The sequence below is a fragment of the uncultured Chloroflexus sp. genome (assembly GCF_937129525.1).
In the GTDB taxonomy this organism is placed as follows: Bacteria; Chloroflexota; Chloroflexia; order Chloroflexales; family Chloroflexaceae; genus Chloroflexus.
Genome location: NZ_CAKZNK010000020.1, coordinates 1 through 56,649, shown reverse-complemented (window position 1 = coordinate 56,649; position 56,649 = coordinate 1). Strand labels below are relative to the sequence as shown.

Sequence of the window (56,649 nt, the reverse complement as noted above, 5' to 3'; positions counted from 1 at the left end):
CGCACGCCTAAGCCAATGCTGCCGCTGGTCAATCAACCGTTCATCGAGTGGATGTTGCTCCGGCTGCGCGATTACGGTATTAACGAGGTCATTCTGGCTGTGCAATACCTGGCCGACCGCTTCCGCAGCGCGCTCGGCGACGGCTCGCGGCTGGGAATGCGCCTGCACATCGTCGAAGAACCGGAACCACGCGGCACCGCCGGCGCTGTGAAGCACGTTGAGCATCTGCTTGATGGCACCACCTTTGTCTTCAACGGCGATGTGATGACCGATCTTGACCTTCAGGCGATGCTGGATTTTCACCGCGAACGAGGCAGTAAGGTAACCATCTCGCTCACGCCGGTCGATGATCCCACTCAGTTTGGCCTGGTGGAAACCGACCGCGATGGTCGCGTCCGCCGCTTCCTGGAAAAACCACGCCTTGAAGACATTACCACCAATCTCGTCAATGCCGGCACGTACCTGATCGAGCCGGAGATTTTCCGCTACGTGCCACCTGACCAGTTCTACATGTTTGAGCGTGGTCTCTTCCCGGTGGTGTTGCAGACCGGCGACCCGATGTACGGGTTTCCTTCCCGCGCCTACTGGACCGATATTGGCAAACCACAAACCTATTTAGATGTTCACCACGATATTCTGATCGGCAAAGTACAGTACCATTTCCGGGGCCAGCAGGTCGGTGAACGGATCTGGATCGAAGGCGAAGCTGAGATTCATTCCAGCGCCCAGATCGTTGGGCCGGTCGTGCTCGGTCACGGCACTCGAATCGGTCGTGGTTCCCGTATTGTTGGCCCCACCGTGATCGGAGCGCAGTGCGAGATTGGCCCAGAATGTCAGGTCGAAGGCGTAGTGATGTGGGATCACAACGTGATCGAGGAGGGCGTGACACTCCGCAATTGTGTTTTGGGTACCGGTAACCGCATCGGCGAGCGCTCACACATTGTTGATGGCGCTATCATTAGCGACGAGTGTCGGATCGGGCAGGAAAACCGCCTCGAACATGGCATCAGGATTTGGCCGGGCACAGCGTTAGGCGATCGGGCAATTTCGTTCTAGAACGCGCAGTGTGATCAGATCGGTTAGATGAGGGCGCATTGCAATGCGCCCTCTGAGATGTATTGCTGATAAAACATCACCGGCCTTATTCAGACGACCATCGCCGGGCCAGTAGATCGCGAATCTCGGTCAGTAACTGCTCGCTCGGCGTTGGCGCAGGCGGCGTTGCCGGCTCAACCGGCCTGGTCAGCATACGATTGGCGGCGCGCATTATCAGGAAGAGTAGAAAAGAAACCAGCAAGAAATTGATCACGGCTGTCAGGAATGAACCATACGCCAGTACCGGCCCGGCTGCCTGCGCCTCGGCCAGCGTGGTTGCAGTCTGACCGGCCAGCGGAAGAAAATAGTTACTGAAATCGGCCCGCCCGCCAAACAGCAAGCCGATGATCGGGTTGATAATATCGTTGACCAATGCATTGATGATGGCTGTAAATGCCGCTCCGATAATGACGCCAACGGCCAGATCCAGGACATTCCCTCGGCTGATAAATTCACGAAATTCCTTGTACATACATCCCCCTTATCTGCGCCAAACCCATGGATTTTGCTATAATCAGATTTACTACCCTCTACTGCAATTACGCCTTAGAGAGAAAGACCGGTATCTCAACAATTGAACATTAGTCCAAAAATCTTCACACACGGTTGTGAGCTATTGGCCTCTCACAGACAGAATTTGTGATACTGTGTACATAGTATCACTGCTGGAAGCAAGATTCTAGCTGGGAAGGCCAGGCTATGGCACGACCAAAACGACCGCCACATCCGATGATTGCCCGCGCGCGCGCGCATCTACGCGCGATTGCGCCGGATTTGCAATATGCGCCGCTAATCCTGCGCACGCTCGACGGGCCACCGGGTAGTCCGCGCTATGCCGTCTCGGTGGCCCGTTGCCAGAATGTCGGTGAATGCCCGTATGATATGGCCGATCCTTCGGTCTGCACTGTGCCAAGTTGTGACCTGCGTCGTTCGCTTCGCCTCCTGCTCAACGCCGATGGCAGTCTGGCGCAGGTGATTGAAGGTCACCGACGCTGGAATCCGCGTCCGCTCGATGATACGGGACCGTAAACACGCCGTAGTGAAGCAACAAGGAGGTTGCGATGTACCGCCATATTCTCGTTCCGCTTGACGGCTCGGCGCTGGCTGAGCAAGTTCTACCCCATGTTCACGCGCTGGCCGCCAATGAAGGCACGGTCAAGATCACGTTGCTGCGCGCTGTGCCACCGATTTTTACAACCAGTGTCGATTATAGCGGTATGCTGGCGACGACCGCCGATACCATCTCAACCATGGAACAAGAGGCGCTCGAGTATCTCCAGCAGGTTGCCAAACAGTTCCAGAGTGAGGGTTATCAGGTGCATACCGAGATTAGCGCATTACCGCCCGCCGAAGCGATTATCGAGTACGCCGAAAACCATGACGTTGACCTGATCGTCATTGCCACTCATGGGCGTAGCGGTATCAGTCGCTGGGTCTTTGGTAGCGTTACCCAAAAGGTGGTGCAGGTCGCGCCTACGCCGGTACTGGTCATCCGCCCCAAAGAAAAGGGCTGATTAAGGCGTAGCACAGGTTGCCAAAATGAGTGGGCGAGGGATCTTTTCCTCGCCCTGTTTGGCTGTGTCTCTCGATAGCAGGTCAACAAGACCGCCGGTCTTTCCCTGTCACCCTTTGACAGGTCAACAAGACTACCTGTTTTTCCCCGGTCACCCTTTGAATTGCCTGTGCAAAAGTTGTGTTGCGGGTTCAACTATTGACGCAACCCCTGCATCCTGATAATCTGTTCTTAACAATATTTCTTTTTATTTCCTTTCCAGCACACGCCCATCGGGCGCGGGCTTGCGTCAAGGAGGACAGCCATGCGAGCGTTCGAACCGGAAAGGATTCACAACATCGGCATATTCGGTCACCTCGGCAGCGGGAAGACAACGCTGGCCGAGGCAATGCTGATGACCGCCCACGCCATCCCGCGGATGGGGCGCGTCGAGGACGGGTCAACCACGAGTGACTACGACCCCGACGAGCACCGACGCGGGATGTCTATTTCGCTGAGCGTTTTGCCCCTGGAATGGAATGGCGACAAGATCAATCTAATCGACGTGCCCGGCGCAGCCGATTTTGCCGGCGAGGCTGCGGCAGCAATGCGCGTGATCGATGGCGCGGTACTTGTGCTCGACGCCAGCGCCGGCGTTGAGGTCGGCACAGAACTCTTCTGGGAGATGGCGGTACAACACCGCGTGCCCCGCATACTGTTCGTCAATAAACTTGACCGCGAAAATGCTAACTTCTACCGCGTGATCGAACAGGCCCGCGAAGTGCTCGACGCTGCGGTCATCCCACTTCAGATTCCAATTGGGTCAGGAAAAGATTTCAAGGGTATCATCTCGCTGCGTCAGCAACGGGCATGGTTGACCAGCCCGAAACACGATGGTGGCTATATCGAGGCTGATGTGCCGGCAGAGCTCGATGCACTGATGCACGAGTGGCGCACAGCCCTGATTGATAAAATCGCTGCAACCAACGATCACCTGATTGAACGCTACCTGGAAGGCGGTGAAGATGCGCTGACCCGCGAAGAATTGTTGCTCGGCCTGCGCACCGGGATTGCCGACGGCTCGATCGTGCCGGTCTTCTGCGGCTCAGCAACTGAAGTGGTGGGGATTGCCCAGCTTCTCAACGGAATTATCGACTCGATTCCCTCCGCCGGACGCAAGACGACGACGGCTATCGATCTTAATACCGAAACAGACATCGAATTGCGCCCCGATCGCAATGAGCCGCTCGCGGCGCTGGTGTTTAAGACCGTATCTGACACTTACGGCAAGCTGAGCTACTTCCGGGTCTTTGCAGGTGAAGTGCGCGCCGGCATGACGCTGATGAATGCCCGTACCCGCAAAGAGGATCGGATCGCTCACGTCTATATTGTGCGCGGCAAAGAGCAGATTGAAGTCGAGGCGGTTGGGCCGGGCGATATTGGTTTGCTCACAAAGCTCGGTGAGACGCAAACGAACGATACACTCTGTCTGTCGTCGCGCCCGTTGAAACTTAGCCCGATTGAGTTTCCGGCTCCAGCCTTCATCGCGACCGTCAAACCGCGCAGCCGCGCCGACCTCGACAAGCTTAGCTCGGCTTTGAGCCGTATGATCGAAGAAGATCCATCGCTCCAGGTCTCGCGCGATGCCCGCACGGGTGAAGCATTGCTCAGCGGCCTCAGCGAGACTCATCTGCAAATTATCGCCGAGCGGATGAAGCGTAAGTTCGATGTGAACATTGACCTCGAATTGCCGCGCATCCCCTATCGCGAGACGATTCGCAGCATTGCGACGGCGCAGTACCGCCACAAGAAGCAAACCGGTGGCGCCGGTCAGTTTGCCGATGTTGCCCTGCGCGTCGAGCCTTTGCCCCCCGATCCAAACCGCGCCGACCCGCTCGAGTTCGTTAATGAGATCGTCGGCGGCGTTATCTCGCGCGGGTTTATGCCGGCAATCGAGAAGGGTATTCGCGAGGCAATGGAAGAGGGTATCATCTCTGGCAACCCGGTCGTTGATGTGCGCGCTGCTGTCTTCGATGGTAAAGAGCATCCGGTTGACTCGAAAGAGATCGCCTTTAAGACAGCGGCAAAAGAGGCGTTCCGTCTCGCAGCCCAAAAGGCCGGTGTGATTATTCTCGAACCGATCTACAACATGGAGATTATCGTGCCCGACCAGTATGCCGGCGATATTATGAGCGATATGAGCACTCGCCGCGGTCGAGTTCAGGGAATGATGCCCTACGGCAACGGCAAGACGGTGATTCATGCCCAGGCGCCATTGGCCGAAATTCAGCGTTACGCCACCGATCTGCGCGGAATGACGCAGGGTCGCGGTCGGTTCTCGATCAGCTTCGCCGGTTACGAGGAGGTGCCACCGCATCTCGTGAACCAGATCGTCGAGGCGCACAAGAAAGAGCTGGAAGCGGCACATAGCCATTAGCTCACTGCCCCCTATCCCCTTTCAGCGAAGCGGCCCATTCGGGTCGCTTCGCTGTTTTCGGCAAATCCGAGTAAGTATCAACGCTGCCTGGATGAACGATCACCACACTGAATTCCGTCCCGCCTCACCCCTACCTTGACGCAACCATATTCCCGGCGTATACTGTCATCTAACGGCGATGACGGGGACGAGTAACTGCCGCTTGCCCGCCAGCGAGCCCGGGGCGGTGGAAGCCGGGTGGAACCGGTGGCAGTGAAAATCACCCCTGAGCCGGCAGGTGAACCGCCTGGCTGTATGCCTTGCGTAGTAGCTGCGCCCGGATCGCCCACCGTTATCAGGGCAGAGCGTTGGTAGACGCTTGCAGAGTGCGATGAGCGCTTGCATCGTAGCGCCGTCGAATCGGGGTGGTACCGCGGGGTTTATCGGCCTCGTCCCCTTTTGGGGACGGGGTTTTTTGATCGAGTGCGCACGGAGGTTGCATGTTTAAATCGGTTGACCCAAATGTCAAGTTTCCTCAACTGGAAGAAGAAGTGCTGGCGTGGTGGGACGCCAACAATATCGTCGCCAAGGCGCTGGCTTCCGGCGAGAAGCCGTTTGTCTTTTACGAAGGCCCGCCAACTGCCAACGGTCGCCCTGGTCTCCACCATACCATCTCGCGGAGCTTCAAAGATGTGATCCTGCGCTATCGCTCGATGCAGGGGTATCGCATCATTGGTCGTCGCGAAGGTTGGGATACCCATGGCTTGCCGGTTGAGATCGAGATCGAGAAGAAGCTCGGTTTCAGCGGTAAACCTGACATCGAGCGCTTCGGGATCGCCGAGTTTAACCGTCTCTGCCGTGAAAGTGTTTGGGAGTACATTCAAGAGTGGAAGGCTTTTACCAAGCGCATCGCCTTCTGGTTGAGCGAAGATGCTTACATCACCTACGAGAATGATTACATCGAGTCAACCTGGTGGATCTTCCGCCAACTGTGGGATCGCGGCTTGCTCTTCCGTGATTATAAGGTGACGATGCATTGTCCGCGCTGCGGCACCAGCCTCAGCGACCACGAAGTGAGCCTCGGCGCTCGCGATGATGTTGATGATCCGAGTGTCTATGTCAAGTTCCGTGTGACCGGTTTCACCACGCCACCACCGGCAGTCGATGGCACGCTCAATGGCGCGTTTCTGGTCGCCTGGACAACGACCCCCTGGACATTGCCGGCCAACGTTGCCCTGGCGGTCAAGCACGACGCCGAATACGTTGAAGTTGAGCATCAGGGCGAGCGGCTGGTGATGGCAGCGGCACTGGCGCAGAGTGTCTTGCCCGCCGATAGCTTTACTGTGTTGCGACACTTCCGCGGCAACGATCTGGTCGGCCTGCGCTACGAGCCGCTCTTCCGGGGAGTGCCCGGCGACGGCGATACAGTTGATTGGGAGACGACCTACCGCGTGATCGCCGATGAGATCGTTAGCCTCGATGATGGTACCGGTATTGTTCATATCGCGCCGGCGTATGGCGACCTCGAAGTTGGGCGCAAGCACGGCCTGCCGACCCTCTTTTCAGTCGGTCTCGATGGCAAGGTGCTGCCTCAGTTTAGTGAACTCGGCTTTGCCGGTAAGTTCTTCAAAGAGGCCGATCCTGACATCACCCGCAATCTCAAAGCGCGGGGCCTGCTCTTGCGCAGTGGACGAGTGCGCCACTACTACCCCTTCTGCTGGCGGTGTGGCACTCCGTTGCTCTATTACGCCAAACGCTCGTGGTATATTCGCACTACTGCCTTCAAAGCCGATCTGGTCGCCAACAATCAGCAAATTCACTGGGTGCCCGAACATATCCGCGACGGACGGTTCGGTAACTGGCTCGAAAACAATATCGACTGGGCGATCAGTCGCGAACGCTACTGGGGCACGCCGATCCCAATCTGGACGAACGCCGACGGATCGCACATGGTCTGCATCGGCTCGCTGGCCGAGCTGGAAGCGAAGGTTGGCCGCTCGCTGCGCGATCTCGATCTGCATCGGCCCTATATCGATGAAGTTGTCTGGGAAGATCCACAACATGGCCTGATGCGCCGCATTCCCGATGTGGCCGATTGCTGGTTTGATAGCGGCTCGATGCCGGTCGCGCAGTGGCACTACCCGTTTGAACATCGCGAGATTTTCGAGATGGCCCATCCCGCCGATTACATCTGTGAGGCGGTAGATCAGACGCGCGGCTGGTTTTACACCCTGCACGCTGTGAGCACACTGCTCTTTGACCGGCCAGCGTTCAAGAATGTGATCTGTTTGGGACACATTCTCGATGAACACGGCATCAAGATGAGCAAGAGTAAGGGCAACGTGATCGAGCCGGAAGAGGTCATTAGCGCCTACGGTGTCGATGCGTTGCGCTGGTACCTGTTCACTGCGGCGCCGCCCGGCAATGCCCGTCGCTTCAGTATGGCGCTGGTCAGCGAGAGCATGCGCAAATTCTTGCTCACGCTCTGGAATACGTATGCCTTCTTCGTGACTTACGCCAATCTCGATCAGTGGCAGCCCAATAATGGGCGCACCGCCGAATTGCAACCAATCGACCGCTGGGCACTGGCTGCCCTCAACCAGCTTGTGCAGCAGGTAACCGCAGCCTTTGAGGACTACGATGTCTACACGGCGGCTAACGCTATCGAGCACTTCGTTGATGAACTGTCGAACTGGTACGTGCGGCGCAATCGCCGACGCTTCTGGAAGAGCGAAGGTGACGCCGATAAAGAGGCCGCTTATCAAACGCTTTACACCTGTCTGGTGACGGTCGCTAAACTGGCAGCGCCGTTTACTCCGTTCGTCAGCGAGGTGATGTACCGCAACCTGGTCGCCGAGCGCGATCCCTCCGCGCCGGAGAGCGTCCATCTCGCGCGCTGGCCGCAGGTTGATCAAACATTGCTCGACCCGCAACTGGTTGCCGACACCGAAGCGCTGCTGACCGCCGTGTCGTTGGGTCGCGCTGCGCGGAAGCAGGCCAATCTCAAGGTGCGACAGCCTCTGAGCGAACTGTGGTTGCGAGCCAGCACTACGTCTGTACTCAACGGTGTGCGTCGCTTCGAGGCCGAGCTACGTGATGAGCTGAATGTCAAAGCAGTCCGCTATCTCGATGCCAGCAGCACTGTCGTCGAGTATCGCCTGAAACCGAATTTGCGCCTGGTTGGCAAAAAATTTGGCAAGCTGGTACCGGCATTGACCGCAGCGCTGCGCGATCTGAGCGGCGCTGCCGCGCGAGCGGCAGCGCAGGCCGTGGAAGCCGGTCAACCGCTACGCCTGCCGGTTGATGGGCAAGATGTGGAGTTGCTGCCTGATGAGGTTCTGGTTGAAAGCAGCGCTCCTGAAGGGTATGCAGTGGCTGAAGCCGACGGCATGCTGGTTGCGCTCAACACAACCGTCACCGAGGAACTACGACTGGAGGGGGCAGCGCGCGATCTGGTGCGCTACGTGCAAGATGCGCGCAAGAGCGCCGGTCTTGCCATCAGCGACCGCATCCACCTCTTCCTCAACAGCGCAGATGAGACCGGGCTGCTGACAGCAACCTTAGCCAGGTACCGCGATTACATTAGCTCGGAAACCTTGTCGGTTGAGTTAACAGTAGGTAACCCGCCTGCTGATGCCTACACCGAAACTGATGAGTTCGGCGATGGAATGGTGACCGTGGGGATCGTGAAGGCAACGGTATAAAAGCATCGGCTGACGAGAATTTCACCGCTGACGGTAGCCTGTGTCATCAGACACAGGCTACCGTTGTTAGCGGCAAGAGCGATTACGCCTGGCCGATGCAATCAGTAGCGCGTTATCGGCAGTCAATACGACGACCAGCACTCGCCATTGACACCAGCATGCTGCATCACATACAATGTCATCCACACAGTAGTATTCGAATTCACCAGAGCCATTTCGATGCCAGTATGACTGTGGCGCCAGGATAACCAACCGTATGCCCGGACAGAGTCTACAACTGGCCAGCATGAAAGAATTATGTCTACAACCACGATGCAGTGGCGGCGCGGGGATCATTCGCGCGGCGACTGGCCTGCGTCTCATCCGTCCACCCGGACCGGCCAATCGCTACCGTAACGCTCAGCTCGACGACTTCGGGCGGCGACCCGGCAGAGCGCGAGCGCTGGTTCCCCCAATGACGTTGCGCTTCCAAGCCCGCTTCTCGCATCCTGCCGACCGCTTGATCGGCACAGCCGGGTTCGGTCTGTGGAGCTATCCCTGGGCCAGGCCACCGCAGATGCCGCGAGCAGTCTGGTTCTTTTTCGGCGCCCCTCCACACGATATGCGACTGGCGATGGATGTGCCGGGATACGGCTGGAAGGCAGCTATGGTCGATACCGGCAAGCCGGCGGCGCTGCGCTGGTTGAGCGTAGCGCCGCTGATCGTGCCATTACTCAACATTCCTGCCTTCTACCGGTGGCTATGGCCGTATATTCAACGCGCCACCGGTGTCGCCGAGGCAATCATTGATGTTGACCTTACCCAATGGCACGACTACGAGATCCGCTGGGAGCCGAACGAAAGTGAGCTGCTGGTCGATGGCGCCGTTGCGTTACGCGGTCCCTCGCCGCGCGGCCCGCTCAGTCTCGTGATCTGGATTGACAATCAGTACGCAATTGTGCGACCTACCGGACGACTGGGGTGGGGTGTACGTGCCTGCGCGGAAGCCCAATGGCTGGAGATCGCAGTGTGACCGGTGAAGCAGTGACGAGTTTTCGAAGAGGTGTCTGCCATGACTCAGACAGGAATCCTTATCAGCTTTCGTCCGGCAGAGACGGATGGCGCCAGCCCGGCGCTGGTTAATCAGGTCGCCCGTCAGGTCATTGACGGTTTACGCAGTCAGCAGCAGGAGATAAAACCGGCGTACATCGCGTTACGCAGCGGCGAAGTCTATCAATGGCTCGTCACAGCGTCTACCGTAGCTCAATCTTTGCTGCCACTGGCAAGCTTCTCACTTGTCGTTGTGCAACTACTGAATGAACTGAAGAAGCTGACCGCGCAATCAGACAGCGCCAGACCACAGGTGATTGTCATTTACGATACGAGCAAGACACCCGTGCCAATCGAGAGTGATCAGGCGCTGCTGGAACGATTGCTGCGAGAACATCTGCCCGAACAGATCGACCCGGCTCAGGCCAGCATCGAGGTGCAGGTAGCCGAGCCAGCCAAAGATGACTGGTAAGGACTGATAACGACAGATCGCCGGGCCACCTTCGTGGCCCGGCTGTCTGAGATGCGCTTCTACGCACAAGACGGGTCGCAGCAGCGCTGCGACCCACTCAAAGTTTCTGTCGTTCGTCAACCGCGTTTGCGGTTTTCCTGCTGCTCCGACGCATCGAGTGGGAGCAGCAGCGACATGGCCGCTCTATTCGGCAAATCGATCGGTCACTGCCCCCAGACTGGCCGACGAAACCAGTTTCGCGTACTTGGCCAGCACGCCGCGATTGTAGCGCGGCGGACGTGGTTGCCAGGCAGCGCGGCGGCGGGCCAGCTCTTCATCAGAGACGTTGAGCTGCAAAAGCCGGGCATCGGCATCAATCGTGATGCTATCACCCTCTTCCACCAGCGCAATGGTACCGCCAACTGCCGCTTCTGGCGCCACATGGCCGACAACCAGGCCATACGTACCGCCCGAGAAGCGACCATCCGTGATCAGACCGACGCTATCACCGAGACCGGCGCCGATAATCGCCGAGGTTGGCGCCAGCATCTCGCGCATTCCAGGACCACCCTTCGGGCCTTCGTAGCGGATGACTACCACATCGCCAGCCTTGATCTTACCGCTCAAGATTGCCTCCAGACACTCCTCTTCAGCATCGAAGACGCGAGCCGGGCCGGTGATCCGGCGTTGCTTGATTCCGGTGATCTTGGCTACGCAACCCTCTTCAGCCAGATTGCCGCGCAGAATTGCCAGATGCCCTTGCGGGTAAAGCGGCTGCTCGAAGGGGCGAATTACGTCTTGATTGGCCGGTGGCTGGTCAGGCACATCGGCCAGCACCTCGGCAATCGTCTGACCGGTGATCGTCATACAATCGCCGTGGATCAAGCCGGCATTCAGCAGCATCTTCATCACCTGCGGAACGCCACCAACGCGATGCAAATCTGTGGCCACATAGCGGCCCGACGGTTTCAGGTCACAGAGCACCGGCACGCGCTGGCGGATGGTCTCAAAATCATCGATGGTCAGCGGCACTTCGGCAGCATGGGCAATAGCCAGCAAATGCAGGACGGCGTTCGTTGAACCGCCCAGCGCCATAACTACCGCAATCGCATTCTCGAACGACTTGCGTGTCAGCATCTGACGCGCAGTGCGATTGGCGCGAATGGCCTCGACCAACACCTCGCCCGAACGCGCAGCGCTGATCGCTTTCTCTTCATCTTCAGCGGCCATCGTTGACGAGCCGGGCAGGCTCAGCCCTAACGCTTCAATAGCCGATGACATCGTGTTGGCAGTATACATGCCGCCACACGAACCGGCGCCAGGACACGCATGTCGCTCGATCTCAAGCAATTCGTGCTCATCGATCCGGCCCGCGCTATACTCGCCAACCGCCTCGAAGGCGCTGACGATGGTTAAATCGCGCCCTTTGTAATGACCAGGCTTGATCGTACCGCCGTAGACGAAGATCGCCGGAATATCGAGACGCGCCATCGCGATCAGCGCGCCGGGCATATTCTTGTCGCAGCCTCCCACCGCAAGGATACCGTCCATACGCTGGGCATTGACAACCGTTTCGATGGAATCGGCAATTACTTCCCGGCTGACCAGGGAATACTTCATGCCTTCCGTGCCCATCGAGATCCCGTCACTGACGGTAATCGTGCCAAAGACTTGCGGCATGCCACCAACTGCGCGGATAGCAGCTTCGGCGCGCGCAGCAAGCGCGCCTAACCCGGAATTGCACGGCGTCAGTGTGCTGTGAGCGTTGGCAACTCCTACGATCGGCTTGGTAAAATCGTCGTCGCCGAAACCAACAGCGCGCAACATTGCCCGGTTGGGTGAGCGCTGCGGCCCTTCGGTAATCAAGCGACTGCGGCGGTTTTCGCTCATTATGAGCCTCCTCACATCGTATCTGAACCGGAACCCATAGCCTATTGTAACGCTATTTGTCAGCTTCGCCGCAAAGCATTGGGAATTTCGCAGCAAAGCAAACAGCGACGCGCGATGTGCGTCGCTGTTCCTCAAAATCACGCCATGCAGTTACGACGAGCGTAAACGTAACGGTAAGCGTCGATGTCGCAGCGGGTTAACGTTTTCCTGTCTGCGCAATACGACGATCCCAATCGACAGCAGTCTAATCGCCAATATTCGCAGCCTCTTCCGCGATTGGCACCGGCGCTTCGCCGCGCCCGACACCCCAGTAAATAAAGCCGAGGCTACGCATCTCGCGCGGATCGTACAGATTACGGCCATCGATCACAACCGGCTGACGCATATAGCGCTTGATCCGTTGCCAGTCCAACTGCTTAAACTCATTCCATTCAGTCACCAGCAAGAGCGCATCGGCATCTTTGGCGACATCATAAGCGGTTGCAGTGAAGGTTACTGTCGGCAGTAACTCTTCAGCTCGTGGCATTGCCACCGGGTCATACGCTTTGACGCGCGCTCCCTTCTTCAACAAAGCATTGATAATATCAACGCTCGGTGCTTCGCGCATATCATCAGTGTTTGGCTTAAACGACAGACCGAGCACACCGATCAAGCGACCGGTGAGATCGCCTAGCACAGTCTCGACCTTCTTCACAAACCGCTTGCGCGCATCGCTGTTAATATCCATCACGGCCTGAAGCAGTTGAGGATGACAGCCGGCTGACGCAGCCATATGGTAGAGGGCCAGCACATCCTTCGGGAAACAGGAGCCACCGTAACCAACGCCGGCCTCCAGAAAGTGAGGACCAATGCGCTTATCGGCACCCATGCCCCGCGCGACCTCGCGCACATCGGCGCCGAGTCGCTCACAAATCTGGGCAATCTCATTGATGAACGAAATGCGGGTAGCCAGGAAGGCGTTGGAAGCGTACTTGATCATCTCAGCAGTGCGCAGATCGGTGATGATGATCGGCGCACCGAGGGTTTCGTGCAGCGCGGCCACGCGCTGGGCCGCTTCGCGATTCTTGGCCCCCAACACAATTCGGTCAGGCTTGAAGAAATCGCTCAACGCGCTGCCTTCGCGCAGAAATTCGGGATTCGAGACCACATCAAACTTCACGTCAGGGCCGACGTGTTCGGCAATAATGTTTTCAACCATATCGCCGGTGCCAACCGGCACAGTGCTCTTGTCGATAATAATCGATCCTGAGCGCAGATATTTACCAATACTGCGCGCCGCAGCCTTGACATAGGTCAGATCGGCAGCGCCGTCTTCGCCCATCGGCGTGCCAACTGTAATGAAGATAAATTCGGCCTCAGGAATGCCGACCGCATAATCATCGGTAAAGCGCAACCGTCCGGCGCGCATATTTCGTTCTTGCACCTCTTCGAGACCCGGTTCAAAGATCGGGGATTTGCCACTGCGGAGCAATTCAAGCTTGTGCAGATCGATTTCGATGCAGGTAACTGAGTGGCCGAGATCGGCGAAGCACACGCCGGTTGTCAAACCAACGTAGCCGGTACCGACGACACAAATGTTTTTCACGATAGCTTCTCCTTGACGTGACCGTGGATAGAGGCACTATCCATCGCGGTTTGATCATCGTTGTACGCGACAGGCGTGACATTTTGATGAATAATGCCGTTTCGACTGATGACAAAACTCAGAGTGTAACTTCCGCGCCGAGACCTGCTTCAGTTGCCCGCTGTAAGACCAGCGCAGCGACAGCCAGATCTTGCGCGGCATTGCCAACCGACTTGAAAAGGGTAATCTCATCATTGGTGGCGCGACCAGGCACAGCGCCATTGACCAGCTCACCCAGCTCACCGGCAATGTGCTGTTCATCGATGAGACCGGCAGCGCGAGCCTGGATCAGATCGCCAGCTTCGGCCCAGGCAGCGTGGCGTTGATCGACGAAGACCCGGCTCTGCGCCACCAGGGCCGGCGGAATCTCTGCCATATCAGGCCGATAAGCGCCAATGGCATTGATATGCGTTCCTGGCCGCACCAGTTCGGCGGCGAAGAGAGGGGTAGGGCTGCTCGTGGCCGTGCATACCACATCGGCTTCGGCCAGCGGCACAGTCGGATCGGTAGCAATGCGAATATCGCCGCGAAACCCTTCACTGCGCACCTGCGCGGCCAGCAGAGCGGCCCGGTCGCGAGTGCGATTTACGATCCAGAGATTATTAATCGTTGGTCGCGCTACCAGCACAGCCTGAATCTGTGGCAACGCCTGCGCGCCGGCGCCGAACACAACCAGCACGCGCGCATCGGCGCGGGCCAGCAACCGGGTAGCCACACCAGAAGCGGCGCCGGTGCGTAATGCAGTGAGATACGTCCCATCAAGCACAGCCAGCGGTCGCCCGCTGGTCGGATCAAACAATGTCACCAGGGCGTAGATGGTTGGTTCGGCGCGATAGATATTTTGGGGGAAGACTGAGACGGTTTTCAGACCGAGAGCCGGTGTCTCACCGCCGAGACGACCAGGCATAAAGAAGGTTGTCGCCTGATAGATTGGGGTTGCAATCGCGGTGCGAAGGGGAATATCAGCTTCACCACGCGATAGCATGCCAAACGCCTGCGCAACCGCATCAATTGCTGCGGCCATCGGCGCGGCCTGCCTGACATCAGCCGCTGAAAGAAACCGCATGCCCACCTCCTCGTTAGCCTGCAACTGCCATGCCATTCCTATCATACGACAAAACCGGCACGGAAAGCGATCCATGCCGGTTCAGAAGATGCAGAAGAAGGCCGAACATTCGCAGGCAATTACGCTTGTGCAGGCTGATCGACCTCGGTTTCAGCGACAGGAGCAGACGGCTCGTTATCGTTCATCCGGCGCAACGACAAGCCCATGCGCTGGCGTTGCCGATCGAGGCTAATGACACGCGCTGTCACAATCTGACCAGGCTGCAAAACATCGCGCGGCTGCGCCTGTGGGTCAGCATCAAGTTCACTGGCGTGGATCAAGCCCTCAACCGCCTCTTCCACCTGCACGAAGGCGCCGAATGGAGTGACATTCGTTACCGGGCCGGTCACCAGTTGGCCAAGTGTGTAGCGCTGATCGATCGTTTCCCAGGGATTGTTCTGCAACTGGCGGATGGAAAGGCCGATCCGCTCGCGCTCGCGGTCAATCTCAACCACCACCACCTTGACTTCCTGGCCGGGTTGGAGCACTTCACGCGGATGATTAACCCGCTGCCAGCTCAGTTCGGAAATGTGAGCCAGCCCATCGGCGCCACCCAAATCGATGAATGCGCCGAAGTTGGTAAGCTGATTCACGCGACCAACCAGAACATCGCCCGGCTGCAACTCAGTAAGCAAGCGCTGCTTCTGCGCCTTGCGCCACTCTTGGGTGGCTGCCCGCTCTGAGAGCACCAGTCGATTGCGCTCGCGATCAACCTCAATCACTTTGAGCGGAATCTCCTGATTTACCATCTTTTGCAAGGCCTGCTGCCGCTCATCAGCAGCGGTGCGCCCGTGCAATTGCGCCACCTGCGACGCCGGCACAAAGCCGCGAATGCGGTTGAACTGCACCAGCAAACCGCCTTTGTTGAAGCCGATCACCTTGCAGCGGGTGATGCCGCCATCGTGGAAGAGCTGTTCGGCAACTTCCCAGTCCTTCGCCACCTGCACCATCGTAAGCGAGAGGATCAGGTCACCATCGCGGTTCTCCGGCTCTTGCACGTAAACCTGAACCGTATCGCCAACCTTCAGCGAATTGATAAAATTCTCGCCCATTTGGCGCAAATCGTTAGCCGGAATGATACCTTCCCGCTTAGTGCCAATCGAGACCAGAACCCCGCTCTCTTCGATGTGCATGATTAGACCTTCACGCAATTCACCACGCTGGGGGCGGGCATAATCATACTCATCGAGCAATTGGGTCCAATCCAGATCTTCCTCATTCTGCCGGGTCACAGGGTCGGGCTGGACAGACATGCTACAAAGCCTCCTCAAAAGAGATTTCGTTTCGTTTCAGCTTCCGCTGCGGCGCCGGAAAGAACTTTTGCAAGCGCCCAATAACACCTCTTAAATGCGCATAACCCACGCTGCAAACAGGATGCCGCGTCAGCGCGAGCCACCAGCTCCGCCTGATAGCAAGTGCTCCTGGGCCGTCGTAACCGTTTCAGTCTGTGGAGTGCGACCGTCGCGGAAAGCGAAACGTGTTTTACAATGCTGGCAATTATAGGCGATGATGATGAACCTGTCAACATTTTCACAAGCTAGATAACAGGTATTTGCCCGATAACGAAGAGCAGTTGCTGTATGACGTTGATATTTGTCTTTCTCGATGGTATTGGCTTAGCGCCGGCTACCCGTACCAATCCGCTGGCCCATACGCCGATGCCAGCGGTACAGTCGCTATTAGGCGGGCCGCTGACTAGCGAGCAGATCGGCTATCGCGACGAGTTGCTTCTGGCGTCGCTTGATACATGCCTCGGCGTAGAGGGGTTGCCGCAAAGTGGCACCAACCACGTGGCGCTGCTGGCTGGCGTTAATGCGCCGGCTTTGCACGGACGCCACCAGCCTCACTTCCCACCGGTGGCGTTGCGTCCACTGCTGGCCGAACAGTCGATCTTTCGGCGAGCGCAGTTGCAAGGAAAACGGGTTGCCTTCGCGAATGTCTTCACCGAAGGCTATTGGCAGGCGCTGGCAACGCGACGGTTACGGCGCTCGGCGAGCGTGATTGCGGCTGAAGGCGCCGGTCTCCGCTTGCGCGATCTGCACGATCTGCGCGTCGGGCAAGCGCTGAGCTGGGATATTACCGGCGAGGGTCTGTCCGCGCGCGATCCGGCTGCGGCAACTATTCCGCCGATCACGCCCCAACTGGCGGGCGAACGACTGGCACGTATGGCGGCTGACTACGATCTGGTCTTCTTTGAAAGTTTTTTGCCCGATCTTGCCGGCCATGGCCGCCTCGGACCAACCGGCGCAGGCATAGCGCTTTCCCGCATCGATGGTTTGCTTGCCGGCTGGTTGAGCGCGCGCCGTCCCGGTGACAGCTTGCTGATTACGTCAGATCATGGCAATATCGAACAGGCGGACACAACCGGTCATACGACGGCGCCGGCGCCGCTGCTGGTGATCGGGCCGCTGGCCGCTCAGTTTCGTCACTTGCGCCGGATCGATCAGGTAGCTGATGCCGTTATCGCTGCATTGGCCAGAGAGCAGGGCTGAAGATCAAATCCGCTGCAACGGTTCACACAAATCATCGTGGCATCGATAGCAAGGCTTACACACGAACTAGAGGAAGGTATGCAACGTAACATTCGCGTGCTCTTTGTCTGTATGGGAAATATCTGTCGTTCGCCAATGGCGGAAGCAGTCTTTCGCCATCTGGTCAACCAGGCTGGTCTCAGCGAGCGGTTCGAGATCGACTCAGCCGGCACTGGCGGCTGGCACGTCGGCGAACCGCCACATTGGGGAACGCAGCGCGTGCTGGCAAGCCGCAATATCTCGACTGCCGGCATGCAGGCGCGGCAGGTACGCGCTACCGACATTGACCGGTTCGATTACATTCTGGTAATGGATCGCGAAAACCTGGCCGATCTGAGCCGATTCCACCCTAAAGCCCGCGAACGGGCAAAGTTGTTGCTCAGCTTTGCGCCAGAATTGGGTGTCGATGAAGTGCCCGATCCCTACTACAATGGACGCTTCGATGAGGTGTACCATCTCATCGAGACGGCCTGCCGCAATTTACTGGCTTACATTCGTCAGCGCGAGGGGATATAGTGGCGGAATGATGGAGCATGGCGCCGACATTTGCGCAACCGTTACGGCGCACCTGAACCATCAAACGTTGCGATCAATCACAAACACCAGCTCATTCGGCAATTCAATGACTTGCGGCGACCAGCCTTCAGCGGCGGCGAGCGCAGTCATATAGCCGCGATAAGTTGTCGCCATACCGACATTTCGCCCACCCAGACTGCGGGTTGGAAATGAAACGATCAGGCGCGGCGCCTGAATTGCGCGAAGCAGATCGGCGCCAGCGCCACGGCGTTGTTGTTCGAGCAAGGGCACAACCTTGAGCGCCAGCGCAACATCGGCGACCACCGGCGGCAGACTGGCGGTCAGATCGCAAATACCGGCCTCACCATGAACGCCTAACAAGGGGATTGCCGCATTGAGAAACGCGCAGAGCGCTGTGTCAATGTCGCAAGCGATGTAGCAGGCGTGGGGCGGCAAATTCATCCATGGGATCGCCAGTGGGTTGAGGCCACAGCCAAGATCGAGCACGCGCTGCGGCGGCTGCGCGCCAAAACAGGCCGGATAAAGGTCAGTCAGCGCAGGCAACCGTTCGCGAGTCGAGGCATGTTCGGCCATCAGGCGACGACAGACCGCTGCGCGCGCTGCCATATCTGGCGCTTGCCGCAATTGTTCAAGCCACTGCGAGTAGGGTAGCGCGCGCCCGTCATACGCCCCGATCATCTGGTGCAACGCCGTCTTGGTAGCCTTTACGGCTGCTTTCAACGACGGATACCGTTGCAACGCCTCACGCCCTACTCGCTCGATCAGGCGCGGATCAATCGAACGATAGCGGGCGCTCGCCTGCACGATTGCCATCAGTTCGGCCAGCTTTGTCTCGCGTGGAGTGGTCATGCAGCGTCTCCCGTTCACGGCGGATGAGATCCATCACCCGCGCCATGAAGTGCAGATTGTGGATAGTTGCCAGCCGCAACGCTAATGTCTCACCAAGCTTGTGCAGGTGATGCAGATAACCCAGGCTATAGTGACGACAGGTGAAGCAGGTACAACCGGGTGAAATTGTGGTGTCGGCTTTGATGTGTTTGCGATCAGGCAGATAGACATAGGTAAACCAGTCACCGGCTAACTGAAACCCGGGCCGTTGCGGATCGGCAGTAAAGGCCAGCAATCTGCCCTGCCGGGCATCACGGGTTGGCAGGGCGCTATCGAAAATGTCATAGCCCATCCGGGCGCAGGTCACTACGCTAACCGGATGACCGACGCCAAGCGCATGCATGGGGAAGCGGGCCGGGATCTGCGCGCGAGTAAAGGCCAGAATCTCGCTCAACAACTGGCCCTGATCGTCAAGCGGCCATCCCCCGAAACCGAAGCCATCGAAGCCGATCTCAAGCAGGGCTGCGGCGCACTCGGCGCGCAGCGTCAGATCGCCCCCACCTTGCACAACCGCAAAGAGGAGCGGCGGTTGCGTGAAACGTTTCTGGCGTTCCAATTGCCGATCAAACTCATCGCGGCACCGTCGCGCCCATCGGATCGTTCGCTCAACCGAGCGACGTTGCTCTGTCGGCGAGTCGGTCACATGGGTGCAATCATCGAGACAGATGACAATATCAGCGCCATAACTCAACTGCAATTGAATGCTCTTTTCAGGGGTCAATTGAAAGCGACGTTCCGCCCCTTCCGGCTGAAAAGTCAGACCCTGGTCGGAAATACGCCCCTGTTTTGGATTATTGCGAATCAGAGAGTAAGCCTGAAATCCACCGCTATCGGTGACAATTGGCCCATTCCAGGCTGCCATGCGATGCAACCCGCCGAGGACTGCAATCGTCGAACTACCAGGACGCTGCATCAGGTGAAAGACGTTCATCACCAGTGCAGTAATCCCGGCTTCGGCCAGATCGCGGCTATCGACCGAGCGCACAGCGCCAAATGTTGCATCAGGCAAAAAAACCGGCAAGATCAGTTGGCCATGATTGAGCGTTAATGAATTGACCATATTCCCCAACAAATATGCTAAGCTTGAGAGTTGAAACTTGTTATATAATGCGCTATACTATCACAGAGGCATATTACATCTGATACCTGTTTAATTCGGTTTGCTCTGCCCTGCATGCAGTGTTTGTAGATATATATTATTTTTCGGCATTGGCATGACCGAACGTAAACAGGGCATCAAAGGCAAAAAGATTTCTCAGTGACAGAATGGAGTGTTCAATGTCCGACATCACCAAAAACTTGCTTAATGTCGATCTTCGCCAGGGCGTTGTGCCCATCTCGAAGGCGGCATCATCGCTTGCGGCGCTAATCAAGCGCTCACAAGCCACTCATCAACCGATTGTAGTGACACAAAAGGGTTACCCGGCGGGAGTGCTGCTCGATGTCGAGCTGTTTACGGCTCTGCGCGAGCTGGCGGAACGCTATGAAGCCGAGCATAACGGCAAGAGCGATAGCGTAAAGTAAGTTATTACCGGTATCTTACCATACGAGTGTGCAGTCGCAAGCAGACGCGACTGCACATTTGTTATGCGCGACGATATAGATGTTGCTCCAGGCTGTTGCGACGCTGTTTGTCAGAAGATTGCCCACCTGTACACCGTTACCGGCGGCAAGCCCCGACTGCCAGATCATTTCCAGCAAGCGATTCGTATGTGATTCAGAGACACCTTCAACCCCTTCTAGCACTTTTCTAACAAGCCTGTCAATCCGGCTTTTATGGCTTCAGATCAACGCAAAACCATCTTTCAACCTTCCTTTAACACCCCACTTGCACGTTTTGGCAACCTGTGCTATACTCTCAGCCGAAATCAATCCCCAATAGCTCAACGGTAGAGCAGCTGACTGTTAATCAGCGGGTTCCTGGTTCGAATCCAGGTTGGGGAGCCAACAGGGGCTGAGCATTGCTCAGCCCCTCATCGTTTTTTGTCTGCTATCATGCAAAAAATTCTGCTAGCGTGATGGAGCAACTCTATGCATCCCGATGAGTTTCGTCGTCTCGGCTACCGAGTCGTTGATCTGATTGCTGAGTATCGAGCTTCGATTGCCGACCGACCGGTCTGGTCACAGGCACAACCTGGCGAGGTGCGCAGTCAGTTCCCGGCCACGCCGCCAGAACAACCTGAACCTCCAGACGCAATTCTGGCCGATGTCGAACGGATCATCATGCCTGCGCTGTCGAACTGGCAGCATCCGCGCTTCTTTGGCTATTTCCCGGCGAACGCCAGTCTGGCCTCGCTGTTGGGTGATATGCTGAGCGGTGGTCTCGGTCAACTCGGCCTGAACTGGCAGGCCAGTCCACCGCTCACCGAACTCGAAGAACTGACAACCGATTGGATGCGCCAACTACTGGGTCTGAGCGCGGTATGGCGCGGTGTCATTCAAGATACAGCCAGCACCAGCACGCTGGTGGCCTTGCTTTGCGCCCGCGAACGGGCCAGTGACCATAGCCAGACCCGCGGTGGAATGCAGGCGCTCCCGCGACCACTGATTGTCTACACTTCAGCGCAAAGCCATAGCTCGGTTGAAAAAGCCGCGTTGCTGGCCGGCTTTGGCCGCGATAACCTGCGCCTGCTCCCGGTTGATGAAACTTTTGCATTGCGCGTCGATGCGCTTGAAGCGGCGATTGCCGCCGACCGGGCCGCCGGAAATGTGCCGTGCGCGGTGGTTGCCAGCATTGGCGCCACCGCTACAACCGCATGCGACCCGCTTGAGCCGATTGGCGCGATCTGCCAGCGCGAGGGAGTCTGGCTGCATGTTGATGCAGCAATGGCCGGTTCAGCCATGATCTTGCCGGAGTGTCGATACCTCTGGCAGGGAATCGAACAGGCCGATAGTCTGGTGCTCAATCCGCATAAATGGCTGGGCGCAGCCTTCGACTGCTCGCTCTACTACGCGCGCGATCCGCAACACCTTATCAGGGTTATGTCAACCAATCCCAGCTATCTGCAAACCAGCGCCGATGGCGCCGTGACCAATTACCGCGACTGGGGCATTCCTCTCGGACGACGCTTCCGCGCGCTCAAGCTCTATTTTCTCTTGCGCTGTGAAGGCGCTGAAGGGTTGCGCGCCCGCTTGCGACGCGATCTGGCCAATGCGCGCTGGCTGGCGGCGCAGATCGATGCCGCGCCAGACTGGCGCCGTCTGGCCCCGACCCCGCTGCAAACGGTGTGCGTCCGCCATGAGCCTGCCGGACTGACCGGTGAAGAGCTGGATCGTCATACACTGCGCTGGGTGGGAGCGATTAACGCCAGCGGCGCTGCCTACCTGACTCCGGCAATCCTTGAGGGACGCTGGATGGCGCGGATCAGCATTGGCGCCGAACCAACTGAGCATGCCGATGTAGCGGCATTGTGGGAGTTGATGCAGCACACAGCCCGCCAGATGATCGGTTGAGGTCGAACCACTTCAATCCCACGACCGGCGATGAATGCCGGTCGTGGCCGCGTTACAACCCAACGCGATCCTTCCACCCACTCAGATCGTAGACGGCCAGCGCATTGACAAAGATCTGGACAGTTCTGTTGTCGGCAGTGGTGACCGAAACGAAGTAGGGAACACCCTGCTCGACCCAGGCCATGGTGATCAAGTCGGGATCGGTTATCATCACTCCCTGCGCGCCGCGCAGGAGCGTAGCTTTCACTCGATCGCTGCCGGCGACCGGTTGATGCTGTTCCCATACCGGACGAGCCGGGTTGCCACCCGCGATAGTGATGGTGGTTGTGGCGCCACGGGGACGGAGCGTGACCTGAAAACCCTGATCGTCGGCAAAGGGGGCCGGATCGGGGAGCACTTCGTAGCTCTCAGTCAGCGAAGGCGGGAGCAGATATTGCACGTTGATGCGTTCACCGGCAGGGGCGAGGGTTGGTTCAGGGATGAACGAGCGACCGGCGCAGCCGGTAAGCACGAGCAAGGTGATAAGCAGAAAGATCTGACGCATAGGATTGTGGAACTCTCGTAAAGATGGTCGGGTGAGCGGTGAGGTCTTTCCGGTTCTTTAGCACAATGCAACGAGCTGGAATGAACGTCTGTTCATCCCATCATACGACCCATGACCAGGGCTTCACGCACTCTTACAGTGGGCGGGGGCGCGATCGTTTGCGCCCCCGCTTCGCGCCATCAGAGATGGATCGGCGCGCCATGCACGAGCGCGTGCGCCGCTTCACCGATCGCTTCATAGAGTGTCGGGTGAGCATGGATCGTCTGCATCATACTCTCGCCAGTTGCTTCGTGGCTCAACGCAATCCCACCCTCGGCGATCATCTCGGTCACCCGTGGGCCGATCATGTGAACACCCAGAATCTCGTCGTACTGAGCATCAGCCACCAGCTTGACGAACCCGAAGCGGGTTTGCCCCAGCACACGGGCCTTGCCATTAGCCGAGAAGGGGAACTTACCGACCTTCACCTGGTAGCCGCGTTCGCGCGCCTTAGCTTCGGTAAGGCCAACGCTGGCGATTTCAGGGTTGCAGTAGGTGCAGGCAGCAATCTTGCCGTAGTCGATCGGCGTGACGTGATGGCCGGCAATGTGTTCGACCGCCAGGATTCCCTCAGCGCTGGCTTTGTGTGCCAGCCACGGCGTGTTGGCAGTGCAGTCGCCAATTGCGTAGACACCCTCGGCGCTGGTGCGCAGGAAACCATCGGTCTCGATAAAACCGCGGTTGTTAACCTTGACTCCAGCTTCTTCCAGACCGATATTGTCGGTATTGGGCGCGATGCCGATTGAAACCAGCAACTTCTCAACGGCGATCTGATGCGGTTTACCGGCACTATCAACAACGGTAACCACTACCTTCTCGCCACCAATATCGACACCTTCTACCTTCGCCCCGGCCAGAGTCTTAATGCCACGACGCTGAAACGCTTTCGCAAGTTCTGCGCTTACTTCCTCGTCTTCGTTGGGCACAATCCGCGGCAATGCTTCCACAATCGTCACTTCGCTGCCAAACGAGCGGAACATCGAGGCAAACTCGACCCCAATCGCGCCAGCGCCAATCGCCAGCAGACTGGTCGGCACCTGTTTCAGGTAGAGCATATCGGTAGAGGAGAGCACGCGCTCGCCATCGAACGGCACGCCGGGGAAGGGGCGCGGACGGCCACCGGTAGCGACAATGATCTGTTTGGCGGTCAGCACACGCTCGCCGCCTTCGTTCAACTGAACATGCACCTGCCCGCGTCCAGCCAGACGACCACGCCCGGCCACCACTTCGATCTTATTCTTCTTCATCAAGAAGGCGACACCGTCAGTGCTCTGCTTGACGACGGTATCTTTGTGCTTCATTGCCCCAGCTAGATCGAACGCAACTTGCTCGACCGTAATCCCGAATCGTTTTGCCTCTTTGACCTCTTCGAGCAGGTCGGCACTGTGGAGGAGAGCTTTGGTAGGGATACAGCCGATATTTAGACAGACACCACCCAGCGCATTGACTTCTACAACCGCTACTTTCATTCCCAGTTGCGCAGCGCGAATAGCGGCAACATAACCGCCCGGCCCTGAACCGAGAATGACAAGGTCATACACTTGCTCGCTCACGGAACAATCCTTTCATTTCCTGTACAGGCGGCAAGCGATCCAAATGTGCTTACCAGCCTTACAACACCAACGAAATGATAGGCAACGGCGCAGGGGGATGTCAACCACCTGCGCCGGAACGACTAATGTTGGGCTGCGCCAACGTGCAGATGCGCGTTGTAGCTCGACCGCACAAGCGGCCCGCTCTCAACGTGGCGGAAGCCGCGCGCCAGCGCATAAGCCCGAAACCCGGCAAATTCAGCCGGCGTCACGTAGCGATGGACAGGCCAGTAACTGGCGTCGGGCGCGAGGTATTGCCCAATGGTCAACACATTGACATCAACCGCGCGCAAACGGTCGATGACTTCGTATATCTCATCGTTCGTCTCACCGGCCCCGACCATCATCCCGCTTTTAGTGACCAGATGTGGTTTCGCCGCGCGGGCGCGCGCCAGCAATTCGATGCTCTGCTCGAACTTCGCTCGTGGACGGAAACGGCGGAACAGGCGCGGCACCGTCTCGATGTTGTGGTTCAGCACATCTGGCTCAGCCGCCAGCACCGTCGCCAGCGCGTCCCAGTTGCCGTCGAAGTCGGGAATGAGCACCTCAACCTTGCAATCGGGAACCTTCTGCCGGATCAGCTCGATGGTGCGGGCAAAGATATGAGCGCCGCCATCGGGCACATCATCGCGATTGACCGAGGTAAGAACGGCGAACTTGAGTTTCAGATGAGCGACCGACTCGGCAACTCGCTCTGGCTCGTGTTCGTCGATTGGTTTCGGCTTACCCTTGCCGATTGCGCAATAGCGACAGCCGCGGGTACAAATATCACCAAGCAACAAAAACGTTGCCGTGCGATGATTCCAGCACTCGCCGATGTTGGGACAACGAGCCTCTTCACAGACTGTGTTGAGGTTCTTCTCGCGCATCAGGCGCAGCACATCGTGATAATTAACGCCACCCGGCGCGCGAGCCTTCAACCATTCGGGCCGCCGGGGCCGATTGGTTGCGGCAGGCGCACTATTTGCGACACCTACATCGCTCAGCGGAATTAGTTCTGCCATTGGCGTTCTCGCATTCCAGTTATCACCTGTGAAGGCGATAAACGATCATTCAATTGATAATGATATTGTACCGCATGATACGCTCTTATCGTACCGGGGTTGCCACCACCTGCAACGCAAACACGGCGCATATCTGCTCGATCAGTCGCCCGGCAACCTCGGCCAACGGCGGCGCATAGCCAAGCTCGGCAGCCAGCGAGGTAACACCGCGATCGCTAATCCCACAGGGAACGATCAGCTCAAAGCCGCTCAGATCAGGATCGACGTTCAATGCCAGGCCGTGGGTAGTAACGCCGCTCGCGCTCAATTTGACGCCGATAGCGCAAATTTTGGCTGCGCCGCCGCGCACCCACACCCCGGTCAGACCGGGTACCCGCTCTCCACTGATGCCGTAGCCGGCCAGCACTTGAATGACGCTCTCTTCCAATCCGCGCACATAGCGACCGACATCGCTGCCATGTTGCGAAAGTTTGAAAATCGGGTAGGCGACGAGCTGACCGGGCGCGTGATAGGTCACTTCGCCGCCGCGATCACTCTGCACAACGGCAATACCACGCGCAGCCAGTTCTGCCGGCGAAGCCAGGACGTGATCGGGTCGGGCTTTATTGCCAAGAGTAATTGTCGGTGGATGCTCGACCAGCAGCAACGTGTCGCCGATCTGGCCACTCGAACGAGCGCGGGCAAACTCGCGTTGTTTATCCCATGCAGCAGTATATTCCATGTAGCCAAGATGGTAGATTGTTAGCGCGCGCATAAGCTTCGGCAATGGCATCATTTTTTCTTTACGTTAGTATAGCCCATAATCGACAAACGCGAGTTGTGGTAGGCTACCAATAGAATTCTGACGATGCGACGAGGTATGGGCAATGCGTTTGCTTTTGATGATCACGTGTCTTCTGCTCAGTGCATGCGGAGCTACCACGGCAAACCCGCTTTCCACACCAGCGCAATCACCGCCTGCTCAAACCGCAACCCCAACTGTTACGCCAGTATCGGAACCACCCCCCACCGCAACACCCTCGGTCACAGCCACGCTCGCGCCTGCCGCCTCGGCCACTGTCAGCCCTACTGCCACCCCGACGGCATTACCAACCATGACACCCATTCCCCCACCCACAGCCACCTCGCCGGCAACCGGCGACCAGACACCGGTGCGGCTGGTGATTCCGGCGATCAATCTCGACCGTAAGCTATATCCGGTAGGGCTTGACCAGAACAATGTACCGGTAGTGCTCGATCACGACGTGGGCTGGTACATCTACAGCGCCAAACCAGGAGAGGGTGAAAACATCGTGCTGTGGGGGCATGTCCTGCGTTTCCGCAAAGCGCCTCACATTCCCGCGCCCTTTGCGCTTGTCGACCGGCTTGCAATCGGGAGCGAAATCTTGCTCTACAGCGCCGATGGCGCCGTTTTTCGCTACGTAGTTGCGCGCAAAGAACGGGTAACGCCCGATCAGGTAGAGTACATCCTTCCTACCGGTGACGAACGTTTGACTCTGGTATCATGCATAGGTGATCGGGTGATTGTGGAAGGCAACGTCGAGCTTACGCACCGTCTGATTACGATTGCCGTGCCGGCGCCATAGGCAGGGTGAGATCAGCAACCGCCTGTCAGCGCGCGCCACAGACAAAGGCACGGCGCTGTGGCGCTCTGTCGTCTCCGAACCGCTGCGCGCCACCGCAGGAACGCAACGATCTGGGAATGAGGCGAACTCGCTCTCGCGGTCGGCACTGGCCGACCATGCCCACTCTTTTCATCCCGCGTCTCAGCAACCACACAAAACTGAAGCACTCTGCTTGCGGGCAGGGATCAGGAGATTTGCGGCAGGTGTTCCGCAACGCGACAACGACACCGGGAAAGGCATTCATGACAAACAAACCTGACACCGTGGTATACTATGCCGTAGACCTCATCTGTAGCTATGAAGGGTAGATCGCGTGGCAACGATTGGCCTATCAGCAGCACTGGAGCAGTTCCACCCAAACGAATTACTCGAACATTGCCGGCTGGCCGAACAGTACGGATTTCGCGGTGTGATGGCCGCTGATCACTTTCAGCCCTGGGTTCCTGCGCAGGGGCACAATGCCTTTGTCTATAGCTGGATGGGAGCTTTAGGTGTTGTGACCGGCCACCGCTTCGGCCCAGGGGTAACCTGTCCATCGTTCCGCACCCATCCGGCGGTGATTGCGCAAGCAGCAGCAACGTTGGGCGCAATGTTTCCAGGTCGCTTCTGGTTGGGATTAGGGAGCGGTGAGTTGCTTAATGAAAATGTGGTCGCTAGCGTCTGGCCAGAACCGCTCACACGTTTCGAGATGCTGCAAGAAGCAACTGAAATTATTCAGAAATTGCTGAGCGGCAAAGAGACCCGTTATCGAGGACGCTATTTTCAGATGAATAAAGTGCGGCTATGGACGCTGCCCGAACAGCCGGTACCGATCTACATTGCCGCCACCGGCCCCCAGACGCTGCGCTGGGCTGGACGCACTTGCGATGGCTTGATCACGCCGGGCGCGGCTCCCGACAAGCTGCGCCGGATTCTGGCCGACTTTGCAGCCGGCGCGCGCGAAGCGGGGAAGGATCCTGCCCAGATGCCGAAACTGCTTCAATTGCACGTTTCATGGGCGACAACTGACGAAGAAGCGCTTCAGAATGCGCTCGATCAGTGGCCCAACGGCGGTATGAACTTCCCCAAACAAGACATTCGATCGCCGGAAGATTTTGCCGCAATGGCCCGACTGGTGCGCCCGGAAGATTTTCGTGGTCGCGTGCTGATCTCGTCCGATCTCGAACAGCATCGCGTCCATCTCCAGCAGTTTATTGACCTCGGTTTTGATGAAATTTATGTCCACAATGTCGGTCGCAATCAGGTAGAGTGGATCAAGGCCTACGGTGAAGTAGTCTTGCCGAAACTACGCCCATGTTCAAACGCATCCTGATCGCCAACCGTGGCGAAATTGCTGCGCGAATCATTCGCGCCTGCCGTGAGCTAGGAATTAGCCCGGTCGTTGTTTATTCAGAGGCTGATGCGAAAGCGTTACACGTGCGGATGGCCGATGAAGCGGTTTTGATTGGGCCACCGGCTGCCACGCAGAGTTATCTGCGCGCTGAAGCCATTGTCGAGGCGGCCTTGCAATTGAATGCGCAGGCCATTCATCCGGGCTATGGGTTCCTCAGCGAGAGTGTGAAACTTGCCGAACAGTGCGCTGCCGCCGGAGTCACTTTCATCGGTCCGCCACCTGCGGCAATTGCCGCTATGGGTGGCAAAGCCGAAGCGCGCGCGTTGGCCCAGGCTGCCGGCGTGCCGGTTGTGCCGGGATACGATGGCGATGATCAGAGCGATGAACGACTGCTGGCCGAGGCGCGCCGGATTGGTCCTCCCCTGCTGATCAAAGCTAGCGCTGGTGGCGGTGGGAAGGGTATGCGTTCAGTCGGGGATCTGGCCGACGTTCCGGCAGCCCTGGAAGGCGCCCGCCGCGAAGCCCGCGCCGCTTTTGGCGATGACCGGTTGATTATCGAACGGCTGGTGCTGCGGCCACGCCACGTTGAAATTCAGGTGCTGGCCGACCGTTACGGCAACGTGGTTCATCTCGGGGAGCGTGATTGTTCGATCCAGCGTCGTCACCAAAAAGTGGTTGAAGAAGCGCCATCTCCGGCGCTCACCCCGGCGCTGCGCGAGGCGATGGGACGGGCCGCTGTTTCTGTGGCGCGCGCTGCCGGTTATGTCAATGCCGGCACAGTTGAATTTATCCTTACTCCTGATGGTGAATTCTATTTTCTTGAAATGAACACGCGGCTCCAGGTCGAACACCCGGTGACCGAGCTGGTGTGCGGTTACGATCTGGTGCATCTCCAGATTGCCATTGCTGCCGGTGAGCCGCTGCCTTTCCACCAGGAAGAGATTACTGCGCGCGGTCATGCGATTGAGGTTCGGCTTTACGCCGAGGATCCGCGCGCGTTTTTGCCGGCGGCGGGCAAGGTATTGCTGTTCGTGCCACCGCAGGGTCCAGGCGTGCGGGTTGATGCCGGCTTAAGCAGTGGCGATGAAGTGACAGTACATTACGATCCAATGATTGCCAAAATCATTGTTGCCGGCGCTAACCGTCAACAGGCCGTAACCCGATTGCGGCGCGCGTTGCGCGAGATGGTGGTGCTTGGACCAACAACCAACCTGCCCCTCTTGCAGGCGATAGCCGAACATCCGGCGTTTACCGATGGTGCCACTCATACCGGCTTCCTCGCCGAGCACGAGGGGATCGTGCCGCCACCTGGCCCACCGCCGCGTGAAGTACTGATTGCAGCAGCCATCTTGAGCGTTACTACCGATCCTCCACCCCGTGATCCGCTGGCAACGGTCTGGCGGCTAGGAGGTGATGCTATTCCCTTGACCTTCAATGCGCGCGGTGAACATCGACTGCGAGTGATACCGCAAACTGAGGGATGGCGGGTAGCCGGTGACAAATGGAGCGTGTCGGTGAAACTCATTCATCGCGGTGATTACGAGCTGGCGCTGATGCTCGATAACCAATGCTGCCAGTTCTTCTTCGCCAGGGCCGATGATGGCTGGCTGATCGCCTGGCGTGGTGAATCGCATCATCTGCGCCGACCGGCGCCCCTCACTGCCGATAGCGTTACCCACGCTGTCGATCAGCATGCGGCCAGCTTTAATGCGCCGATGCCAGGCACAATTGTGCGGCTGCATGTCGCAGTCGGCGAGCAGGTGCGCGAAGGTCAGCCCCTGCTGGTGCTGGAAGCGATGAAGATGGAACACACTGTCGTTGCTCCGTATCCGGGAGTTGTGCGCCGATTGCCGTACTCAACCGGCGCAAGTGTCGCTGCCGGAGCGCAATTGGTCGAGATTGAGCCTCTCGCGGTAACCGAATAGCTGAGTAACCTTTTGGCAACGAGAAATCCGTATGACAGCACCACAACAACCTGCACAGCGTAGCCAACCACCTGCCCAGGCGCAGAGCAAACCACCCGTAAAACGTCGCCGATCTGGTTGCACACTCTGGCTGTTTGTTTTGGTTATGCTGACAATCAGCTTGCTCGGTCTCGGTTTTCTTCAACCGTTGCGGCTGGCAATCGCGCAAGAGTATATCATTGGCATTACCCGCGGCGGCATCCGCGAGACGGTACAGACCACCAGTGTTGATTCGTGCATTCGCGTAGCCGGCTCAAACGAGTTGCAATCGGTAACCCGCACCCGTCGGGTCACAACGTACAACAACGGCGCTGTACTGGAATTGATCTTCAGCGATCCACCCTTGCCGGCAGACTGTCGCTAAAGGGATTGATATGACGTTACAGGTGCGCTGTACCCCTCAACCGGTCGCGTTGCCTGTGCTGTCACAGCCGCAGGTAGCGTATGTCCATTTGACGATTGCGGCTGGCGCCGGCAGTCATCTGCCATTGCGCCTGGCAATCGTAGCCGATGCCAGTCGTTCAATGCGGATCCCGATCGTTGATGAGCAGCAGTTTCGCGAGCTGGCCCGCATTGGCGGGGCGCATGAAGTGCTGGTTGATGGTGTTCCGGTCTGGCAACTCGCGACACCGCTCACGGCAGAGAGCCGCGCTCAATATCCCAGCCCACTCGATTACACAACCCGCGCTCTTCACAGTCTGATCGAGCGACTCGATAATGCCGATCACCTGGCCCTGATCGCGTGTGCTAGTGATGCTATCGCGCTGACTCCGGCCATTGCTGGCAACCGACGCACTGAACTGATTGCAGCCCTCAGCCGCCTTCACAGCCTGCGCCTTGGTGAAACGACCAATCTGGCACAGGGTCTTCAGCTTGCGCTGGCCCAATTTATCGATAGCGGTGAAGAAGCGGTACGGCGCATTGTCCTCCTTACCGACGGGTTTACCACCGATCCGGTGCTTTGTGTAAGTCTGGCCCGTGAAGCCGCTGCGCACGGTATCACGATCAGCACAATCGGTCTTGGCAGCGCATTTGAAGAGGCACTCCTGACCCAACTGGCCGATCTCAGCGGCGGTCGGGCCAGTTTCGCGCGCGACGCCAGTGAAATACCAGCAGCAATAGCCGCCGAACTCGATACCGCTCGCCGCGCCACAACCCAATCGATAACCGTTCAGCTATTCCTGCCACAAACGGTAACACTTCGGCGCGTGACCCGACTAACGCCAGCGTTAACAGTGCTCGAACCGATCAGCGCCGAGCGCGGGCGACGGGTGACGCTCTACCTCGGCGAGCTACAGCGTGGAGAAGAAGTGCGCCTCCTCTGTGAATTTTTGGTGTCTCCGGGCGCTGCCAATAGCCAGCGCCGGCTAGCGCAGATGCATATCACTGATGGCACAGATCTGATCCAGCATGACATTATCGGTCAGTACACCAACGATGCAGTCAATCCACCGCCATCACTGATCCCAACCATCACGCGGGCAATCATCGCCCGACTCCATCACCGCGCTACCGTTGCCCGCCAGCGAGGTGATCTGGCAGCCGCCGGCCACGCGCTTACCCAACTTGCCGGCTATCTGCGCGCAGTGGGCGAAGGTGAACTTGCTCGACTCGCGCTGAGCGAGGCAGCATCACTCCAGCAAAACCCGCATCCTTCGTTTGGAGCTAAAGAACTCTCCTACGCTACCCGGCGATTGGGCACCGAATAACGCGAACCGGCTCCCATTCCCTGCGCGTCAATTCATACACTTTGCTATAATCCAGGTGAAGCTTTGACAACCGCACCAGATCAAGGAGAAGGGCAGTGGCGAAACAGTGGAATAGCCCGCCAGCAATGGCTATCGACACGAGCAAAACTTATCGCGTCACGATGGAGACGACGAAGGGGACAATCGAGATCGATCTCTACCCACAGCATGCTCCGCTGACCGTTAACAACTTCGTCTTTCTGACTCGTGAAGGGTTCTACGATGGTCTGACCTTCCACCGCGTCATCAAGGACTTTGTGATCCAGGGTGGCGATCCGACTGGGCGAGGCAGCGGCGGCCCTGGCTACCGTTTTCGCGATGAGGTCATGGGCAACCCGCTGAAACACGAGGCTGGCGTTATCTCGATGGCTAATGCCGGCCCCAACACGAATGGCAGCCAGTTCTTTATTACGCACACGCCTCAACCCCATCTCGATGGTCGCCATACTGTATTCGGCAAGGTTGTGGCGGGCATGGATGTCGTCTACGCCATCCAGCAGGGTGACAAGATGACTAAGGTGACGGTGCGCGAATTGTAAGGTGATATACGGCTAAATCTTTTCGCAGTAAGGGCACGTTTTGTAGCCGTGCCCTTGCTGCTTGTTGCACTATCACTTCGCCGCGCGCGACAGCACTTCACACCCGTCAGCGGTAATCAAAACCAGATCTTCAATCCGCGCGCCGCCCCATTCCGGCAAATAAATGCCCGGCTCAACTGATGTGACCATACCGGCCTGCAACGGCGGCGCGGGTGGCGCATCGGGCGCAGTGATCCGCAACCAGGGCGCTTCATGGACGACCAGTCCGACCCCATGGCCAAGGCTATGCGCAATCCCACGGGCATAGCCAGCTTCTTCGATCTGCCGGCGCGCAATCAGATCGGCTTCCGACCAGGGCAGACCGGGGCGCAGAGCGCATATTGCCGCTTGTTGCGCTGCCAGGGTTGCCGCGTAGACGGCGCGGAAGGTATCGTCGGATTGACCAAGCACAATTGTCCGGGTCAGATCGGCGTGATAGCCATCAAACCGGGCACCCATATCGATAATGATGGGCTGCCCCTCTCCCAATCGATCGTCACCCGGCGCGTGGTGTGGACGAGCGCTGTTGCGACCGGCGGCAACGATGATCGGAAACGATGCCCCCTCCGCTCCCAGATCGTGCAAAGCCACTTCAAATCGCCACGCCGCTTCACGTTCGGTCATATCGGGAGAAAGCACCGGCAAGACTGCGGCAAATGCGGCATCGGTGATGGACGCTGCCCGGCGCAACCGTTCAATCTCATCAGCATCTTTTATAATCCGCAAATCTTCAACGAGATTCTCAGTTGCGACCAGCTCAACCGCTGCTCCCAACGCTTTGGCAAACTGCCGATACTCGGCCACCGTCATTGCCGCCGCTTCAAAACCCAGGCTGGTCACCCCTAACTCAACCGTAAGTTCGGCGACCAGCTTCGGCAGTGGCAACGCTGCTGACTGCACTTCGCGGAGAGTAAAATCTGGCGCCTCAGCGGCGGCGCGCACCGTGTAACGAGCGTCAGTTAACAAGAAAGCCGCCTCAGAAGTAATCAACAAAGCGCCGGCGCTACCGGTGAAACCGCTAATGTACCGGCGACTGGTTGGCGCCGTCAACAGGATCGCCGGTAACGCGCGCGCTGCCATAGCAGCGCGCAGCCGCTGCAATCGGGCATTCATCATTGATGTCCTTTCAGTATGCATAGCTATTCAATTCGCTTCCGTATGCTACCACAACCTGACCGCTGCCCTATGACACAGCGCCAGCCACTCCTGGCGGAGTATGTTAGCCTGAGCGTGACGATCATCTTTCCTGCGCGCAGACCGATCAAACAACTTTTGCGGTTCACAAATTCAACCAGGTGATAGAGGATTGGAACTGTCAATCTGGCGCGGTTGACAGATCGGGAAATACGCTTCTGAGCGAGACAGCTCCCGGCCAGATCTGGCGCGCGGTGAAACTGACATCGCATCGTGATACGGCCAGCCCGGCCTGGTTGGATGACATCAACGCTGACCCTTCATGCCACTCACGCCTCAGGCAAGACGAGAAGATCTCTCGATCATAGCAACCCGCTCGCGCCTACGGCAGTGGCGTCAGCAGCAACGACTCCAGGCGCCCTTGTCGCCAGCGACCGATAACTTCAACATAGCCAAATTGAATCGAGCCGCTGGTGCGCAAATGCGCCAGCGCTGCCGGATCTGGTTCACCAAAGCTCACCTTGATCTGGCGCGCGCTGGCTGCCGGCACGCCACCGGGACCAATCTCCTCGACCAGCAGATGAGTATCACCATTGGTCAGCAAAGCGGCTCGCACCTGCACTATCTGGCTCTCGTACCGATCGGTCGCCAACAAGGTCGCCAAATCGACTATTGCCGGCGCAAATGGGCTGAGACGAGGGGATGCAAGCGCGCGCGACCATAACCCATCCGGCCCGTACTGACCTTCAGGGAGCCAGTCACCCTGCGCAACTACCAATCCATACTGTACTCCGGCTACCTTGACCAGACTCAAATCGGTCGGCAGCTCAAGATCACCCAACCAGACTTGCCGATCAAGTGGATCAAGTGGCGCCGGCGGATCGCGCGCAATGCTGAGACTGTTGACCAGTCGCGCCCCGCGTTCGTCGCGGTAGAGAAAGGCTATTACCCGCTGATCTCCACGCGGTGATGTAACTACCAGATCGGCAGGCAACGGCAATGGCGTCGCTGCTGCGCACGCCGTCAATCCAACCAGTGTTATACCAATAAGAAAAACGAACAAATGTTTGCTCATCACGTCTTTTATTCTACCACAAGCGGGCTTCATGCCGTTCAGAAGCTGCCATGACAGCCGTAAGACAGGCTCATGATAGGTTTTGACAGTCATTTTCAACTGTTCTCAGCAGTGATCGTGGTATCGTAGTAGGCGGAAGAGAAGAATCTTAGAGTGAAGGAGGAGTCCTCGTATGGGGACCAAGAACTCTCGCCTGCAAGGATTTTACCAGCTTAACCCATTTGAGCGCCTGCAAATGGTCAGGTCGTTTGATGGTTTAGTTGATGAAGATTTGCGCGCGCTCCACGGTGGCAGTGGGGGTGCCCTCACGCTTGAGCGCGCCGATAAAATGATTGAGAATGTGGTTGGCACTTATAACCTGCCGCTGGGTATTGCAACCAACTTTCGCATCAATGGTCGCGACTACCTCATTCCGATGGTGGTCGAAGAGCCATCGATCGTAGCCGGCGCGAGCTATGCTGCGCGTCTGGCGCGCGATGGTGGTGGGTTCGAGACGAGCAGCACCGAGCCGCTAATGATCGGGCAAGTGCAACTGGTCAATGTTGCCGACCCCGATCAGGCTCGCGAGACGATACTGTCGCGCAAAGCCGAGATTCTGGCCCTGGCGAATGGGCAAAGCCGCTCATTGGTGACGCTCGGCGGCGGCGCGCGCGATGTTGAAGTGCGGTTCTTCCCTACCAGTCCAATGGGGCCGATGCTGGTTGTGCATTTGATCATTGACTGTCGCGATGCAATGGGCGCTAACGCCGTCAATACGATGGCTGAAGCGGTTGCCCCCTTGCTGGCCGAGATGACCGGCGGTCGGGTCTACCTGCGCATTCTCTCGAACCTGACCGATCGCCGGTTGGCGCGCGCTCGTTGCGTGGTGCCGGCAGCTTCACTGGCGCGCGACGGGCTGAGCGGTGAAGAGGTCGTGGAAGGTATTCTTTGGGCATACGCCTTCGCGGCAGTCGATCCTTACCGGGCAGCTACTCACAACAAAGGCATTATGAATGGGATTGACCCGGTGCTGGTCGCTACCGGCAATGACTGGCGAGCCGTTGAGGCCGGCGCTCACGCTTACGCCAGCCGTAACGGTCGCTACACTTCGCTCTCGCATTGGGAGCGTGACGAGCACGGGAATCTAGTCGGTACCCTGGAAATGCCGCTGGCTGTAGGGATTGTTGGCGGCGCGACCAAAGTTCATCCAACTGCGCAGGCCGCTCTGAAGTTGCTGGGTGTGCGCAGCGCCAGTGAACTGGCTGAGGTGTGCGTCGCCGCTGGTCTGGCCAACAATCTTGCCGCGATGCGAGCGCTGGCCTGTGAAGGTATCCAGCAAGGTCATATGAGCCTGCATGCCCGCCAGATTGCCTTAGCCGCTGGCGCTAGCGGCACTCTGGTTGATGAAGTAGCCCGCCGTATGGTGGCCGAACGCAATATCAAGCCAGCTCGCGCCGAAGAGATTATCGCCGAGCTGGAAGGCCGGCGTACCGTTGGCAATCCCATGAAGAACTAAATGCAAACGCCTCTGGCGGCCTGTTGAAACCGTAACAGGCCGCCATCTGTGTCACTGGCGACACAGAAACGCAGCAGGGTTGCCTTTGCCGCTGCCAGGCGGAGAAGTTTGTGCTGTCTTCCTGAGCAGAAACGGTTATAACCTGTGGCTTATTAAGCTTCGTCGCGCCGCGACGAGGGCAGGTTTGTATACCGTCTTTATTGCGCCATAACGAAGGAGAGCAATTGCCCATGATGAAACCTCAACAACCGACTGGTATCATCGGCTATGGCGTCTATATCCCGCGTTACCGCATTGCGGCCCGCGAGATTGCTCGTATCTGGACCGATGGTCAAAATGGGGTTCCGGTAGAAGCCAAGAGCGTGCCCGGTCCTGATGAAGATACGATCACGATGGCGATTGAAGCTGCGCGCAATGCGCTGGCCCGCGCAGCCATACCCGCCGAAGCGCTTGGCGCAGTCTGGGTGGGTAGCGAGAGCCATCCGTACAGCGTCAAACCATCAGGTACCGTGGTGGCCGAGGCGCTCGGCGCCGGTCCTTGGGTCAGTGCCGCCGACTGGGAATTCGCCTGCAAAGCCGGTTCAGAGGCGCTGACGGCGGCAATGGCGCTGGTGGGCAGCGGCATGCAACGCTACGCGCTGGCGATCGGCGCCGACACTGCGCAGGGTCGTCCCGGTGACGCGCTCGAGTACACCGCTTCCGCCGGCGCGGCAGCGCTGATCGTTGGACCCGCCGAAGAGGCGCTGGCAACAATTGATGCCACCATCTCGTATGTGACCGACACACCTGACTTTTACCGCCGCGCCGACCGGCCCTATCCGGTACATGGTAACCGCTTTACCGGTGAGCCGGCTTACTTCCATCAGATTCAGTCGGCAGCCGGCGAGTTGCTACGCAAGCTCAACCGCGCTCCCGCCGATTTTACCTACGCCGTTTTCCATCAGCCAAACGCCAAATTCCCTCAGACTGTCGCCAAACGGCTTGGTTTCACCGACAACCAGATCGGGCCGGGTTTGCTCAGCCCGAAGATCGGCAATACCTACTCGGGATCGGCCTTGCTTGGCTTGTGCGCCATCCTTGATGTTGCGCAGCCGGGCGATACCATCTTTGTCACCAGCTACGGGAGCGGGGCCGGTTCTGATGCCTACGCGCTCACCGTCACCGAAGCGATTCGCGACCGACGCGAACGAGCGCCATTGACGGCGGCATACCTCGCCCGCGCCGTGATGATCGACTACGCCATCTACGCCAAATGGCGCGGCAAACTGGTTATGGGATGACCGAAGCAAGGTGCGATACGAAACGACAACGACTTATCACTTGAGGAGTCGCTATGACCAACGTCTACATTATCGGAATGGGCGCTACCCCGGTTGGCGAGCATTACCAGCGCAGTCTGGCCGATCTGGCCAGCGAAGCGGCGCGCGCAGCGCTGGCCAGCGCGCCGGGAATTGCGCCCCACCAGATCGGCGCGCTCTATGTGGGTAGTGCCTTTAGCGAAGAGCTGTACGGGCAGAGTCAGCTTGGCGCGTATCTGGCCGGCGTATTGGGGCTGGCCTCCTCGGTACCGGCCTTCCGCATCGAAGCAGCCGGCGCCAGTGGTGGACTGGCGATCTATCAGGCCGTACAGGCCGTGCAGAATGGTTTACCGCTTGCGCTGGTCATCGGAGTCGAAAAGGTCACCGATCAGCTTGAAGACGCAATTGAAGCAGCGCAGGCAATGGCCAGTGACAGCAACGAAGAAGCGTTCCATGGCGTTACCCTGACAGCCCAATGGGCGATGCTCATGCGGCGCTACATGCACGAATACGGCTATAGCGCCGACGCCTTCGCGCCTTTCCCAATTAATGCCCACGCCAACGGGGCAAAAAATCCGCTCGCGCTCTACCGGTTTGCAATTGACGCTGCCAGGTATCGGAAAGCTGCTATGGTAGCTTCCCCGCTCAACCTGCTCGATTGCAGCACGCTGGCCGACGGCGCTGCCGCGTTGCTGATCGCTAGCGAACAGTTGGCCCGCGAATTCACCGGCCCGCGCATTCGCGTTGCCGGCTCGGCAGTGGCAACCGATCAGCCAGCGCTGCATCGCCGACGCAACCCGCTCGACCTCAACGCCGCTCGCGCCAGCGCGCACATTGCGCTGGGGCGCGCCCATCTCGGTGTTGGTGATGTTCATGTCTGGGAATTGACCGATCCGCATGGCATTGCCGCCACGCTTGCGCTCGAGGCGATTGGCTGCTACGAGCCGGGCACTGCCCCCCGTCACGCCGCTGAAGGCGCGATCGCACCCACCGGGAAAACCCCTATCGCCACCGCAGGCGGCTACAAGGCGCGCGGCGATGTGGGTGGAGCCAGCGGCGTCTATCAGGTGATCGAGATCGCGCGCCAGTTGAGCCATACTGCCGGCGCTACCCAGGTTGCTCATGCCCGTGTCGGCCTGGCCCAATCACTTGGCGGTATCGGCGCGACAGCGGTCAGCCATGTCTTGCTACGAGAGTCGTAATTCACCTCTTTACAGCGATAGTTGCGTAAGCTACAATAAGGCTGCCTTTCTCATTCTTGATAACAAAGGAGCATTACAGTGATCCAGGAAATGGTCAATGGCAGTATTGCTGTCCTTACGCAACCGTCGGTACAAACGTTCGAGCGCCACGAGCGCGACAACCTGGTGTGGGCGCTGATCTATGCTGTGATTGCCAGTATTATCAATGGTATCATCAACGTGCTGACAATCCCGCTTCAGATGAATGAGATGCGCGCTAGTTTGGAACAACTCGGTTTCGATAGCGCAACAATCGAGCAAACAATTGCCCAACAAACCAATCCAATCAGCCAAATCTTTGGCGGTGTTTTCGGCACCATCATCGGTTCGCTGGTTGTCTGGGGATTCATCTATTTGCTCGGGCGCGCGTTCGGCGGCACCGGCAGCTTTGGCGAGCTGGCGTGGGGTCTCTCTCTCTTCTCGTCGCCATTGTCTGTCGGGCAATTCATTGTGAATGTCATTCCGTTTGTCGGCCCGATCATCGCACTGGGTCTTGCCTTGTACGGCGTCTATTTGACCTATCTGGCAATTCAGTCGGGCATGAATTTGCCCGCGAATAAAGCGCTCTATATTGCCATCATTCTGGCAGTGATCAGCATTATAGCGGTTTGCTTGCTTTCAGGAATACTCGCACTTGCTGCTATTGCGCTTGGCGGAGGTTTTGCACCATGAGCATTGCGCGACACTGGCGCGAACGAACTGTTCGTTATCGTCTCGAAGGTCAGCGCCATCGCCACACCGGCGAAGTGCGCTTCCCGGTCCGCCCCCCTGCGCTGGATGAAGATCCCAATGACTGGGAACCTTATCAGCTTAGCGGTCTTGGCGAAATTTACAGTTTCAGCGTTATCCGACAGGCGCCAGCCGGTTTTGCCAGTCTCGGCATCTACCCGGTTGCGCTGGTGCGGCTGGCAGAGGGGCCGCTGGTGACGGCTCAGTTGACCGATTGTGACGAAGCCGATCTCGCGATTGGGATGCCCGTCGAAATGGTTACACGCCGCCTGATGGATACTGGCGAAGACGGCGTGTTGGTGTACGGCTATAAATTTCGCCCTTGCTTGCGGTAACATACTTTGAGTGAACGATCAGCCATGACGAGACGCCTGAAATGGCGTCTCGTTTGCATTACCAGAACGATTTTCCTTCAGACAAGCGGTTACCAACCAGATGGTGCGGGATCATCGCTTGACCAGATCTGATCGCTCAAATATCGCCCTCCCTCTTGACGCTTTTCGGTCTGGTCGTTAGGATACTCTCAGCATCGCTAATATGGGCACAGGAGAACCGCATGGACAATGCAACCGTGAACCGGCTCGCCACCGGAATCCCGGGTCTCGACGAAATTACCGGTGGTGGTCTGGTTCAGCATTACGCGTATCTGGTTCGCGGTGGGCCTGGAACAGGGAAGACAACACTCGGCCTCCACTTTCTGGCAGCCGGCGCAAACAACAACGAAGTGTCACTCTTCATCAGTCTGGAAGAGGCTGAAAACAACATTCGGCGGAATGCGGCCAGAGTTGGTATTGACCTCAGCCGCGTCCACATTCTCGATCTCAGCCCTTCCTCCAACTTTTTTGCTCAGACTGAAATCTACGACATCTTTTCTCCGGCAGAAGTTGAACGCGAACCTCTCACACGCCAGATCGTTACCACTATCGAGCAACTGCGTCCCGAACGAGTCTTTCTCGACCCGATTACTCAGTTTCGTTACCTCACGCCCGATCTCTTTCAGTTTCGCAAGCAGGTCATTTCGTTCCTCCGCTTTCTGGCCGAACAGCGCACGACAGTTGTGTTCTCGGCGGAAGATAGCGCCGCTTTCCCTGACGATGACTTGCAATATATTGCCGATGGAATCATTAATCTCGAATTAACTGAGAGCGGACGCTATCTCAATGTGAGCAAGATGCGAGGGTCAGCATTCGTGAGTGGCCGCCACGCAATGCGACTATCCGATCAGGGGCTTCAGGTTTTCCCGCGCCTGATCCCATCTGCTTTGCCGCCCGACCATAGCTTTGACCTGATTCCGGCAGGTGTGCCTGAACTGGATGAACTGCTATACGGTGGCATCGAGCGGGGTACCATTACGATAATTACCGGTCCTTCTGGAGTAGGTAAAACGACGCTCGGATTTCAATTTGTCAAGGAAGCCGCCAGTCGCGGCGAACGCTCGGTCGTCTTTTCGTTTGAAGAAGAGGTCTCAATCATGCTGCGACGCTGTGAAGCGGTTAACATTCCGGTCACAGCCATGCAGCGTCAACATCTGTTATTCGTGGAAAAGATTGAACCGCTGCGCTACAACCCCGACGAGTTTGCCCAATACGCGCGCCATGTCATTGATCGAGAGCAGATTAAAGTGGTGATGATTGATAGCGTCACCGGGTATCGCCTTTGTATGAAAGGCGAAGACCTGATCAGTCAGCTCCATGCGCTCAGCAAGTATCTGCAAAGTCGCGGCGTCACCGTGATTCTCATCATGGATACGGCTGATGTGGTAGGAAATTTCCAGGTGACCGACATCGGCGCCAGTTATCTCGGCGATAACATTATCTTTCTCCGTTTTCTTGAGATCAATGGCGAATTGCGCAAAGCTATTGGAGTGCTGAAAAAGCGTCTCGGTGATTTTGAAAAATCGTTGCGTGAATTTGCTATTTCACGATATGGCATTAAAGTGGGGAAACCACTGACAAATCTGCGCGGTATTCTGATTGGCGTTCCTACATGGAATGATAAAACCTGACGATACCTGTCAGCTCCGCGCAAGGCAGCACATTTTATTACATTCGCAACCGCAAGGCCATCATATGGTAAAAGATACCATCCTGCTCTTCCTCGCCAATTCCTCTAACCGGCGGCTACTCGGCGAGTGGTTGCAGCAACACTACATGGTCACGTATGGGCAGAGTGAGGCAGATTTGAAGTCGCCTTTTCAACTCTGCATTCTTGATGGCCCCATCCTCGACCGATACGAAGCAGCCATCCAGGAACGACGCGCGGCGGCTCATCCCATCTTTCTCCCCTTTCTGCTCGTTACGGGACGCAGTGATGTGCATCTGTACACTCGCCATCTCTGGCGCACAATCGACGAACTGGCGATCAGTCCCATTCAGAAAGCGGAATTGCAGGCTCGAGTCGAAATTCTGCTGCGCGCGCGGCGACTGGCGCTAGAGGTCAACCGGTTGCAACAAGCGCTTTTGACCAATGCCCAAACCTGGTTGCAACTGGCGGTGCAGGCCGCGCAGATTGGGTTGTGGGAATGGGATCTGGCCACCGACAGGGTCTTTTTCTCACCAGAATGGAAAGCCCAGATCGGGTATGCCGCCGATGAGCTGCCCGACACTTTCACCACCTGGGAAGAGCAACTCCATCCAGATGATCGAGAGCGTTGTCTTGACACCTTGCGCCGATACCTCAACCAGCCATGGCCAAATTTTGCCCTTGAATATCGGTTTCGCCATAAAGACGGGAGCTACCGCTGGATCCGGTCGCAAGCTGCGGCTATTTATGACCAGCACGGACGGATCACCCATATGCTTGGCGCTCATCTCGATCTGACCGAGCGCAAACAGATGGAAGAGGAACGACAACATCTCAGTGAGCAGCTTTTCCAATCACAGAAACTCGAGGCAATCGGCGCGCTGGCCAGCGGTATTGCGCACGATCTCAACAATCTGCTCGTGCCGATCATTGGCTTCGCCGAAATGGGCCTCCTGGAAGCGCCACCAGAGAGCGAGTTGTACCACGATTTCGACCAGATTCGCGCTGCCGGTATTCGGGCCACTGCTCTGACCCGCCAGATTTTGGCTTTTAGTCGCCGACAACAGCTTGAGCTGAAACCAGTTCATCTGAATCAGATAATCAGCGAGTTTGGATCGATTCTTCGGCGACTGATCGGCGAACGAATTCGGATCCTGCTCGATTTGAATCCGGCTTTGCCGACAATCCTGGCCGATACCGGGCAAATTGAACAGATCCTGCTCAATCTGGTGATCAATGCTCGCGATGCGATTGAAGGGCAAGGCGCAATTACAATCGCTACCTCGCCCGTTCAGATCGATCCAGAACAGATCCACCTGTTACCCAATCTTGCGCCAGGCACCTATGCCGCTTTGCAGGTCAGCGACACCGGCTGCGGGATTGACCCGGCGCTCTTGCCACGCATTTTCGAACCCTTCTTTACCACCAAACCACACGGGAAAGGCACCGGTCTCGGTCTATCGACCGTCTTCGGAATAGTGAAACAGCACCGCGGTCATATCGATGTGCAGAGCAAGCCAGGCCAGGGCACTACCTTTACCATCTATTTTCCGGCTCCTGGTGAAGACCAGCCTCAATCGGAAATGACACCTGCTATTGGTCACATGCCGGGTGGACACGAAACGGTACTGGTCGTTGAAGACGAACCGGCAGTTTTGCATCTGATCAGCAGCGCGCTACGCCTCCATGGGTATCTTGTGCTGGAAGCGATTGAACCACAGCACGGTCTGGCGCTTGCCACCAACCATGCTGGCCCGATCCATCTGCTGATCAGTGATTTGATGTTGCCGGTTATAAGCGGCTTAGAGCTGTATCAACGGATGCTCGACCTGCGTCCTGAATTGAAGGTACTGTTCATTTCAGCGCACACCGGTATCGAGCCGACAATTCCAGCAGATATGCCACTGCTGGCTAAACCGTTTACGTTGCAACAACTACTTCAACGCATTCGCGCGCTGCTTACCGCAGTATAACCAGCAGCGATGCTGCCGATGATGCGCAATCAGCGCATCATCGCTCTGGGCGCAAACCGCTTATGTGACATCGTGTCTTGCTACGATGGCGATCACGGTCCGACCACGATCGGATACCCGGCGGCCCGCCAGGCCCGCATGCCTCCCGCGACATTCACCGCCTCGAAACCGCGCGATCGAAGCAAATCGCAAGCAACTTCACTTCGATTCCCCGACCGGCAGATGCAGACAATCGGTTTATCGTCAGGCAACTCCTGCAAGCGCTGTTCCAGCTCTTGCAATGGAATGAGCGTCGCTTGCGCGATCCGTCCATCCTGGACAAACTCTTCCGGTGTGCGCACATCAAGCAAAAAGAAGTTCTCGCTGTTATCGAGCATTGTCCTGAGCTGACCAACGTTGATGTCGGTCGGCAGCGTAGTAGACGCAACCGGTGTCGTCGTTGTTGTTGCGCTACAGGCAGTTAATCCGCCAATCAAGACGATCATTGCCAGCAGGAAGAAACGATACATCGTTTTACCTCGCATTCAACGACCCATATGATGCATGCGTGATAGCAAATGGCGGCAGCGGTACGCCGGTCCGGGCCTGTCTGCCAGATGAAACCCCTTCTGCCCAAACCGGCAATCCCGCTTAATCCCGGCAACCTAACGCAAGCATAGCGGCATGGGTCGTGATATGAATATGATCCTGACCGATCTTTGTCAGCAACTCCGACTGACTTAGCCGATCCATAACCGGGCCTTTAATATCGGCCAGATGGAACTCAACACCGGCGTCACGCAGCTCATCGATCAGGTGATCGAGCGTATGCAAGGCGCTGGAGTCGATAAAATTGATTGCGGAACCAATCAGAACCAGATGCTTCACTTCAGGTCGTTCGGCCACGATCCGCAACAGCGCCTGCTCGAGATAGCGCGTATTAGCGAAGTAGAGGCTCTCGTCAACCCGCACTGCCACAACGTGCGGCCACGTCTTGACCGGATGCCGCTCAACATTGCGGTAGACTTCGCTATCTCCCAACCGCCCAACAATCGCGATGTGAGGTCGGCTGGTGCGCCAGAGGTAGAGTACCAGCGCCGTGGCGACACCGATAAAGATACCGGTCTCAATCCCGAGCGCAAGCACGGAAACGAAGGTGATCAGCCACGTAAAAGCATCGCCGCGATTGGTGCGCCAGATACGTTGCGGTTCCCGCAGATCAACCAGGCCGATCACGGCGACGATCACCGTTGCCGCTAGCACAGCCTGCGGCAGGTAGTAGAAGACCGGCGTGAAGAAGAGCAGGATGAGCGCGATGCCTGCCGCTGTCACCAGCGAGGCCAGACCGGTGATTGCGCCAGCCTGCGCGTTGACGACTGAACGGGCGAAGCCACCCGTCACCGGATAGCCACTGAAGAAGCTGGCGGTGATGTTAGCGGCTCCCAATGCCACCAATTCCTGATCGGGATCGATGGCCTGGCGGCGCTTGCTGGCCAGCGCTTTGGCCACTGCAATCGACTCGACGACGCTCACCAGCACAATCGTCAGCGCCGTGGGCAGCAATGCCTGCGCATCAGCCATTGTCATCGCCGGCGTACTGATCGGCGAAAATCCCGCCGGAATTGCGCCCACAATTGCCAACCCTGCCGTCTGATCGAGCTGGAAACTCAACGCGACGATAATGCCAAGCATGACGGACAGCAAGGGAGCGCCGCTGACAATCAGAGTCACGGCCAGTGGCGGCAATCCGGCCCGGCGCAACAATGGCCGCAGCCCTTGGCGGAAAAAGATCAGCAGGCCAATACTGGCCAGGCCGATCGCGAGCGTCACCGGATTGGTCTGACTCAGCCCAGCGATAGCCTGAGCAATCGTTTCGTACAGATGCTCGCCGCCAATAGGGTAGCCAAGAATATATTTCAACTGGCCGATAGCGATAATCAGCGCCGAGGCGCTGGTAAAGGCAGCCAGCACCGGGTGCGAGATGAAATTGAGGATAACGCCTAACCGCAAAACACCCAGCGCAAGCTTGATCGCGCCAACCATAAAAGCCAGCAAGAGAACGAGCTGAATATACCGTTCACTCCCCGGCGTGGCCAAAGCGCTGACACCGTGGAAGACCAGGAGCGATGTGATCGCTACCGGACCCACCGAGAGCTGACCTGAGGTGCCAAGCAACGCATAGACGATCAATGGCGCAACCGAGGCGTAAAGGCCGATCTGCGGTGGCAGACCGGCCAGTTGGGCATAGGCCATGCTCTGCGGAATGAGCATGATGGCGGTTACGATACCAGCCACCACGTCGCTGGGTAAATGCTCGCGTCGATAGTAGCGCAGCCAGCGCAGAGCAGGCAAATAGCGATAGATCATTGCCAGCAGCGCTGTCTGCACCTCAGGATGACGGGCAGAAACGGGCGCCATACATCACTCCCTAGATCTGGTCACCGGCGCGATCGAAGAAATCACCGGCGCAGAACTCAAAGGTCTCCATGGCATCTTCATCATACCCGGCAGCGCGCAGCTCAGCTTCAGTCTGCTCGCGCGTCCAGCCTTGATGCACGATCCGGTAAAGCATCCAGATCAGGCCGACCCGGGTAGCGCTACGGCAGTGGAAAACCAGCTTACCCGTTTCCGGATCCTCGACAATGCGAGCAAACTCGGCCAGATGCTCCGGCTCAAGCTCGTAGGCCGGCCAGGGCGCGTGAATGTAGCGCAACCCGGCGGCGCGCGCGTTGGCCGCCTGCACTGCCGCCCGTTCGGGATCGCTGCGAATATTCAAGACGGTTTTGTAGCCGGCCTCGGCGAAGCGTTGCCAGTCTTCCGGCTGCGGTTGCGCAGCCAGCAAGACCGTATCGGTCACCGCGTAGCTGCGCAGTGGCGCGACTTCGGTCTGGTGTTGTAGAGCATTGCAAGATGTCTGCTGTTGCATAGATGTATCCTCAGAGAAGGCAGCGCGCTGCCCTCCACTTAACGCTGACGATTAACCGGATAACCGGCGCGCTGCCAGGCAATCATCCCACCCACGACATTGGTTACGTTGGTAAAGCCATGGCGCTGAAGCATCTCGCACGCAACTTGACTGCGATTCCCCGAACGGCAAATGCAGACGATAGGCTGATCTTTCGGCAATTCATTCATGCGCATCGCCAAAACCGGCAGCGGCAGCAACCGCGCGCCAGACACGTGGCCATCGTAGGCAAACTCTTCGGGCTGGCGAACATCGACCAGCACCATTGAGGTATGCGCATCCAGTTGAGCTTTCAATTCCTGCACGGTCATCGTGCCAATCTGATTTGATTGCACTTCACGCACATTACGAAACAGTTGTCGAAACATGGTCTCATTATCCTTTCACAATAAATGACGGCGCGTTCATCCCTGCGTGAGTGATCGCGCCGTCGCCGATCAACCTTTCCTCTTTAGTCGGCTCTGACTTTTGCAGATTTAAATGAACAGAGTTACCTTTGAGCGAGCGGCATCGCCGAGGAAGGTTGCCACGCCACCCGTTTCCAGCCCTTCCACCAGCTCTTCGTCTTTGATCCCAAGCAGCTCGCGCGACATATCGCAAACAACCATGCGCACGCCAAGCTCGCGCGCCATGGCAAACAACTCCTCTGGCGAAGCGACATCGTGCTTCTTCATCAAGCCACGAATGATCTGCGCGCCAGCGCCAAAGAAGTTCATCTGCGACAGGCCCAGTTCACCCAGCTTGCCCGGAAGCATTGCCGTGAAGCCCTGTTCGAGCAGATTCTTGCCGCTGAAAACCTTCTGCTTCTTGACCGCGCTGATGCCCCAGAAGGTAAAGAACATGCTCACTTCGAGACCCATCGAGGCGGCGCCGGTGGCGATGATAAAGGCGGCAATCGCCTTGTCGAGATCGCCGGAGAAGACGACCATCGCCAGCCGATCTTCAATCCCCTGCGCCGGTGACTGCTCGAGCGCGGCTACCCGCTGTTCGAGTTCAGCAATCCGTGCCAGCAGGGCCTGCGTATCAACGGCTTCCGTCATCGGTGTTGTCATTGCTTTTCATCCTTTACTTGCCAGTTTTACCATCCGGGAGCCATCGGTTTATCTTACGCCGTGCGGCGCAGATAGTGAACGTAGAGTTCCTGACCGTTTTCTTGCACCGTCTCCTGCGCGATCAACTCTACATTCTTAGCCGTCTTTACCCAACCCTGAAAATCGGCCACCGAACCACGATCGGTCGAAATGACCTGCAAAACCTGCCCAACCGGCAGCTCGCTAATCGCCTTGCGGCTCTTAACCAGCGGCATCGGGCACTTGGCGCCTTTCACATCCAATGTCTGATCAAAGTGAGGCATATCAGGTTCTCCTCCTTATTGCTGATGGCGGCAGCAGGAAGCTCTGCCGCCATTCCTATGCTCAATCTTACTATATTTACTCGGCCAATGCGCAGATATTCTTGCCCAATTCAAGCTCGCTTGCCTTGCCTTCACACGGCTCAACCAGGCCGATATTCACCCGCTTGATCTCAACGTACTCTGGCGGGAAGACGGGCAGATGGCTAAGCACGAAGCTGGTAAACTCTTCCAGCGAGCGCGGCTTGAGGCTATCATTCTGGCTCAGCACCTGCTTGTACGGAGCGGCAAAGATTCCGTTACCGGCATCCTCATCGAGCGTGCTAAAGTGGGCAGGCAAGATAACCGTCTCATCGGTCAGGTAGCGGGGCAATCTTTCGAACATGCTGCGGTACAAAATGGGCGTCCACGCTTCGCCTTTGCCGCCAAGGTCGGGGCGTCCAAACGAGCGCAGGAAGATACCGTCACCGGTGAACAGATAGCGCCCACCATCCGGCGTTTCGGCGAGGAAATTGACCTGACCGAGGGTGTGACCGGGATACCAGATGGTCGTGATCCGCACCTGTCCGATCTGGAAGACCTGCCCGTCGCGCAGCGGCTCGTAGGCAATCACAGCCGGCAACATATCGATCGGGTGAATGGCGTCGTAGGGATGGACGTAGTAGGGCGCGCCGGTCTCTTTCGACAACGCCGGGCCACCACTGATGTGATCGGCATGAACGTGAGTATCGAGGATAGTGGTCAGTTTGGCGCCAGCGCTTTCGATTAGTTCACGGTAGACATTGATATGGCGGAGCGGATCGACCAGCGCTGCCTGACCATCGCTGATGATAGCAAAGCTGAGATCGCCACGAGCGGGACGAGCAATCTGCACGATCCGGCCCCAGCTTGCGTTCACCACGTCGCGCGTATCGTAGTAGTTGCCCCAACCGATCATACCATCCGTCAGTGAGACCGCGCGGTAGCCGTGGTTGTTGAGCACCTCAGCCACGTACTGCGATGCGCCCCCCTTGGCGCAAATCACGACTACTTCCTCGACATCCTTCGGCAAGCGGGCCAGCGCTGCCTCTTCGTCTTCGATGAAGTCGTAGTAGGGCAGGTTGAGCGTGCGGAGCGTTGCATGCCCCTCAACAGGCATGCGCTTGAACTCGTCTTCGTTGCGCACATCGAGGATGAAGAGCGGCTGCGCACTCAACAGGCGGGCATACAGTTCGCGGGGAGAAATCTCAGTGACAGTCGATTGATCTTGTGTGAACGTCATTGCTCGTAAACCCTTTCGTTTTTTGTGAACCACTACACTTTTTTGGCTCACCTGTAGCATACCTGACAAACGTTAGGGTCATACGAGGGTTTTGTAAGGGTTTGGTAAGGAATGTGGATCGGTCATTAACCTGGGGCGCGGTGGTGGTGAATGCGTCCACTCACCGGGCAACACAACCGGCAATGGCGCGCGCCATATCGAGTGGCGGACGATCAGGGTGAAAGAGGGCGAGAAATTCAACATTTCCTGCCGGGCCAGTAATCGGCGAGCGGGTCAGACCGGCTGGATTGAGCTGGAGAGTTGCGGCAAATGTGAGAATGTCGCGGATGACCTGCTCGTGAATGGCCGGATCGCGCACCACGCCACCTTTGCCTACATGCTGTGGGCCGGCTTCAAACTGAGGCTTGATCAGCGCAACAATCCATGCTGTTGGCGTAATCAGGCGTTGCACTGCCGGCAAGACCAGCCGCAGTGAGATGAAACTCACATCGATCACGGCGCAATCGGCCAGCACTCCGCCGGGTAACGCCGTGAGATGGCGAATATTGGTGCGCTCAAGCGCAATCACGCGCGGATCGTTCCGCAGCCGCTGATCGAGAATGCCGTACCCCACATCAACCGCAAAGACGCGCGTCGCGCCACGTTGCAACAGCACATCGGTAAAACCGCCAGTCGAAGCGCCTGCATCTAACGCCGTCAGACCGGCAGGATCAAGCGCAAACTGATCAAGGGCATGGGCCAGTTTGAACCCGCCGCGACTGACGTAGGGCAATCCACTCCGTAGCTCAATCTGAACGCCAATATCGACCATCGTGCCGGCTTTGGTCTGCACATGACCGTTGACCAGTACCTGCCCGGCCATAATCAACGCTTGCGCTCGCGCTCGCGTTTCGGCCAGGCCACGTTCTACCAGTAAGGTATCAAGCCGTTGCCGGGCCATACTACGCTTCTCGCCGCAGTTCAACTTCGAGACGGGTAATCTCTTCTTCCAGTTCGGCGACCATTGCCTGCAACCATTCGGGTGGAGGATTGTGAGGATCGTGCAATTGTGAGCGTAACGCGCGTAACTGGCTCCGCCGGATCCGCAACTGTTCCCGAATCGTCGCCACTCGATCTACCGGTTGCGGCGCCGGCGGCAACGGCTGACCGGACAAATAATCGGTGACCAGCTCGGTGAGCAGGTCATCCAGCTCAATCCCACGCTCGCGAAGCAACCAGTAAAGGTGCTCGCGCTGCGCTTCGGTCAGCCGAATACGAGTTGGAATGGTGTAGTGTCCGCTCATAACAAGCGCATTATATCGTATGGCAACAATTGCTGTGAAGCAGGTAACGTATAATGTTAAGAGATCTCCATCAGAGAGAGTTGATTATCATCATTTGAACCATGGAGAGGCTTTGTTATGTGGTGGTACTGGTTGGCGGAACATCTCTCCTTAGGGTTGCACATCCCCGATGGCTTTTTGCATGCACCGATTGCATTGCTCTGGTGGGTACCGACGGTGATCGCGATCGGGGTTGCCACCCGGATCGTGCAGCGTTCATTCGATGAGCGAACGGTACCATTCATGGGTGTCATGGCGGCGTGCATCTTCGCCGCGCAGATGCTCAACTTCCCCATTGCCGGCGGCACCTCCGGTCACCTCCTCGGTGGCGCGCTGGCGGCCATCGTGTTGGGGCCGTGGGCCGGGATGGTCGTGATGACCTGTGTGATTGCCTTGCAAGCGATCCTCTTTCAAGATGGCGGAATTGTCGCAATGGGCGCAAACATCTTTAACATGGGAGTTGCCACGGCAGCGATTGGCGGATGGCTGGCGCGGCCACTCCTCATCCGCAATGGGGAATGGACGACAAACCGGGCGCGCATCGGATTGGTCGCCGGCATTGCCGGCTGGCTTTCGGTGATGGTTGCGGCAGCCCTTACCTCCGCGCAGCTCGCGCTCTCTGACCTGCCTGCCACTATCGTCTTTCCAGCGATGATGAGTGTGCATGCCATCATCGGGATCGGTGAAGGATTGATCACAGCGGCAGCAGTGCTCGTTTTGGTCGGCGCTCGACCCGATCTGCTCACCGCCGGCACACCGACCGCCGATACCGGCAGGCGAACGATCGTTGTCGGCACGATCTTGGCCGCAATCCTCGCCACGTGCGCGCCGCTTGCCTCATCGGATCCCGATGGCTTAGAGCGGGTTGCTGAGGATACCGGATTTATCGAACGCGCAACGGATGCGCCCTATCAGCTATTGCCCGATTACACCATTCCGTGGCTCGGCGAAACGTCGCTCTCGACCATCATTGCCGGTCTCATCGGGGTGATGGCGCTGATCGGGCTGATCTGGGGTCTGGCCATCATCCTGCGCATGCAATCAACCCAACGCTCGAATGGTTGAGGAAGTCGTCATCGAACCACCGGCAAGCGTAACCGGCTTTGCGGCCCGCGATGGCCGGGTCAAAACATGGCTGGCACTGGGATTTGTGTTTACCCTGGCCTGGATTCCGGCGGGAGCCTGGGACGCGCTGCTCGGCGCTGCACTGGCGCTCTGGCTGGCGATAAGCTGGGGTGGGCCAGGATTGATTGCCATCTGGAGGCGATCACTGGTGGCATTCCCCTTTATGCTTGCCGCGCTCACCCTGACCATCGCCCGCCCCGGCACGCCACTGGCTCAGATCACCATCGCCGGCCAGGAGATTGCGATCACCGATGCCGGGGTCGTCGCCGCCGCGACTGTACTGGGGAAAGCATGGTTATCAGTGCAGGCCATCGCTGCCCTGATCGCTACCACTCACTTCAGCGAACTCTTGCTGGGACTGGCCGCCTTGCGCGTGCCAAATGTACTGATTATGATCCTCGGTGTCGCTTACCGATACCTCTTCGTGTTGCAAGACGAAGCGATCCGGATGCTACGCGCGCGCGACAATCGCCGCGCGGCCTTACCGGATCGGCGCGCCGGACGCAGCATCGCCTGGCGGGCGATGATCACCGGACGCATGGCGGCGACACTCTTCCTTCGCGCCTACGAGCGAAGTGAACGGATCTATGCCGCAATGCTGGCCCGTGGCTACAACGGTCACCCAACACTTGCCGCGCGACCACCGCTCCAGCGCGCTGACTACCTGCTTTTGATTGGCGGCGGGGTCTGGTTTGTCATTCTGCTGATCATTGCCGCCACTTGAAACACGCATCGCAACGTGTCACCAATCAGTTATGCTTACCATCGCTAAACTCATCTACCACTATCCCGATGGCACTCCGGCACTGCGTGGCATCGACCTCACCATCAACGCCGGGGAAAAGGTTGCCCTGCTCGGCGTTAACGGCGCCGGTAAGAGCACACTCCTGCACCATCTCAATGGCACGCTGCGCCCCACCAACGGCACGGTGGTTGTTGATGGTCTGCCGGTCATCCCGCGAAACTTGCCAAGGATTCGGTCACTGGTGGGAGTTGTCTTTCAAGATCCCGATGACCAGCTCTTTTCGCCAACCGTATTTGAAGATGTAGCCTTTGGGCCGCTGCATTTGGGCCTCGCCCTCACCGAAGTCGAGCAGCGCGTCCGGAAGGCATTAGCGGCAGTGGATATGAAAGGCTACGAACGGCGTCCGCCCCATCGGCTCAGTCTTGGGCAACGCAAGCGTGTGGCGCTGGCGACCGTGTTGTCAATGCAACCCAAACTGCTTGCGCTTGATGAACCATCAGCCGGTCTCGATCCGCGAGGGCGGCGCGAATTGAGCGAACTCCTTCAAGCATTGCCGCAAACAATGCTGGTTTCCACGCATGATCTCACGTTTGCGCAGGCCACCTTCCCCCGCGCAGTGGTGCTGGCCGAAGGTCAGGTCGTGGCCGACGAAGCAACAGCAACGCTGCTCGCCGATCATGACCGACTGACCCGCTTCGGACTGGCATAAAATTATGTCAATGGACGCCACTGGCGAAGCTGTGAAAAGAAACGATGCACCATTTCAGTGTGGAGGGGAAAGGCCAGCTCAACCGGCGCATTGATAATCACGCGCTCGGCGGCTTCACTGTTGGGAAGAAAGACTGGTAGATCCTCGTTGCGCAGGTGTGGACCTATCCCAAACACTAGCAGATAGCCATCCGGCGTGCTCCGAGCAGCAAAATCGCTGATCAAATCGGGATCAACCTCGACTCCAGCCTCTTCGTACAACTCACGAGCCGCAGCATCTTGCCAGCGTTCTCCCATTTCGATGAACCCACCGGGTAACGCTAACTGTCCACGTCGAGGATAAGCAGCCCGCCGAATCAACAACAGTCCTTCATCAACCGGCTGTAACAGTAAGACTACCGGCAAGGGATTGCGATACGTGGTACTGCCGCAATGGGTACATATACGCGGCCACGACTGATGTTCGACAAAGGGATGACCGCAGAATGAGCAAAACGAGTGTTGGCGATACATGACTTCCCGGGCAACGAGCAACGGTTCCAACAAGTATTGTAGTATAACATAAATAGCGTGCGATACACCGCATCCAGCGCATAAACCAACTCGGAAGCTCGACCGGGCAATCTCATCGAGTCAGGAAGATCAAAAGCTTCACGGCAAGCGCGCAGATCTTTACTGGCATTAAGGTTCTGCTTTTGCCGGTCTTCCATCGGCACGTTGTATTTCTGCCGGATTATGACCGGCTGAAATGTGGGCAAACCGCGCAATTGCGTCCTTGTTCAATTTGGATTTTGCAGTCATAATACATGTGAAACTTACCATTCCATACGTCAGGGAGCTGCCAGTATGCCAGTATATCAATTCTCCGCCGAGCGGATCGATGGTACCCTCCAATCACTGGCCGACTATCGCGGTCAGGTGCTGCTTATAGTCAATGTGGCCAGTATGTGTGGTCTGTCACCGCAATACGCCGGGCTAGAACAACTCTACCGTCGCTACCGCGATCAAGGCTTCGCCGTGCTTGGTTTTCCGAGCAATCAATTCCTGCAAGAACCCGGCAGCAATGAGTCGATAGCCCAATTCTGCGAGCGGACGTATCAGGTCACGTTTCCGCTTTTCGCTAAAGTTGATGTAAACGGTCCCAACGAACATCCGCTGTTTACCTATCTCAAAACTCAGCAGCCGGGTCTATTCGGCAGCACAGCGATCAAATGGAACTTCACCAAGTTTCTGGTTGACCGCAATGGAAAGCCGCGCCGACGCTACGCGCCGACCGATCTGCCATCGCTGATCGAAGACGATATTGTCGCTTTGCTTCGCCAGAAACCTGCCACTGTCAGCTAGATCCACCCCTCGCTGACAGGCGCGCAGCCGGTCTATCGTACCGTACCGGGCGATAGACCGGCTCTGCTTTTCCCAACACACACAACCTGAACGTTATAGTAATGATCACTTCAGTAGCCAGCTTAAATGTTGTATGATACTGGGCAAAATTCATGACAAGGCTAACTTGAGCCTGTGAAGTGAAAGCAGGCGCATATGAAAGCTATCCGTGGCGTTGGCGCCGTGGTATTCCGTCTTCGCCCCGATCAAACCATCGAGATTCTGCTCATCCGTAAACGAAAGGGCTTTTGGTCATTGCCCAAAGGTAAGCTAAAACCGGATGAGTCGCCACTCTCGACAATAGTGCGCGAAGTTTATGAAGAGACCCGCGTCACTGCTGAAGTGATTGATATTATCGGAAATGTCGATTATTTGATAAATGGGCCACGTGGAAAGCATCGCAAGATGGTCGATTACTATCTGCTGCGAGCGACAAAAGGTCACGCTCGACCTACTGGCGGCAGCGAACAGATTGTGGCCGTCGAGTGGGTGCCCCTGGCTGAGGCGATTGAACGTCTCCAACGTCCACGTTTGCGGGCGATTGTGCGCGCAGCGCAGTCTTGGTTTAGCGGCTAAGCATTAAAACAGGCCCGGCAACACATTGAATACCTGATGAAAGTTCGATGCCTCAACTGCTGCACGAAAGATGCCCGGTCAATTCATGTCTTATGCACAGAACTTATGTCAAAACGGCGTGCTATAATATCCTTGTATTAACGGGAAGGAAGGCGGGCTATGGATGAGATTTCCGCTACCGAACTTGCGCGCCAGATCGAACAACACCGACAAACCATTGCCGAACGAGTTGCCGGTCGCCTTTTACGCGCATTTCCCGAACTGGCTCATACTCTGCGCCTCGAAGAACAGTACGGCCCGGTTGAGCGGATGGCCGAGGTATCGGTTCGTCCGCTTAGTGATCTGATTCGGGCAATGCTTTTGTTCAACGCGCTGGAGATTGCTGAAACTGAACTGCGCTGGGCGCGCGGCGTGCTGCCCCGCTGGGGTGTATCTTACGAACATACCACCACGATGATTCGCTGGTACTTCGAAGAAGTTGGGCGGCTGCCGCTTTCACCCGCTGCTCGCGCCGTGGCTGCTGAGGTTGAGCAACATCTTCTCTCCTTGATGATCCGTCTCTACCGTTCGACAGAGTCGCACCAGCGCACTGTTGCCGTCTAATCCCAGAAGCGAAACGGTAAAGGGCGCGACAACCCGCGCCCTTCGATCATTCACCTGCTGGACTATGCCTGAACGACATCAGAGGCGCAGCAAACTGTGTCTCCGAATACAGGCATAGCTCAACTTTTCCGCGTTTAATTAACAATCAGCTTGCCCTGCATCAACGGATAGTGACCCGGCACGGTGCAGATGTAAAGGTACGTGCCGGCAGCCGGCGCAGTGAAGGTCACCTCCACCGTCTCATTGCCGTTAGCCAGCGGTGACTCGGCAATGATATTGCTCTTGTCAGCCGGCAGGTAGTTAGCCGCAGGCCCGGCGCTCATGCCAGCATTGGCAATCGCGGCTGCCTCAGCATCGCCACCGCGCACCAGGATCCAGTTGTGCTGCTGCACCGCCGAGTTGTTCTTAAACCGCAACGTAACCTGCTGGCCGGCAGCAACAGTCAGTTCAGTCTTGTCAAAAGCCAGTTCTTCACCCTTTGAGCCGATCTCCAGCGTTACCGGCCCGCTGCTTGCGCCACCACCTGCACTACCACCACCACTGCTCGAACCGCCACCGCATGCTGTCAGCGCCATTGCCAGCGCAGCCAGTACTGCAAGAGCCATTAGTCGAAACCAAATCTTCATCATTTTGTCCTTCCTTGTGGCATCTATCACAAGATTGTGTCGCAACATTTATACCACTATCACAAATCTTGTCAAGCAGCTCAGGAAGGCAGATGAAGACCTTAATCTGATTGAAATTATTCCTGATCTTTATTACGGCGCGGTCGCTCTGTTCGCGGCGACGATGTGGCTCGATCCGGTCGCGTCGAACTACGTGAAGCTGAGCCGCGCGGCTGACTGACGCCCTGTTTCGGCGTTGGTGAGGTTCGCTCACGCCCTCCACGTCCTACCCGACCCTCGCTCCGCTCCCGCGCCGGACGGCTCCCCTCCTCGCGCCAGCTTCGCCCTTCGCTCCGCTCCCGCGCCGGACGGCTCCCCTCCTCGCGCCAGTTTCGCCCTTCGCTCCGCTCCCGCGCC

At 57.6% G+C, this 56,649-nt stretch carries 55 protein-coding genes, 1 tRNA gene and 1 pseudogene (1 of these 57 only partly in view); 31 read left to right on the top strand and 26 right to left on the bottom strand.

Going from position 1 to position 56,649, the window contains the following annotated elements; translation table 11 throughout:
- Positions 1-1,056, top strand: partial view of an NDP-sugar synthase gene (locus Q0650_RS01700; protein ID WP_298815244.1) — the 3' portion only. The gene continues 57 nt to the left of window position 1, outside the view; 1,056 of the gene's 1,113 nt are visible here — the last part of the coding sequence; the start codon falls outside the window, past its left edge; the stop codon is at positions 1,054-1,056.
- A gap of 85 nt (positions 1,057-1,141) precedes the next feature.
- On the opposite strand, the gene mscL is transcribed toward Q0650_RS01700, so the two are convergent.
- Positions 1,142-1,567 carry a large conductance mechanosensitive channel protein MscL gene (gene mscL, locus Q0650_RS01695; RefSeq protein WP_298815241.1) on the bottom strand — a complete coding sequence of 142 codons (426 nt, stop codon included), beginning with the start codon at positions 1,565-1,567 and terminating at the stop codon, positions 1,142-1,144.
- Between the two features lie 227 nt (positions 1,568-1,794).
- On the opposite strand from mscL, the gene Q0650_RS01690 reads away from it, so the two are divergent.
- The 6 genes from Q0650_RS01690 to Q0650_RS01665 all read left to right on the top strand — a co-directional run bounded on the left by Q0650_RS01690 (position 1,795) and on the right by Q0650_RS01665 (position 10,208).
- Positions 1,795-2,124 carry a hypothetical protein gene (locus tag Q0650_RS01690; protein ID WP_298815239.1) on the top strand — a complete coding sequence of 110 codons (330 nt, stop codon included), beginning with the start codon at positions 1,795-1,797 and terminating at the stop codon, positions 2,122-2,124.
- A gap of 32 nt (positions 2,125-2,156) precedes the next feature.
- On the top strand, positions 2,157-2,609 hold the full coding sequence (locus tag Q0650_RS01685; protein ID WP_298815235.1) for a universal stress protein: 453 nt from the start codon (positions 2,157-2,159) through the stop codon (positions 2,607-2,609).
- Positions 2,610-2,912: 303 nt separating this feature from the next.
- Positions 2,913-5,024 carry an elongation factor G gene (gene fusA / locus Q0650_RS01680; protein ID WP_298815233.1) on the top strand — a complete coding sequence of 704 codons (2,112 nt, stop codon included), beginning with the start codon at positions 2,913-2,915 and terminating at the stop codon, positions 5,022-5,024.
- A gap of 479 nt (positions 5,025-5,503) precedes the next feature.
- Positions 5,504-8,707: an isoleucine--tRNA ligase gene (gene ileS, locus Q0650_RS01675; protein WP_298815230.1), complete on the top strand. Its 3,204-nt coding sequence runs from the start codon at positions 5,504-5,506 to the stop codon at positions 8,705-8,707.
- Positions 8,708-8,963: 256 nt separating this feature from the next.
- Complete coding sequence (locus tag Q0650_RS01670) at positions 8,964-9,719, top strand: hypothetical protein (RefSeq protein WP_298815227.1); 756 nt, start codon at positions 8,964-8,966, stop codon at positions 9,717-9,719.
- Positions 9,720-9,758: 39 nt separating this feature from the next.
- Positions 9,759-10,208, top strand: a complete 450-nt coding sequence (locus tag Q0650_RS01665) for a hypothetical protein (RefSeq protein ID WP_298815225.1) — start codon at positions 9,759-9,761, stop codon at positions 10,206-10,208.
- Between the two features lie 183 nt (positions 10,209-10,391).
- Here Q0650_RS01665 and ilvD read toward each other — a convergent pair whose 3' ends face one another.
- The 4 genes from ilvD to Q0650_RS01645 all read right to left on the bottom strand — a co-directional run bounded on the left by ilvD (position 10,392) and on the right by Q0650_RS01645 (position 16,059).
- Entirely contained in the window at positions 10,392-12,077 is a 1,686-nt protein-coding gene (ilvD, locus tag Q0650_RS01660) for a dihydroxy-acid dehydratase (protein WP_298815223.1), read from the bottom strand.
- A 244-nt stretch (positions 12,078-12,321) separates the two neighbouring features.
- On the bottom strand, positions 12,322-13,662 hold the full coding sequence (locus Q0650_RS01655) for a UDP-glucose/GDP-mannose dehydrogenase family protein (RefSeq protein ID WP_298815221.1): 1,341 nt from the start codon (positions 13,660-13,662) through the stop codon (positions 12,322-12,324).
- A 118-nt stretch (positions 13,663-13,780) separates the two neighbouring features.
- Complete coding sequence (locus tag Q0650_RS01650) at positions 13,781-14,767, bottom strand: ornithine cyclodeaminase family protein (protein ID WP_298815218.1); 987 nt, start codon at positions 14,765-14,767, stop codon at positions 13,781-13,783.
- 119 nt (positions 14,768-14,886) lie between these two features.
- Positions 14,887-16,059, bottom strand: a complete 1,173-nt coding sequence (locus Q0650_RS01645; RefSeq protein ID WP_298815215.1) for a 30S ribosomal protein S1 — start codon at positions 16,057-16,059, stop codon at positions 14,887-14,889.
- A 327-nt stretch (positions 16,060-16,386) separates the two neighbouring features.
- On the opposite strand from Q0650_RS01645, the gene Q0650_RS01640 reads away from it, so the two are divergent.
- Together Q0650_RS01640 and Q0650_RS01635 are read left to right on the top strand one after the other, a co-directional pair.
- Positions 16,387-17,298 carry a metalloenzyme gene (locus Q0650_RS01640; protein ID WP_298815213.1) on the top strand — a complete coding sequence of 304 codons (912 nt, stop codon included), beginning with the start codon at positions 16,387-16,389 and terminating at the stop codon, positions 17,296-17,298.
- Positions 17,299-17,376: 78 nt separating this feature from the next.
- Entirely contained in the window at positions 17,377-17,853 is a 477-nt protein-coding gene (locus Q0650_RS01635) for a low molecular weight protein-tyrosine-phosphatase (protein ID WP_298815210.1), read from the top strand.
- Between the two features lie 60 nt (positions 17,854-17,913).
- Here the strand turns inward: Q0650_RS01635 and Q0650_RS01630 are convergent, their stop codons facing one another.
- Positions 17,914-18,723: a 16S rRNA methyltransferase gene (locus Q0650_RS01630; protein WP_298815207.1), complete on the bottom strand. Its 810-nt coding sequence runs from the start codon at positions 18,721-18,723 to the stop codon at positions 17,914-17,916.
- Positions 18,647-19,822 (bottom strand): tRNA guanosine(34) transglycosylase Tgt, encoded by a 1,176-nt coding sequence (locus Q0650_RS01625; protein WP_298815204.1) that lies wholly within the window; start codon positions 19,820-19,822, stop codon positions 18,647-18,649. Before Q0650_RS01625 ends, Q0650_RS01630 begins: the two co-directional genes overlap by 77 nt.
- Positions 19,823-20,040: 218 nt before the next feature.
- Between Q0650_RS01625 and Q0650_RS01620 the strand changes: the two genes are divergently transcribed.
- The 3 genes from Q0650_RS01620 to Q0650_RS01610 all read left to right on the top strand — a co-directional run bounded on the left by Q0650_RS01620 (position 20,041) and on the right by Q0650_RS01610 (position 22,215).
- A complete protein-coding gene (locus Q0650_RS01620; protein ID WP_298815201.1) occupies positions 20,041-20,286 on the top strand; it encodes a type II toxin-antitoxin system Phd/YefM family antitoxin in 246 nt (81 codons plus the stop codon).
- A 348-nt stretch (positions 20,287-20,634) separates the two neighbouring features.
- Positions 20,635-20,709: transfer RNA gene (locus Q0650_RS01615), tRNA-Asn, on the top strand.
- Positions 20,710-20,793: 84 nt separating this feature from the next.
- Entirely contained in the window at positions 20,794-22,215 is a 1,422-nt protein-coding gene (locus tag Q0650_RS01610; protein ID WP_298815198.1) for an aminotransferase class V-fold PLP-dependent enzyme, read from the top strand.
- A 52-nt stretch (positions 22,216-22,267) separates the two neighbouring features.
- Here Q0650_RS01610 and Q0650_RS01605 read toward each other — a convergent pair whose 3' ends face one another.
- The 5 genes from Q0650_RS01605 to Q0650_RS01585 form a co-directional block, all read right to left on the bottom strand.
- Entirely contained in the window at positions 22,268-22,759 is a 492-nt protein-coding gene (locus Q0650_RS01605; protein ID WP_298815195.1) for a hypothetical protein, read from the bottom strand.
- Between the two features lie 179 nt (positions 22,760-22,938).
- A complete protein-coding gene (gene lpdA, locus Q0650_RS01600) occupies positions 22,939-24,351 on the bottom strand; it encodes a dihydrolipoyl dehydrogenase (RefSeq protein WP_298815192.1) in 1,413 nt (470 codons plus the stop codon).
- Positions 24,352-24,473: 122 nt separating this feature from the next.
- Positions 24,474-25,394: a lipoyl synthase gene (lipA, locus tag Q0650_RS01595; protein WP_298815189.1), complete on the bottom strand. Its 921-nt coding sequence runs from the start codon at positions 25,392-25,394 to the stop codon at positions 24,474-24,476.
- A gap of 85 nt (positions 25,395-25,479) precedes the next feature.
- Positions 25,480-26,148 (bottom strand): lipoyl(octanoyl) transferase LipB, encoded by a 669-nt coding sequence (lipB, locus tag Q0650_RS01590; protein ID WP_298815293.1) that lies wholly within the window; start codon positions 26,146-26,148, stop codon positions 25,480-25,482.
- Between the two features lie 207 nt (positions 26,149-26,355).
- Positions 26,356-26,490, bottom strand: coding sequence for a hypothetical protein (locus Q0650_RS01585; protein WP_298815188.1), 135 nt, complete (start codon positions 26,488-26,490; stop codon positions 26,356-26,358).
- On the opposite strand from Q0650_RS01585, the gene Q0650_RS01580 reads away from it, so the two are divergent.
- From Q0650_RS01580 to Q0650_RS01555, 6 genes are all read left to right on the top strand, one after another.
- Positions 26,489-26,980, top strand: coding sequence for a sortase (locus Q0650_RS01580; protein ID WP_298815187.1), 492 nt, complete (start codon positions 26,489-26,491; stop codon positions 26,978-26,980). The genes Q0650_RS01585 and Q0650_RS01580 overlap by 2 nt on opposite strands.
- Positions 26,981-27,332: 352 nt before the next feature.
- A complete protein-coding gene (locus Q0650_RS01575; protein ID WP_298815185.1) occupies positions 27,333-28,331 on the top strand; it encodes a TIGR03557 family F420-dependent LLM class oxidoreductase in 999 nt (332 codons plus the stop codon).
- Complete coding sequence (locus Q0650_RS01570) at positions 28,313-30,277, top strand: acetyl-CoA carboxylase biotin carboxylase subunit (RefSeq protein WP_298815181.1); 1,965 nt, start codon at positions 28,313-28,315, stop codon at positions 30,275-30,277. The genes Q0650_RS01575 and Q0650_RS01570 overlap by 19 nt, the downstream gene beginning before the upstream one ends.
- Positions 30,278-30,308: 31 nt before the next feature.
- Positions 30,309-30,680: a hypothetical protein gene (locus tag Q0650_RS01565; RefSeq protein ID WP_298815178.1), complete on the top strand. Its 372-nt coding sequence runs from the start codon at positions 30,309-30,311 to the stop codon at positions 30,678-30,680.
- 10 nt (positions 30,681-30,690) lie between these two features.
- Complete coding sequence (locus Q0650_RS01560; RefSeq protein WP_298815176.1) at positions 30,691-32,025, top strand: VWA domain-containing protein; 1,335 nt, start codon at positions 30,691-30,693, stop codon at positions 32,023-32,025.
- 125 nt (positions 32,026-32,150) lie between these two features.
- Positions 32,151-32,603, top strand: coding sequence for a peptidylprolyl isomerase (locus tag Q0650_RS01555; protein ID WP_367280785.1), 453 nt, complete (start codon positions 32,151-32,153; stop codon positions 32,601-32,603).
- A gap of 72 nt (positions 32,604-32,675) precedes the next feature.
- On the opposite strand, the gene Q0650_RS01550 is transcribed toward Q0650_RS01555, so the two are convergent.
- Together Q0650_RS01550 and Q0650_RS01545 are read right to left on the bottom strand one after the other, a co-directional pair.
- Positions 32,676-33,758: an aminopeptidase P family protein gene (locus Q0650_RS01550; protein ID WP_298815171.1), complete on the bottom strand. Its 1,083-nt coding sequence runs from the start codon at positions 33,756-33,758 to the stop codon at positions 32,676-32,678.
- A 400-nt stretch (positions 33,759-34,158) separates the two neighbouring features.
- Entirely contained in the window at positions 34,159-34,839 is a 681-nt protein-coding gene (locus Q0650_RS01545; RefSeq protein ID WP_298815169.1) for a hypothetical protein, read from the bottom strand.
- 184 nt (positions 34,840-35,023) lie between these two features.
- Between Q0650_RS01545 and Q0650_RS01540 the strand changes: the two genes are divergently transcribed.
- The 7 genes from Q0650_RS01540 (at position 35,024) to Q0650_RS01510 (ending at position 43,609) form a co-directional block, all read left to right on the top strand.
- Positions 35,024-36,346: a hydroxymethylglutaryl-CoA reductase, degradative gene (locus Q0650_RS01540; protein WP_298815167.1), complete on the top strand. Its 1,323-nt coding sequence runs from the start codon at positions 35,024-35,026 to the stop codon at positions 36,344-36,346.
- A gap of 230 nt (positions 36,347-36,576) precedes the next feature.
- Positions 36,577-37,626, top strand: coding sequence for a hydroxymethylglutaryl-CoA synthase (locus tag Q0650_RS01535; protein WP_298815165.1), 1,050 nt, complete (start codon positions 36,577-36,579; stop codon positions 37,624-37,626).
- Positions 37,627-37,679: 53 nt separating this feature from the next.
- Positions 37,680-38,846, top strand: a complete 1,167-nt coding sequence (locus Q0650_RS01530) for a thiolase C-terminal domain-containing protein (protein WP_298815162.1) — start codon at positions 37,680-37,682, stop codon at positions 38,844-38,846.
- A gap of 78 nt (positions 38,847-38,924) precedes the next feature.
- Positions 38,925-39,557, top strand: a complete 633-nt coding sequence (locus Q0650_RS01525; protein WP_298815159.1) for a Yip1 family protein — start codon at positions 38,925-38,927, stop codon at positions 39,555-39,557.
- Positions 39,554-39,949, top strand: coding sequence for a Zn-ribbon domain-containing OB-fold protein (locus Q0650_RS01520; protein WP_298815156.1), 396 nt, complete (start codon positions 39,554-39,556; stop codon positions 39,947-39,949). The genes Q0650_RS01525 and Q0650_RS01520 overlap by 4 nt, the downstream gene beginning before the upstream one ends.
- Positions 39,950-40,170: 221 nt before the next feature.
- Complete coding sequence (locus Q0650_RS01515) at positions 40,171-41,619, top strand: ATPase domain-containing protein (RefSeq protein WP_298815153.1); 1,449 nt, start codon at positions 40,171-40,173, stop codon at positions 41,617-41,619.
- A gap of 64 nt (positions 41,620-41,683) precedes the next feature.
- Positions 41,684-43,609 carry a PAS domain-containing sensor histidine kinase gene (locus Q0650_RS01510; protein WP_298815150.1) on the top strand — a complete coding sequence of 642 codons (1,926 nt, stop codon included), beginning with the start codon at positions 41,684-41,686 and terminating at the stop codon, positions 43,607-43,609.
- A 92-nt stretch (positions 43,610-43,701) separates the two neighbouring features.
- Here Q0650_RS01510 and Q0650_RS01505 read toward each other — a convergent pair whose 3' ends face one another.
- From Q0650_RS01505 to Q0650_RS01465, 9 genes are all read right to left on the bottom strand, one after another.
- The gene (locus Q0650_RS01505) at positions 43,702-44,118 is read right to left on the bottom strand and encodes a rhodanese-like domain-containing protein (protein ID WP_298815147.1); all 417 of its coding nucleotides are present in this window, start codon (positions 44,116-44,118) and stop codon (positions 43,702-43,704) included.
- 121 nt (positions 44,119-44,239) lie between these two features.
- On the bottom strand, positions 44,240-46,006 hold the full coding sequence (locus Q0650_RS01500) for a SulP family inorganic anion transporter (protein ID WP_298815145.1): 1,767 nt from the start codon (positions 46,004-46,006) through the stop codon (positions 44,240-44,242).
- Positions 46,007-46,016: 10 nt separating this feature from the next.
- The gene (locus Q0650_RS01495; RefSeq protein WP_298815142.1) at positions 46,017-46,514 is read right to left on the bottom strand and encodes a protein tyrosine phosphatase family protein; all 498 of its coding nucleotides are present in this window, start codon (positions 46,512-46,514) and stop codon (positions 46,017-46,019) included.
- A gap of 38 nt (positions 46,515-46,552) precedes the next feature.
- Positions 46,553-46,921: a rhodanese-like domain-containing protein gene (locus Q0650_RS01490; protein ID WP_298815139.1), complete on the bottom strand. Its 369-nt coding sequence runs from the start codon at positions 46,919-46,921 to the stop codon at positions 46,553-46,555.
- A 108-nt stretch (positions 46,922-47,029) separates the two neighbouring features.
- Positions 47,030-47,605, bottom strand: a complete 576-nt coding sequence (locus tag Q0650_RS01485) for a DsrE/DsrF/DrsH-like family protein (protein WP_298815136.1) — start codon at positions 47,603-47,605, stop codon at positions 47,030-47,032.
- Positions 47,606-47,658: 53 nt separating this feature from the next.
- Positions 47,659-47,907 carry a sulfurtransferase TusA family protein gene (locus Q0650_RS01480; RefSeq protein ID WP_298815133.1) on the bottom strand — a complete coding sequence of 83 codons (249 nt, stop codon included), beginning with the start codon at positions 47,905-47,907 and terminating at the stop codon, positions 47,659-47,661.
- Between the two features lie 76 nt (positions 47,908-47,983).
- On the bottom strand, positions 47,984-49,165 hold the full coding sequence (locus tag Q0650_RS01475) for an MBL fold metallo-hydrolase (RefSeq protein ID WP_298815130.1): 1,182 nt from the start codon (positions 49,163-49,165) through the stop codon (positions 47,984-47,986).
- A 160-nt stretch (positions 49,166-49,325) separates the two neighbouring features.
- Entirely contained in the window at positions 49,326-50,105 is a 780-nt protein-coding gene (locus tag Q0650_RS01470; RefSeq protein WP_298815127.1) for a TlyA family RNA methyltransferase, read from the bottom strand.
- Between the two features lies 1 nt (position 50,106).
- The gene (locus Q0650_RS01465) at positions 50,107-50,448 is read right to left on the bottom strand and encodes a hypothetical protein (RefSeq protein WP_298815125.1); all 342 of its coding nucleotides are present in this window, start codon (positions 50,446-50,448) and stop codon (positions 50,107-50,109) included.
- 117 nt (positions 50,449-50,565) lie between these two features.
- Here Q0650_RS01465 and Q0650_RS01460 point away from each other — a divergent pair, with 117 nt between their 5' ends.
- From Q0650_RS01460 to Q0650_RS01450, 3 genes are read left to right on the top strand one after another with little or no spacing between them, the layout of a single operon-like run.
- Positions 50,566-51,552 carry an energy-coupling factor ABC transporter permease gene (locus tag Q0650_RS01460; protein WP_298815122.1) on the top strand — a complete coding sequence of 329 codons (987 nt, stop codon included), beginning with the start codon at positions 50,566-50,568 and terminating at the stop codon, positions 51,550-51,552.
- Positions 51,545-52,336: a cobalt ECF transporter T component CbiQ gene (cbiQ, locus tag Q0650_RS01455; RefSeq protein WP_298815119.1), complete on the top strand. Its 792-nt coding sequence runs from the start codon at positions 51,545-51,547 to the stop codon at positions 52,334-52,336. Before Q0650_RS01460 ends, cbiQ begins: the two co-directional genes overlap by 8 nt.
- Positions 52,337-52,367: 31 nt before the next feature.
- Positions 52,368-53,066: an energy-coupling factor ABC transporter ATP-binding protein gene (locus Q0650_RS01450; RefSeq protein WP_298815116.1), complete on the top strand. Its 699-nt coding sequence runs from the start codon at positions 52,368-52,370 to the stop codon at positions 53,064-53,066.
- A 2-nt stretch (positions 53,067-53,068) separates the two neighbouring features.
- Here Q0650_RS01450 and Q0650_RS01445 read toward each other — a convergent pair whose 3' ends face one another.
- On the bottom strand, positions 53,069-53,578 hold the full coding sequence (locus tag Q0650_RS01445) for an NUDIX domain-containing protein (protein WP_298815113.1): 510 nt from the start codon (positions 53,576-53,578) through the stop codon (positions 53,069-53,071).
- A gap of 333 nt (positions 53,579-53,911) precedes the next feature.
- Here Q0650_RS01445 and Q0650_RS01440 point away from each other — a divergent pair, with 333 nt between their 5' ends.
- The 3 genes from Q0650_RS01440 (at position 53,912) to Q0650_RS01430 (ending at position 55,627) form a co-directional block, all read left to right on the top strand.
- Complete coding sequence (locus Q0650_RS01440) at positions 53,912-54,409, top strand: glutathione peroxidase (protein ID WP_298815110.1); 498 nt, start codon at positions 53,912-53,914, stop codon at positions 54,407-54,409.
- Positions 54,410-54,604: 195 nt separating this feature from the next.
- Positions 54,605-55,024 (top strand): NUDIX hydrolase, encoded by a 420-nt coding sequence (locus tag Q0650_RS01435; RefSeq protein WP_298815107.1) that lies wholly within the window; start codon positions 54,605-54,607, stop codon positions 55,022-55,024.
- A 159-nt stretch (positions 55,025-55,183) separates the two neighbouring features.
- The gene (locus tag Q0650_RS01430; protein ID WP_298815105.1) at positions 55,184-55,627 is read left to right on the top strand and encodes a hypothetical protein; all 444 of its coding nucleotides are present in this window, start codon (positions 55,184-55,186) and stop codon (positions 55,625-55,627) included.
- 134 nt (positions 55,628-55,761) lie between these two features.
- Here the strand turns inward: Q0650_RS01430 and Q0650_RS01425 are convergent, their stop codons facing one another.
- Both Q0650_RS01425 and Q0650_RS01420 read right to left on the bottom strand, forming a co-directional pair.
- Positions 55,762-56,253 carry a plastocyanin/azurin family copper-binding protein gene (locus Q0650_RS01425; protein ID WP_298815288.1) on the bottom strand — a complete coding sequence of 164 codons (492 nt, stop codon included), beginning with the start codon at positions 56,251-56,253 and terminating at the stop codon, positions 55,762-55,764.
- Positions 56,254-56,369: 116 nt separating this feature from the next.
- A pseudogene (locus Q0650_RS01420) lies at positions 56,370-56,649 on the bottom strand (hypothetical protein); the annotation flags it as partial.

Excerpts from the sequence above, each read along its gene's own strand:
- Q0650_RS01515 (WP_298815153.1), top strand. The coding sequence starts at position 40,171 with ATGGACAATGCAACCGTGAACCGGCTCGCCACCGGAATCCCGGGTCTC.
- Q0650_RS01620 (WP_298815201.1), top strand. The coding sequence starts at position 20,041 with ATGTCCGACATCACCAAAAACTTGCTTAATGTCGATCTTCGCCAGGGC.
- Q0650_RS01475 (WP_298815130.1), bottom strand. The coding sequence starts at position 49,165 with ATGACGTTCACACAAGATCAATCGACTGTCACTGAGATTTCTCCCCGC.
- Q0650_RS01445 (WP_298815113.1), bottom strand. The coding sequence starts at position 53,578 with ATGTATCGCCAACACTCGTTTTGCTCATTCTGCGGTCATCCCTTTGTC.
- Q0650_RS01640 (WP_298815213.1), top strand. The coding sequence starts at position 16,387 with ATGACGTTGATATTTGTCTTTCTCGATGGTATTGGCTTAGCGCCGGCT.
- lipB (WP_298815293.1), bottom strand. The coding sequence starts at position 26,148 with ATGCGCGCGCTAACAATCTACCATCTTGGCTACATGGAATATACTGCT.
- Q0650_RS01610 (WP_298815198.1), top strand. The coding sequence starts at position 20,794 with ATGCATCCCGATGAGTTTCGTCGTCTCGGCTACCGAGTCGTTGATCTG.
- Q0650_RS01535 (WP_298815165.1), top strand. The coding sequence starts at position 36,577 with ATGATGAAACCTCAACAACCGACTGGTATCATCGGCTATGGCGTCTAT.
- Q0650_RS01565 (WP_298815178.1), top strand. The coding sequence starts at position 30,309 with ATGACAGCACCACAACAACCTGCACAGCGTAGCCAACCACCTGCCCAG.
- Q0650_RS01685 (WP_298815235.1), top strand. The coding sequence starts at position 2,157 with ATGTACCGCCATATTCTCGTTCCGCTTGACGGCTCGGCGCTGGCTGAG.
- Q0650_RS01505 (WP_298815147.1), bottom strand. The coding sequence starts at position 44,118 with ATGTATCGTTTCTTCCTGCTGGCAATGATCGTCTTGATTGGCGGATTA.
- Q0650_RS01690 (WP_298815239.1), top strand. The coding sequence starts at position 1,795 with ATGGCACGACCAAAACGACCGCCACATCCGATGATTGCCCGCGCGCGC.
- Q0650_RS01530 (WP_298815162.1), top strand. The coding sequence starts at position 37,680 with ATGACCAACGTCTACATTATCGGAATGGGCGCTACCCCGGTTGGCGAG.
- Q0650_RS01450 (WP_298815116.1), top strand. The coding sequence starts at position 52,368 with ATGCTTACCATCGCTAAACTCATCTACCACTATCCCGATGGCACTCCG.
- Q0650_RS01540 (WP_298815167.1), top strand. The coding sequence starts at position 35,024 with ATGGGGACCAAGAACTCTCGCCTGCAAGGATTTTACCAGCTTAACCCA.
- Q0650_RS01665 (WP_298815225.1), top strand. The coding sequence starts at position 9,759 with ATGACTCAGACAGGAATCCTTATCAGCTTTCGTCCGGCAGAGACGGAT.
- cbiQ (WP_298815119.1), top strand. The coding sequence starts at position 51,545 with ATGGTTGAGGAAGTCGTCATCGAACCACCGGCAAGCGTAACCGGCTTT.
- Q0650_RS01460 (WP_298815122.1), top strand. The coding sequence starts at position 50,566 with ATGTGGTGGTACTGGTTGGCGGAACATCTCTCCTTAGGGTTGCACATC.
- Q0650_RS01470 (WP_298815127.1), bottom strand. The coding sequence starts at position 50,105 with ATGGCCCGGCAACGGCTTGATACCTTACTGGTAGAACGTGGCCTGGCC.
- Q0650_RS01605 (WP_298815195.1), bottom strand. The coding sequence starts at position 22,759 with ATGCGTCAGATCTTTCTGCTTATCACCTTGCTCGTGCTTACCGGCTGC.
- Q0650_RS01480 (WP_298815133.1), bottom strand. The coding sequence starts at position 47,907 with ATGCCTCACTTTGATCAGACATTGGATGTGAAAGGCGCCAAGTGCCCG.
- Q0650_RS01520 (WP_298815156.1), top strand. The coding sequence starts at position 39,554 with ATGAGCATTGCGCGACACTGGCGCGAACGAACTGTTCGTTATCGTCTC.
- Q0650_RS01670 (WP_298815227.1), top strand. The coding sequence starts at position 8,964 with ATGCCCGGACAGAGTCTACAACTGGCCAGCATGAAAGAATTATGTCTA.
- ilvD (WP_298815223.1), bottom strand. The coding sequence starts at position 12,077 with ATGAGCGAAAACCGCCGCAGTCGCTTGATTACCGAAGGGCCGCAGCGC.
- Q0650_RS01630 (WP_298815207.1), bottom strand. The coding sequence starts at position 18,723 with ATGACCACTCCACGCGAGACAAAGCTGGCCGAACTGATGGCAATCGTG.
- Q0650_RS01625 (WP_298815204.1), bottom strand. The coding sequence starts at position 19,822 with ATGGTCAATTCATTAACGCTCAATCATGGCCAACTGATCTTGCCGGTT.
- Q0650_RS01495 (WP_298815142.1), bottom strand. The coding sequence starts at position 46,514 with ATGCAACAGCAGACATCTTGCAATGCTCTACAACACCAGACCGAAGTC.
- Q0650_RS01435 (WP_298815107.1), top strand. The coding sequence starts at position 54,605 with ATGAAAGCTATCCGTGGCGTTGGCGCCGTGGTATTCCGTCTTCGCCCC.
- Q0650_RS01555 (WP_367280785.1), top strand. The coding sequence starts at position 32,151 with ATGGCTATCGACACGAGCAAAACTTATCGCGTCACGATGGAGACGACG.
- Q0650_RS01485 (WP_298815136.1), bottom strand. The coding sequence starts at position 47,605 with ATGACAACACCGATGACGGAAGCCGTTGATACGCAGGCCCTGCTGGCA.
- Q0650_RS01490 (WP_298815139.1), bottom strand. The coding sequence starts at position 46,921 with ATGTTTCGACAACTGTTTCGTAATGTGCGTGAAGTGCAATCAAATCAG.
- lipA (WP_298815189.1), bottom strand. The coding sequence starts at position 25,394 with ATGGCAGAACTAATTCCGCTGAGCGATGTAGGTGTCGCAAATAGTGCG.
- Q0650_RS01570 (WP_298815181.1), top strand. The coding sequence starts at position 28,313 with ATGTTCAAACGCATCCTGATCGCCAACCGTGGCGAAATTGCTGCGCGA.
- Q0650_RS01440 (WP_298815110.1), top strand. The coding sequence starts at position 53,912 with ATGCCAGTATATCAATTCTCCGCCGAGCGGATCGATGGTACCCTCCAA.
- Q0650_RS01635 (WP_298815210.1), top strand. The coding sequence starts at position 17,377 with ATGCAACGTAACATTCGCGTGCTCTTTGTCTGTATGGGAAATATCTGT.
- Q0650_RS01510 (WP_298815150.1), top strand. The coding sequence starts at position 41,684 with ATGGTAAAAGATACCATCCTGCTCTTCCTCGCCAATTCCTCTAACCGG.
- ileS (WP_298815230.1), top strand. The coding sequence starts at position 5,504 with ATGTTTAAATCGGTTGACCCAAATGTCAAGTTTCCTCAACTGGAAGAA.
- Q0650_RS01550 (WP_298815171.1), bottom strand. The coding sequence starts at position 33,758 with ATGATGAATGCCCGATTGCAGCGGCTGCGCGCTGCTATGGCAGCGCGC.
- fusA (WP_298815233.1), top strand. The coding sequence starts at position 2,913 with ATGCGAGCGTTCGAACCGGAAAGGATTCACAACATCGGCATATTCGGT.
- mscL (WP_298815241.1), bottom strand. The coding sequence starts at position 1,567 with ATGTACAAGGAATTTCGTGAATTTATCAGCCGAGGGAATGTCCTGGAT.
- Q0650_RS01430 (WP_298815105.1), top strand. The coding sequence starts at position 55,184 with ATGGATGAGATTTCCGCTACCGAACTTGCGCGCCAGATCGAACAACAC.
- Q0650_RS01585 (WP_298815188.1), bottom strand. The coding sequence starts at position 26,490 with ATGGTTGGTAATGCCGTCGGGGTGGCAGTAGGGCTGACAGTGGCCGAG.
- Q0650_RS01465 (WP_298815125.1), bottom strand. The coding sequence starts at position 50,448 with ATGAGCGGACACTACACCATTCCAACTCGTATTCGGCTGACCGAAGCG.
- Q0650_RS01560 (WP_298815176.1), top strand. The coding sequence starts at position 30,691 with ATGACGTTACAGGTGCGCTGTACCCCTCAACCGGTCGCGTTGCCTGTG.
- Q0650_RS01650 (WP_298815218.1), bottom strand. The coding sequence starts at position 14,767 with ATGCGGTTTCTTTCAGCGGCTGATGTCAGGCAGGCCGCGCCGATGGCC.
- Q0650_RS01425 (WP_298815288.1), bottom strand. The coding sequence starts at position 56,253 with ATGAAGATTTGGTTTCGACTAATGGCTCTTGCAGTACTGGCTGCGCTG.
- Q0650_RS01580 (WP_298815187.1), top strand. The coding sequence starts at position 26,489 with ATGACACCCATTCCCCCACCCACAGCCACCTCGCCGGCAACCGGCGAC.
- Q0650_RS01500 (WP_298815145.1), bottom strand. The coding sequence starts at position 46,006 with ATGGCGCCCGTTTCTGCCCGTCATCCTGAGGTGCAGACAGCGCTGCTG.
- Q0650_RS01645 (WP_298815215.1), bottom strand. The coding sequence starts at position 16,059 with ATGTCTGTCCAGCCCGACCCTGTGACCCGGCAGAATGAGGAAGATCTG.